Here is a 46,212-nt window from a genome sequence, read left to right on the forward strand (position 1 = left end):
ATTCTAGTAATTGCTTTTCTTCATTGGTTAAGGATATTTCAATCATGGCTGTATGATGATCTCTTTACAGATAATTTCAAGTCTTTGTTTGAAAAAGTCGCATCTTCAATGATCACGGGTATATTCGCTATATGTGTTGTGATCTTTCTACCTAGGTTTCCTGTGAGTAATTATTGTTGAATGTTAGGAGATCTCTGTGCGAAATGTCAGAATAAGTTCAATTTATCTCAAATTTGTGTAGAAGAGTCAGGCTCAAGGCATGAGTGTGCTGCAATAGCCTGCTATTGCAAGCACTCAAAACGCAGAAATGAGCAGAAATAGAGGTGCTGGTGAGGTTTGCTTATGCCGAGTTCAGGTTAAATACATCCGCAAGATAAGCAAAGGTCGCTTTATCGGTAACTAACCGAGCAAAGCCGACCTGAGTTGAGCCTTCAAAGACACCAAAACACAATGAATTTTTAATTGACTTTTCTACGGTGCTTCTTGGAATATTTTGGCTCCAATAAGCGTTTGTTGATAGAGCAGTCAGGAGACTGCTGCCAGTTACTTTGTAATACACTCAAAGACTCAAGGAACTCTTTCCCGTAAACTTGAGCTTGTATGCTTACGATACTTGGCCAATCTGAGTTAGCTATCAGTCGGACAATCATTTATCCCACATAAACTCTCTGAAGTGAGTACGACAAACAGATTCGTAGTTTTCGTTACCGCCAATAGCGACTTGCTCGCCTTCTTTCATAACTTTACCGTCACCATCGAGACGCACAACCATATTAGCTTTGCGACCACAGTGGCAAATGGTTTTTAATTCCACTAATTTGTCTGCCCACGCAAGTAAGTAGTTACTGCCAAGGAATAACTCACCTTGAAAGTCAGTACGCAAACCGTAGCATAAAACGGGAATATTCATGTTATCGACGACGTGAGTGAGCTGCTTCACCTGCACTTTTGACAAAAACTGGCTCTCATCAACTAACACACAATGAATATCTTGAGATTCCATCGCATCCACAACAAGATTCACTAAATTAGTTTCTGAAGAAAAAATGCTGGCTTCTGTTTCTAAGCCAATACGAGAAGCAACTTTCCCTACACCATAGCGATTGTCAATGGCTGCAGTAAGTACTAACGTGTTCATCCCTCTTTCACGGTAGTTATATGACGACTGAAGCAGTGAAGTAGACTTGCCTGCGTTCATTGCAGAGTAATAGAAATACAGCTGAGCCACGGTTCGATTCCCTTTGTTTTTATAGTTGGGCAATGATATCAACAAAGTGAATGTTAATACCATTGCCAAAATAGTAAAGACTTATCATCAACTACTTCGTTTTTTGAATTTTAAGGTAGATAAAGACAACAACAAATAACGCTGTACACGTTAAGAACCCTGATAATACCGATTGCGTAAAACCAAGCACCAAGTAACCACAAAGACTGATAAATGCGACGATTAATGCATACGGCAGTTGAGTGACGACATGATCGATATGATGACAGCTTGCACCTGTAGAAGACAAAATTGTGGTATCAGAAATCGGTGAGCAATGATCACCAAACACCGCACCCGCAAGTACAGCGGAAAGCATAGGCAACATCATAGTTGAATTACTGCCCATCGCCATATCCGCAGCAATAGGCAACATAATGCCAAAAGTTCCCCAACTGGTTCCAGTTGAAAAAGCGGTGATACCGGCTAACGCAAACATCACTGCAGGAAGTAGCTCAACAGGTATTGACCCCGTAGCAATGTGAGCCAAATATTTACCAGTTTCTAATTGACCAATCACCTCAGCAATAGTCCATGCAAACAATAAAATATATATAGCAGGCAACATTGACTTAGCACCATGAATCAATGCTTTTGAAAGGTCAGAAAATGACAGCTTTTGCTTTAATGCCAAGCCAAAAGTTGTTATCAAACCTAATAATGCACCAAGCACCAATGATAGGCTTACGTCGGTCTTTTCAAAGGCTTTAATCACGCTAAACTCAATAGACTCTTTTTCAAGTGTTTGAGCACCTGTAAAAACCATGAAGAACAGTGTTGCTGCGACCAGAGTAACGATTGGTAGGAACAAACCTAATACAGAACCACTTTCTGCTTCGGGTAAATCAGCAAGGCTTCCAGGTGGCTGCCCTTTTTTCTCGTCAAACAGTTCACCCTTTTGTGCGTTACGTTCATGTTTACGCATTGGGCCAATGTCAAAAGTAAAAATCGCAACACTCAACAACAATAATAGTGAGAAAATGGCATAAAAATTCATTGGGATCATTTCAACAAATGTCCCTAAATAGCTCGAATTTGTCATGCCATGCGTTGCCAAAATACTTCCAATTAAGGCAATAATATATGCGCCCCAACTGGATACTGGCGAGATGACGCAAATTGGTGCGGCGGTGGAATCAAGTAAATAGGCCAGTTTGGCTCGTGAAACGTGATATCTGTCCGTTAATGGTCGTGCAACAGAACCAACCACTAAAGAGTTGAAATAATCATCGATAAAAATGACGACACCTAAAGCCATCGTAAGCAGTTTTGCGTGACGTTTACTTTTAATTCTGGTTCTCGCCCATTGAGCGAAAGCTTTAGCACTACCACTTACCGTAATAATGGCGGTAATAGAACCCAATAAAATTAAAAATACTAAAATATATAAGTTCCAAGTGTTGATAGCACCATCAACCCAGAACAATTCAGATACGACTTTGACCAAAAATGAAGCTGAATTTAGGAATTCGAATTTAGTCAGCAATAAACTACCGATAACAATGCCAGCACCCAGTGATACAAGCACGCGCCTTGTAATAATGGCTAATACAATAGCCAAAAACGGCGGTATAACCGACAACGCCGAATCAGAATAAGAAAATACACTCATGATGTATAAAGTTTGAATAAAAAGTTAGCCGGATATTCAAACACAAAAGGCTCCAAGATTACTATCCTAGAGCCTTTTAGCGTGATAAAGATCACTAATTTTTATGCAATGCAACTTAATAGTTAATTAACTTAATTTTTCAGTTAACTCAGGTAAAGCCTTAAATAAATCAGCTTCTAAACCATAATCAGCGACTTGAAAGATTGGCGCTTCAGGGTCTTTGTTAATAGCAACAATAACTTTAGAGTCTTTCATTCCCGCAAGATGTTGAATTGCACCTGAGATACCAACAGCAATATATAGGTCAGGAGCAACAATTTTACCTGTTTGCCCGACTTGCATATCGTTTGGAACAAAACCAGCATCAACAGCTGCACGCGATGCACCAACAGCTGCGCCTAATTTGTCCGCTAATTGTTCAAGAATTGCAAAATTCTCGCCACTACCCATACCGCGACCACCAGATACAATCACGCCTGCGCTACCAAGTTCAGGGTGTTCAGATTCAGTTAGCTCTTGAGAAACAAATTCCGTCGTCGCTGCTTCAGAGTTTGAAAGTGCAACTACTTCTGCACTACCTTCATTACCCACAGCTTCAAAAGCACTGACACGAACGGTCATTACCTTTTTCGAATCATGACTTTGTACGGTTGCCATTGCATTACCAGCGTAAACAGGACGCACAAATGTGTCTGCAGATACAACTTCGATAACTTCAGAAATTTGTGCAACATCTAACAATGCCGCTACACATGGTAATACGTCTTTACCTGTTGTAGATGCTGGCGCCAAAATGTAGTCATAATCTGAAGCAATATCTAAAACTACCTTAGATACGTTTTGCGCTAGTTGAGCTGAGTATTCAGCCGAGTCAACAACAATAACTTTATTCACACCTGTTAATGTTTTTGCTGAATTCGCTGCTGCGCCACATTCATGACCAACAACTAATACATGTACGTCACCGCCAATCGCTTTTGCTGCTGCAACTGTTTTAGCCGTATCAAGCTTAAGGCTGGCATTATCGTGTTCTGCTAATACTAAAATCGCCATTTAGATCACCTTTGCTTCGTTTTGTAATTTTTCGACTAATTCATCTACAGATGAAACCATAATACCCGCTTCACGAGCAGCAGGAGGCGTCACTTTCAATACGGTTTGATGTTCTTTTAGCTCAATGCCTAAATCATCAATAGACATCACCTCTAGTGGCTTACGCTTAGCTTTCATAATGTCAGGCAGTTTTGCGTAGCGAGGTTCGTTCAAGCGTAAATCAGTTGTGATCACAGCAGGAAGCGGCATTGCTAATGTTTGAAGGCCACCATCAACTTCACGAGTAACCACAGCTTTGCCGTCTTCAATTTTTACTTCAGAAGCAAACGTTGCTTGTGGCATATCCGTTAATGCCGCAAACATTTGACCTGTTTGATTATTATCACCATCAATCGATTGCTTACCAAACAATACAATATCTGCATTTTCTTGAGCTTGAATCGATTTTAAAATCTTCGCTAATGAAAGTGGTACTAACTCTTTATCAGTATCAACTTGAATACCTCGGTCCGCACCCAGTGCCATAGCTGTTCTCATTTGCTCTTGAACCACTTTAGGGCCAATGCTTACAACAACAACTTCAGAAACAACGCCAGCTTCTTTCAATCGGACAGCTTCTTCAACTGCAATTTCACAAAACGGGTTGATTGCCATTTTCAGGTTTGCTGTATCCACTTTCGTGTTATCAGCATTTACCCTGACCTTTACATTGGCATCGACGACGCGCTTCACTGGTACCAATACTTTCATAGGGCTTCCTTTATTAAAGCTTAAGGGTATTTTGAGGATGACTTTTGACTATCAGCACACCAAAATACAATTAGTCATAGTGTTATTGCGCATCACTTTATAACTTGTTGACGTTTACGTCAACTAACGCCAGGTGAATACTCAGATCATCTGACCTGCTAAAAGTAATGGCACCTCCGAAGTTGAAAATGGAGCACTTACCTGCTTGTTAGAGATTGCGACTCATACATCGATGAGCAGAGGTGACTCATTTACCAATTAAAAAAGAAAAGTAAATTCAAGTAAGGTTAGTTGATAATAATAAATATTGAATGAATTATTTATTTCACATTTTTTAAATTTTAAATACTTTTTTACTATTTAAAATTATCAATAATTCTGAAACTATTTTTATTAATTAAATAAGCACATTAGTGTTTGCTAAAATATAAATTACAACATATTATATATTTTGATAAATTTATAACCTTAGTTTTAAACTTAAATTAAATATAAAAACGGAACTGAAAATATGAGCGACTTTTTAGAAATTTTAACCCATGGACGCCGTTTTAAAGCAGCCGTAAAAGATTTATCTATTGAAGAGCTTGAAGATTTAGCAACTAAACTAGATAAAATTATTGTAGAGCGAAAAGAGCTCGCTGAATTAGAGTCAAAAGCAAACGCAGAGCGCGATGCAAAAATTGAAGCTATTCGTAAGCAAATGGAAGAAATCGGCCTTTCAGTTGACGATTTAGGTGATGTAAAATCGGCGCCTAAAAAACGTGCCCCTCGTCCACCTAAATACGAAATAACTGTTGATGGTGAGACTATCCGTTGGACAGGCCAGGGTCGCATGCCAACCGTATTTAAAAGTGAAGTTGATAGCGGCAAATCTTTAGATGATTTTTTAATACAAGAATAAAATCACTCTTCATTTAAAAAGGTCCAATAATGATGGGCCTTTTTTAATGCCTGAATAATATACCCGTGCTATCTCAATATGCAGCAATTCAGCGAGAATTAAGGCGATTAAACTCGCATTTAGTGGGCTTTTCAGCGTCCATTCTACTTTGTTGCAACAACTCGAATTAGATCCATTGGCTCTTCATTTTTCGCCTCGAATAATGAACTCTGAAATTGCCCTGAAAGCTGAATATTGAAGTTTCACGGGTATAAATCAACTTTGTTCAAAAATGGTTACAAAAAAACCTTCTATTAACACTTCCGTATCGAGTATGCTAGTTCTTCCCCTAATCAACTCTCACACGGAACAATGATAAATAAAAGCAAAGTGATTACCACAATTGCAGGCGCTACGCTAGTTTCAGCCAATTTTGCCTATGCCAGTGTGCCTATTGTACAGCCAAACAACAAACTCACCGCCTATACCCACGCCACTATTTATGTTGCTCCGAACAAGCAGTTAAAAAATGCAACATTGTTGGTTCAAAATAATCGCGTAAAAGCTATTTTAAAAGATAATGATGTACCAACTGATGCTTTTGCAGTTGATCTTACTGGTTATACTATTTACCCAGGCTTTATCGATCCGATTTCTGAGTATTCAATCAACTTCAAATACCCGGAAAATAAAGCTAAGAAACCAATTTACGATATAAAAAGAATTGGTGGTAATGCTGAAAACTCAGCCATTCATTCAGAGATGGAATGGTACTCAGTTGTTGAGCCTGAAACTAAAAAAGCAAAAGCTTGGATTAAAAATGGCTTTACGAGTGTTCAGTCCGCAAAGCTGGACGGCATAATTCAGGGCCGAGGCGTTTCAATTTCATTATCTAATAACATTGCTAACGAAATTATTTATAACGCTCGAACTAATCAATTTATGTCGTTTAATAAAGGCAGCTCTAAACAAGATTACCCAGCGTCATTGATGGGTTCGATCGCTTTATTAAGACAAACACTTTCGGATGCTAATTGGTACAACGCCAATTATTCAAAATCTGGAACAGTAAGTTCACCAAATAATATTGAATTTAATGCTGCATTAGAAAAGTTGAATAACCTTGATAAGCAGAAAATTATATTTGAAACGAAGAACTTAAATAGTCAATTACGTGCTGCTAGATTACTTTCAGAATTTGAATTATCGTCAATTCAAGTTGCAACAGGTAAAGAATATAGCCGAATTGATGAAGTAAAAGCATTAAACTATTCATTGGTTGTTCCTTTAAACTTCCCTAAAGCACCAAGTGTTATTGATGCAGATGCGGCAACAGAAGTTAGTCTTGCTGATTTAAGACATTGGGAACGTGCTCCATCAAACCCTGCAGCCCTTGAAAAGTCAGATGTTCAGTTTGCTTTCACAATGAAAGGGATTCAAAACAAGGATTTTTGGCCACAGCTCAAAAAAGCGATTGATGCAGGATTATCAAAAGAAGCCGCCCTTGCCGCATTAACGACTAATGCAGCAGAAATTGCTCAAATCGACGACATTGCAGGACAACTGAAACCTGGGTACATGGCCGACTTTGTGATTACCAAAGGTGATATTTTTGAAGACGGCAAAATTTACAGTGTGTTCACTCAAGGCCAAGAGCATAAGTTCGCAGATCGTAATAAAGATCAGGTTGTTGGTGAGTATCAGCTGCAAATCAATCAACTCGACTTTAGCCTTGAAATTGAACAAGCGAAAAAACTCAAGGCTGATCTAACGATTGGTGAAAAACAAGTGCCATTGAAGAATGTAAAGTTCAAAAGTGGTCGCTTAACTTTCACAGCTGACTTAATGGACGCAGGTTATGCTGGCACCAATCGCTTTGTACTTTGGCTCGACGAAAATGAGCTGGGCGGACGCATGGAAACAGCATCAGGTGAAATCGTTAACGTAGCAGCAGCTCGAACTGATGATACGACTGAACCAAAAGCAAAAGGTAAAGAAGAGGCAGAAGCAACTGAATACGTCAGTAAGCTGACTCATCCAAATGTTGGGTATGGTTTAGCTGCATTGCCTAAATCAGAAAATCTACACATCAAAAATGCAACGATTTGGACTTCTGAAAAAGATAGCGTTCTTGAAAATACCGACATCATCATTGCAGACGGTAAGATTGATGAAATTGGTCAATCGCTCTCTACACCACGTGGCTATAAAGTGATTGATGGTTCAGGTAAGCATGTCACAGCGGGTATTATTGATGAGCACTCACACATTGCCATCAACGGCGGTGTAAATGAAGGCACATATTCTGTTACTTCCGAAGTTCGTATCGGTGATGTCGTCAACCCTGATGATGTTTCTATTTACCGTGCGCTTGCAGGTGGTGTTACCAGTGCTCAGCTATTACATGGCAGTGCAAACCCAATTGGCGGTCAAGCTCAATACATCAAGATGAAATGGGGTGAAACGGCTGAGAACCTGAAATTTGATCATGCACAAGCCAGCATTAAATTCGCTCTGGGTGAAAACGTTAAACAAACTCATTGGGGAGACAAGTACAGTCGTCGTTTCCCTAAAAGCCGTATGGGTGTCGATACGCTATTCAGACAAACATTTGATGCAGCTAAAGAATATCAAGCTGAAAAAGCACAATATGATGACTTACGCCGTAGTTCGAAGCGCAAAGTCGTTGCACCAAGAACAGATTATCGTTTAGAAGCGGTTTCAGAGATCTTAAATGATAAGCGTGATATCCATATTCACTCTTATATTGGTTCTGAAATCTTAATGTTCTTAGAAGTTGCTAAAGCTTACGACTTTAAAGTTAAAACCTTTACTCACGTACTTGAAGGCTACAAAGTTGCTGAAGAGCTTGCTGAACATGGCGCTGGAGCTTCAACGTTCTCAGATTGGTGGGCTTATAAATTTGAAGTTTATGATGCCATTCCACAAAACACCTGTTTAATGAACAACAAAGGTGTAGTGACTTCAATCAATTCCGATGACTACTCAATGCAACGTCGATTAAATCAAGAAGCGGCTAAATCAATCCTCTATTGCGATATGAGTGAAGCTGATGCTTGGAAGATGGTAACCATCAACCCAGCAATACAGTTAGGTGTTGAAAAGTACGTTGGTTCAATCAAAGAAGGCAAAATGGCTGATCTCGTATTATGGAGCGACAAACCATTATCTGTTTATGCAAAAGCTGAAAAAGTGTGGGTTGAAGGCACACGCTATTTCGATAAAGAGCAAGATTTGAAAGCTCAAAAAGACGTTGCAGCAGAAAGACAAGCCTTGATGCAAAAGATTCTGAACAGTGGTCAAAAAGCCAAACAAGGTGTTCCGTTTATTCCAAAGAAAGAACCTGAATGGCATTGTGAAACCGTTTACCACGCTTGGGGTGAACACAGCCAGCATAGCCATTAAGGAGACAATACAATGAAAAATACAATCAAATTTACTGCTGCTATTGCCCTACTTTCTGGTTTAAACATCAATAACGCAATGGCGAATGATATCGTTCCAGCAAAACCTGAAACACAAGCAATGGTATTTACCAATGCTACGATTCATACCGCCACAGATGGCGTTATAACTAATGGTCAGCTACGTGTTGATAATGGAAAAATTGTTAACGTTGCAGAACAAGTCGATACCACCAATGCCAAGGTAGTAGATCTAGCGGGTAAGCATATTTATCCGGGATTGGTTGCACTCGATACAAGCCTTGGTTTAGTTGAAATTTCACTTGTACGCGAAACTGTCGACAAGTTTGAAATCGGAGATGTGAATCCGCAACTTAATCCAAAAACGGCTTATAATGCTGACTCAGAGATTATTCCAACGGTTCGTTATAACGGGATCGCCTACGCTCAAGTTGTGCCTTCAGGTACTGGAATTGCAGGTCAATCTATTGTTGTAAACATGGATGCGTGGAATGTCAATGACGCCATTGTCGAGTCTGGACATCAAATGCACTTATATTGGCCGTCGATTAGATGGCGTTCATCAAATCCAAAGACTTTAAAAAAACAGCAACAACAAGTTCAAAACCGCACTAAAAAAGTATGGCAAGCATTTGAAGATGGCTACCGTTTTTATCTTGCTCGCAAAACAGATAAAAAAGTAACCGGTGATCAAAAATTAGCGTCAATGATGCCACTGTATCGTGGTGAAGGTCAGCTTTTTGTTCACGCTCAAAAACAAGAGCAAATTGAGCAAGCCATTTCTCTTGCCCGTAAATACAATTTCGAACTTGTGATTGTTGGTGGTTATGATGCATGGCGTGTTGCACCTAGCTTAAATGAAATCAAAGCTAAGGTTATCTACAATCGAACTTTAGGTTTACCACTTCGTCGTGATGAGCCTGTTGAGCAAGCCTACAAAGTGCCGGCATTACTAAAACAAGCAGGTGTTCCATTTGCACTGGGCTTTTCAGCAGATTGGGATGCAAGAAACCTGTCTTTCGCAGCAGGGCAAGCTGTAGCTTATGGCTTAACCAAAGAAGAAGCACTTAAAGCCATTACTTCAGACGCAGCGAAAATATTGAAGCTCGATAATATTGGGGCAATTGCAAAGGGGTACCAAGCAAGCTTCTTAATTTCAAGCGGTGATATCCTTGACCCAGTAACGGCGAAAATTGAATCACTTTATATTGATGGTCGGAAAGTCGACTTAAATAACCGACACAACCAGCTTTATCAGAAATATTTAAAGCGTTAGAATCATAAGGGCTGGAATTCCAGCCCTTTTTTATGGGAATAGAATAATGAAAAACGCACTTTTGATCTTCGCTGGAATACTGCTTGCTGGTTGTTCTGGCTCTTATTCGTTTCACAGCAATTTAGACAAAGAGAATTTTAAAGAATATTTCAAAGCCGGAGATGTAAAGGTTTTTCACACAGATTCTTTACCAACTCAAGCATACAAATCTTTAGGATTGGCCACAGGGGAAGCCTGTCAATTATCCAGCAGTGACAAAATTGCAACCGAGTCGGATGCTCGTACTGCTATTCGAAAACAAGCTGCTGATTTAGGCGCTAATGGTGTAATCATTCGAAGCTGTGCAACGCTTAATGAATCCAATGCATGTTTGTCTCATGTGCTTTGTAGTGGTGAAGCGATTAAAATTAATGAATAGTTTTACCCAACAAGTAGAAGCCGTTGGTTTTTGTCGAACGCCATTTAAACAAAAGTTCGGTATACCAAGACAACCTGGTTTAGTTGAAGCTAAGGGTTTTATTGAACTTAGCGGCCAATATAATCACTCAGATTTTATTGAAGGCATCGAACAATACTCGCACCTTTGGTTATTGTTTAGTTTTCATGAAAATTTAGCTCATGGGTTCAAAGCAAAAGTTCGTCCGCCTCGCCTTGGTGGTAACGAAAAAATAGGCGTATTTGCGACACGTTCTACGTTCCGCCCTAATGGCATCGGTCAATCAGTAGTTAAGCTGGAAAGAGTCATTAACGAGAACAATCAAGTGAAACTTGAAATCTCTGGCATGGACTTGGTTGATGGCACGCCTATTCTAGATATTAAACCCTACATCCCCTACTCTGACTCTATTAAAGAGGCTAACGGCGGGATGGCTCAGGAAGAACCCGAGTTAAAGGATGTTGAGTTCACCAGTAAAGCTGAGACACAATTACAAACCTTTGACGATCATGCAAAGCTCAAAAAACTCATACAGCAGGTGCTTGCGCAAGATCCTCGCCCTGCTTATAAGCAGTCAAAGCCCGATAATAAAAATTACTTTATCAGCCTGTATGATCTCAATATTCAATGGTGTTGTGTAACTTCAATAATTAAAGTTATTGAAGTTACAAGGTTGTTAAAATGATGCATTTCCCTTATCATTCATCCTCCTTAATGCTTTATCAGGATGATAATAATGAAAAAAATACTATTAACAGGGATTGTACTCGCGGCAAGCTTTAATTTAAAAGCACAAGAACTACAACCTAGCGAACAACAAAGCAAGGGAACTTCGACTGTAGGTATTGGTTTTCAATATGGTGGAGCTTTGGGATATAAACTCAGTTATTTAGACAATAGAAACATTTACTTTATTTCAGCAGGTCTAGTTGGTGGTGCTATTGGTTATCAGCGAGTTATTGATAAAGACAAAATGCACACTGTTGGTCTAGCTTTGGGATCTGAAGTATTAGTCAGTGAAAAAGGTTTTGGTCTCCTCACCTATAATTATCACTTCAATACTGTTGATGATGCAGGCTGGGTATTCGGAGTAGGTGCAGGCGTTAGACGTGAAGATTTAGGTGGTGCATTCGCCAATTTAGGTAAAACAGATACCCATTTTGTAGCAGACATCAACATCGGATATCGATTTTAATCGACTGTTACGAGCAAACCTGCTTGGTTTGCTCACTATATTTGCTTAATATTCTGCAAAACATCTCACACATTAAGCTTTAATGAGCAAACTCGATTACCAAACTCAGCACAAAAAACGTCTTTCTTATATGCCTTGGCTGTACTTCACTCTAAAAGAAAAACATAAAAAGTGGGCATTACTTTGGCAACAGCAAATCCAAAAAGAGCTTTGTTTGTTAGAAACGATAACCATAGGTGAAGATTGTTTTATTGCTCCAGAAGTTAACCTATTTGCGGAACCAAATCGCAATATCATCATCGGTGATCACTGCATGATTGCCGCTGACAGCTTTATTCATGGCCCTATCACGATAGGCAATGAAGTTGCGATCAATCACGGTTGCTCAATTGATGGAGGGAAACTTGGCATCGTCATCGGCGATCGAACTCGTATTGCCAATAACGTGACTATTTATGCTTTCAACCACGGAATGGCACCAGACGCTCCTATCTATCAGCAAGCTGTAACGTCACTAGGCGTAAAAATTGGTCAAGATGTTTGGGTTGGTGCTCAAGCTGGCATTGTTGACGGTGTAACCATAGGTGATCAAGCCGTTATTGGCATGGGTTCTATTGTCACTAAAGACATACCAGATTTTGCCATTGTTGCCGGAAACCCTGCTCGTGTTATCGGGGATAGAAGAGATAAACCAACTATTTCGTGAATAAGCAGTTGTTCAGCATTAACAAAATAGTGCAGCTGAGCTAGAATACTTGCCATTCAAATTTTTATCTGGACTAGGGTCATGCGAGTTAGCAAATACCTGCTATCAACACAAAAAGAAACCCCTGCAAATGCAGAAGTAATCAGCCACCAGCTCATGTTACGTGCTGGTCTTATCCGTGCCAATGCCTCAGGCTTGTACAGCTGGTTACCGACAGGCTTAAAAGTATTGCGAAAAGTTGAGGCCATCGTTCGTGACGAGATGGAAAAAGCGGGTGCGTGCGAAATTTTAATGCCGATGGTGCAACCGGGTGATTTGTGGCAAGAAAGTGGTCGCTGGGAAGAATATGGCCCTGAATTACTCCGTATTACGGACCGTCATAACCGTGACTTCGTATTAGGCCCGACTCACGAAGAAATTATCACGGATATCATCCGTAAAGAAGTCAGCTCTTATAAGCAACTTCCTTTGAATATTTATCAAATTCAAACCAAGTTCCGTGATGAAGTTCGTCCACGATTTGGTGTAATGCGTGCACGTGAATTCTTGATGAAAGACGCATACTCTTTCCATTTAGATCAAGAGACAATGGATAGCACTTATCACACAATGCATTCAGCATATGGCAATATCCTGTCTCGTATTGGTTTGGAGTTCCGTCCGGTTCTGGCTGACTCAGGTTCTATCGGTGGCAATATGTCACACGAGTTCCACGTATTAGCACAAAGCGGCGAAGACTTAATTGCATACTCTTCAACTGGTGAGTATGCTGCGAACATTGAGCGTGCAGAAGCACTTAAGCCAACTGAAGCACGTACTGCGGCAACTCAAGAAATGAGCTTAATTGACACGCCTAATGCAAAAACCATTGCTGAGCTTGTTGAACAATTTGATTTAGACATCAGTAAAACGGTTAAAACACTTATTGTTAAAGGTGCGACAGAAGAAGCACCATTGGTTGCATTGATTGTTCGTGGTGATCACGAGTTAAACGAGATCAAAGCTGACAAGATTGAAGCTGTAGCGTCGCCATTAACTTTTGCCCCTGACGAAGAAATTCGAGCTGCTATTGGTGCAGGTTCGGGTTCATTAGGTCCAGTAAAACTCGACATGCCAATTGTTGTTGACCACAGTGTTACTGCTATGAGTGATTTTGCTGCCGGTGCAAACGTTGATGACAAACATTACTTTGGCATCAACTGGGAACGTGATCTACCAGAAGCTCAAGCTGCAGACATCCGTAACGTAGTTGAAGGCGAAGCCACACCTGATGGCGGCACTTACGCCTTTGCTCGTGGTATCGAAGTGGGTCATATCTTCCAATTAGGCACTAAATATTCTGAAGCGATGAATGCCACTGTTCTAAATCAACAAGGTAAAGCTCAAGTATTGCTCATGGGTTGTTATGGTGTTGGTGTGAGCCGTATCGTTGCATCAGCTATTGAGCAAAACCACGATGATCGCGGCATCATTTGGCCAGATGCAATTGCACCATTTAAAATTGGTATCCTGCCAATGAACATGCATAAATCTCCGCGAGTTAAAGAACTTGCTGAGAAGCTCTATCACGATTGCCAAGAGCTTGGTCTCGAAGTCATGTTCGATGACCGTAAAGAGCGCCCAGGCGTTATGTTTGCGGATATGGAGTTAGTTGGTGTACCACACACTATCGTTATTGGTGATCGTAACATCGATAATGGCGTGCTTGAGTATAAGAACCGTAAAACTGGCGAGAAGCAAGATATCCCGATGGATGGGCTGTCAGACTTTATTAAGTCTTTGTAATACTATTCAATTTTCATAAAACTAAGCGAGTGAGTTAACTCGCTTAGTTTTTTATCTCGAACATCCCAGAAAGTAATATACCCATGATACCTGAAGCGAGAATGCACAACTTGTTAATCAAGGCGACGGTGTGCGGCAATAGTGAACTATTGTTAGCACTGGCAACGAAGAGTAACAAGCTGTGCAACTCGCACTGCGTGGACTTCTCAGCGCCAATTCTTCTTTGTTACATTAACTCGAAAGAATCCCGATATTCCTTCGCTAATGCGCCTCAAAGAATTGGCGCTGAAAAAGTCCTGAAACATGCATCTTCAAGTATCATGGGTATAAGTTAAACCATAGTAGAAACTGTTTTCCTTCAATTCCATACTTGGAAAGTACTCACATTCTATAAACTATCTTTAACCACGGATGAATAACAAGGCTGTTAGAATAAATTCAGAGCCCACTACAGTTAGGAATAGTATGTCAGTAGAAGTATCAGGTCGCCTCTATTGGAACCCCGATACCCTTGAGGTATTGATTCCCAGTGAAGTGACAGTTAAATCCCTAATACCAGCTCTTGAGGTGGGGCAGACAAAAGAGGTAAAATTCGAGTTTCATAACGATAAAAGTAAACGTTTTGAAGTCAGAACTTATCGAGTAACTCGCAAAGATGCCGAAACATTTGACTTTAATCGAGTTGGCGGAGTTCGAAGTTTTCTAAATCTGTTCAATTTCTTCAAGCTCCGAAGCGCTCAGTCAAAAGCAATCAGTAAGTTTTTTAATGGAGATACAACCGTTGCGGAAAAACTCCCAGGCTTCGAGAATAAAAACCAAACTTGCTTTATGAACGCAGCATTAAAGCAAATCATAATAGACAACCCGCAAAAAATAACTGATAAAGTAACTGAAAATACCAGAAACAAACCTGAAGCCCACAAAAATCTCGCCATTGCTTTTGCTCGTTTATCTGATGCATGCCATGATTTCAAGAGTGGGCAAATAACGAAGGGACGAGTCGATCGCCTTTTTGATGAATTTTATCATCAGCTTCAAGCCTTTGCTAAACAAGACCTTACTTTAACGAGTGAAAGAAACGATCAGGATTTCATTACATGTATGAAGAGAATGTTTGTTACAGAAGCAAATCGACAACATGATCCAAATGAGTTCGGGCAGTTTATTTACCACATAACGGGCTTACGTGATAAGGAAAATGAGCTGCGTCTGTGCAGAAAAATGGTGCGTCAATCAAACACAAGCGATATTGATTACAAAACCGACAGCAATCCACCAACTTACTATCCAATCGACCTGGCAGGTAATGGTAATTTAGTAGATAAATTTTCTCATGAGTCTAGTGAATCCTATTCAAGAAAAGATCCTGATTGGGGAGAGACAGATAGGTTTAGTCGTATTGGCTGCAATAACCCATCTACACTCACAACAATCAGGCTACAAGCAAAAGTGACCGGCTTGGATGATTTTGGAGATTCGTTTAAACGCACTTCAGAAGCAAGAGCGCTCATTCCAAAACAAGATGTGTTTGAACTTGAATTGTTCAATAATACAACTAAAAAAGTTGATAAATGCAAATTCAAAATTAAAGCCGTGGTAGTACATTCAGGCAGTGATTCCAAAAGTGGACATTATTATACTCTCGAAAGAGGAGCTAATGACTCTTGGATTAAACACAATGATAATCGAGTTACGCACCTTAAAACCGATTTACACGATCATTTTAGGCGAAACAAGACAGCTGTTCCTCATTTAATTACCTTAGAGCGTGTGTAAAATAAAGTTCTGCTTTCTTAGACGGGGAGTTTCTTATTGTTAGTGGCTTTCTGTTGGCCGTCGACAACCTAAACTTTTTTCGCTACATTTTGTAATGACGATAAATTACGCAAGGAATAAGAGTAATGAGCGAAAAGACCGCATTGGTATTAGGTGGAGGTGGTGCTAGGGCGGCCTATCAAGTGGGTGTATTTAAAGCAATTGTTCAAAACTATCCACGTAATCATAATATTCCGTTTGAAATTCTTTCCGGTTCATCAGCAGGTGCCATCAACGCCACTTCACTTGCCACACACGCTTCATGCTTTCATCTTGCAGTGAAAAAGCTGGAGTACGTTTGGGGTCACTTCACGACTGATAAAATTTACAAAAGCTCTATTACAGGAGTAACGAGTCACCTCATTAAAATGGCGTTAAAAGGGCTGCAAGCAAACAGTTATAATCCTAGCCCTGGAAGTTTATTCAATAATGATCCGTTGAGAGATTTACTCAATAGCGTGATGGATTTTAAGCGTATTGATAGAAATATTGACCTAGGAGCACTTACCGCTTTAGCCATTGATGTGTCATGTTATAACGATTCTAAATCTATCACGTTTTTTCAGGCAAAACCCGAAATTGAAAATTGGAGCCGAGCTCGGAGAAAAGGAATTCGAGGACATTTATATACTCATCACTTACTCGCAAGTTCAGCCATTCCTCTGGCCTTTCCAACGGTTCGATTACGAAGAAAATATTATGGCGATGGCTCGGTTCATCAGTTATCACCACTGTCTAGCCCCATTCACTTAGGGGCTAATAAGCTATTAGTGATTAATTTAGACAGCCATCTCAAGCATAAAGATAAACGATTAAAACATCACCCCACTACGGCGGCAATTGCTGGTCACCTTCTAGATACGATATTCTCAGATACACTCAATAGCGATTTAGAGCGCTTACAGAGAATCAATAACACCATTAATTTGATTCCTGAATCTCAACGAGCCGAATACCCGCTTCGGAATATTGACACTTTAGTTCTAAAGCCGAGTGAAGATTTAGGCGAAATTGCTGCTCAATACTACTCTCACATGCCTTTCGCTGTTCGTATGTTATTGAGAGGGTTTGGTGTGAATCAGTATTCAGAGTCTAGTGTGATTTCATACTTACTTTTTGAAAAAGCTTATACAAAAGCACTTATGGACTTAGGTTACAAAGATACTCTACCTAAGCTTAACGAAATTTATAAATTTCTTGGCAAAAATGAGCAAATTTAAACCAACTAAAAGCTAACTCGTTAAAAGTTCTATCTTTTGGCACGCTACCTGCTGATTGTTAACCAATAGTTATATTTTTGACCGGAGAAAAAGATGGACTTTGGTTTAGCTAGAGATTATCAAACAGAGAGCATTAACTTCAGTTCAAGTACGGCGATTGCAAGCAGTGAAGTTAAGCCAAATATTATTGCTGTTTTACAGTCTTTGCACGCAAGTCTTGACCCACGAACAGTATTTGCCTGTTACGGCAAACTACTCGGCGATATTTTGCCGGTCATCGGTGTGCAACTTAAGCTTCCTCGTCATCACCTTATATGGGGTGTTGGCCAAGGATACGGTTCTAAACAGCATATTCAGATTGGCTTACAGTCGACAGAAATTCATTATCGATTCACTGATAAGCTCACGTCGAGTCAAGCTACACTTCTACAAAAAATTGAAGAGCTGCTGGTTCAGCCTCTGGACAATGCGATTCGTTATTCTGATATGTCAAAGCAAGCCATGTTTGATTCACTGACAAACCTCGGGAATCGTCGTTATTTTCAACAGATGCTGGAAGCAAATATTGCTCGAGTTAAACGTGGTTCAGACCAATTAAGCCTGATCGTATTAGATTTAGATAACTTTAAACAACTTAATGATAAATTTGGTCACCAGTTGGGCGACACAATTTTGACAGAGTTCGGGCAATTACTCCGTAATTCAATCAGGAATGCTGATCAGGCGTTTCGCGTTGGTGGTGATGAATTTACTATTCTAGTGCATGGTGATGAAGGTTCAGCAAAAACACTTTGCCAACGAGTTATTTTGCAGTTACCTCATAACCCACTGCTTTCTCAATTCAATGTAATGACGAGTATCGGAATTGCTGAATTCACAGAAGATTTGAATGCTAAGAGTATCTATGAACTCGCTGACAAAGCTATGTACAGTGCGAAAGCGCAGGGTGAAAGTTGTTTTAAAGTAGCGTAATCTTCAAAGATTGCTCAGCCGTTGAAATTGCGCTCTTTTCAATCCATAAATCAACTACAGCAACTAACTGCTCGTTATAATAAATGAGTGGAACTCGATTTCTTTCCCATGTAGGCACTTCTAGCTCTTGCCACAATTTTTTTAACAGCCTAGGCTTATGACGAAAATCGGGATGACATAGCGTACTTCCTGATGCGCCAAACTCAATTGTTACCACTTCATCTTCTTTAGGTAAGCGCAACCCTCTTTCAATATTACTCTCAATGTTCAATGAGAGTCTTCTTCCGTCATTCAACTCAATTTCATTTTTCGTATTAGAAAGCTCGATTTGAATATTTTCCAGCGGCATTAAATGCTTGTACTTCTCAGCAAAAACTCGATTTTTAAAGCGTCTTATCAGCAAATTAGAGAAGTGTAATTCAACTTTCGCATCAGGCTTCGCCAGTGTAAGTTGCTCAATAGCTTGATCAAGCTGAACTAAAGAAGGTGCTACCAGTTTATTGAGTTCAATGAACCCTCTTAGGATCTGCCTTTGCCAAGGCAATGATAATGTCTTGAAACGTTCTAAATTCAATACATGTTCAGCGTAAGGAGAAGATGAAATATGTTGCTGCAATTTTTCTTGTGTCACTTCATCAAGCAACATTTCTTGCTGTTGGCTCAACAACGCACTTCGGCTAGCCGTTTCTGCAATGGCAGGCCAGCGGCCCTTTAATTGAGGAATGATAACTTGTCGTAAAAAGTTACGATCAAACTGAGTATCTTGATTACTTTCATCTTCAATGTGAAGTAATTGATGTCGCTGAGCAAACTCAATTACTTCATCTTTTGAGTAGCCAAGTAAGGGTCTTACTTGCCAACCGTTGCCATTGAAATATTGAGCTTGAGCCATTCCACCGACACCTTTCGGCCCTTGCCCGCGTTTCAACGCTAATAGTAAAGTTTCTAATTGGTCGTCTTGATGATGTGCGGTGAGTAACACATTACTGCTGGCGCTCATCTCTTCAATAAACGCTTGATAACGGACCTTTCGAGCTTCAGCTTCAAGGCTTAAACGCACACCTTGTTTAACGTCAACATGCTTAGTAATAAACGGTAAATGATACTTTTTGGCTTGTTGCTGACAGTGGTTTTGCCACTCATCAGCATTGGCACTCAAACCATGGTGAACATAAACCAACTTCACATTTAACGTTGGCTTTTGTTTAACATACTCACTTAGGACAAAAGCTAACACTTCAGAATCTACACCACCACTGTATCCTAAGACTACCCCTCTTGAGCCAGAGTTAGGCAAGCTATTAAGCAAGCTATCAAGCTCATCAATCAGCAGGGGGAGTTCCATTAAAACATAATCCTTACTTTGTCTGGACCAATCATAGTTTCCAACGAAAGCATTAGCTCATCGCTTGGATTAACCCGCCACTGTTCACCCAACTCAAGTTGTCCTTTTGCACCCGCTTGCTTGTAGTTAACCACAACAGGTACTTTACCCTCTGTCGTCCATTCTGAGAGTGTGTTTTGGAAAGACTCTAATAATTTAGGTGTAGCTTGTGTATTATCTAAATCAACTTCAACGTATTTCGCAAAGTGGCTTCGAGCTTCACTGATATCAATCACATTTCTGGCTGTCATTCTGTTACCGCCAGAAAAGTCATCGACACTCACCTCTCCTTCACATATGAGAATACGATCTTTTTCGATGAGGTGATTAAACTTCTCAAACGCTTCAGTAAAGAACATAATCTCTAAACGACCACTTTTATCGTCAAGCGTCACTAAGCCCATTTTTGAACCACGCTTAGTTATCATCACACGACTTGCGATGACCAACCCTGCAACTTTGGTTGTTTTACCTCTTCCAGTTGGGTGAGCATCTTTCAAGCGACCATTAGTGTACTGCTTTAACTCTTTTAAATACTGGTTGATAGGATGACCAGTAAGGTATAAACCCAAGGTATCTCGTTCACCTTCAAGCCAAATTTTTTCAGGGAAAGGCGTACACTCAACAAATTGCTGTTTTACATCATCAGGTTCAGTATTGAGCAACCCAAACATATCGTGTTGCCCTGTAGCTTCAGCCTTTGCATGTTGATCCGCTGCTTTTATTGCTTCAGATAATGTTTCCATCATCGACGCACGATGAGGGCCCAACTTATCCAGAGCACCAGCGAAAATGAGTTTCTCAATTACTCGGCGATTCAACTTTTTAAGATCCACACGAGCACAAAAGTCAAATAAGTCTTTGAATGCCCCACCTTTTTCTCGCGCATCGATAATCGACTCAACAGGCCCTTCACCCACACCTTTAATTGCACCGATGCCATAAACGATATTAGACTCTTCATCTACGGTGAATTGATACAGACCTTTATTGACGTCAGGCGGCAATAACGGCAAATTCATACGGTCGCATTCATCAACGAGGGTAACAATTTTATCGGTGTTATCCATATCCGCCGACATTACGGCTGCCATGAACTCTGATGGATAATGCGTTTTCAACCATAAGGTTTGATACGAAACAAGCGCATACGCAGCTGAGTGAGATTTGTTAAAACCGTAACCTGCGAATTTCTCTACCAAGTCAAAAATTTTCATGGACAGCTCACCGTCCACGCCATTGTTGATTGCACCTTCTTCAAAAATGCTTCTTTGTTTGGCCATTTCTTCTGGCTTTTTCTTACCCATCGCACGACGCAACATATCGGCGCCACCAAGGGTGTATCCTGCCAACACCTGCGCAATCTGCATCACCTGCTCTTGGTACAAAATAATACCGTAAGTCGGTTCAAGTAAGGTTTTTAACGATTCATGCTGCCATTGCTGATCTGGGTATGAGACTTCCTCACGACCGTGCTTACGTTCAATAAAGTTATCAACCATGCCTGATTGCAACGGCCCCGGGCGGAACAGTGCAACGAGTGCAATCATATCTTCAAAGCAATCAGGTTGCAGACGCTTAATCAGATCTTTCATACCACGAGATTCTAACTGAAACACAGCTGTCGTTTCATAACGTTGCAATAATGCGAATGACTTAGAATCATCCAACGGAATCGACTCAATATGAATATCAGGTAAACCCTTTTTCCTCTGAGTCGCATTTACCATCTGTAATGCCCAGTCGATAATGGTTAATGTTCGAAGTCCTAAGAAATCGAATTTGACCAATCCTGCTGTTTCCACATCGTTCTTATCAAACTGAGTGACAGGATTTTTACCTTCAGAGTCACAGTAAAGCGGTGCAAAGTCAGTGATCTTAGTTGGTGCAATTACAACACCACCCGCATGTTTACCCGCATTACGAGTTACCCCCTCAAGAATACGGCACATATCGATAAGGTCACGAACCTCTTCGTCGGCATCATACGCTTCTGGTAGGCTTGGCTCTGCTTCAAACGCTTTCGCCAAAGTCATTCCTGGCTCGGCCGGCACCATTTTAGAAATTCTGTCGACAAACCCATAAGGGTGACCAAGCACACGCCCGACATCACGAATTACCGCTTTTGCAGCCATGGTACCGAAGGTAATGATTTGCGATACCGCATCACGGCCATAGAGTTCAGCAACGTGATCAATCACTTCATCTCGTCTATCCATACAGAAATCGACATCGAAATCGGGCATGGATACACGTTCTGGATTTAAGAAACGTTCGAATAACAAGTCGAACTCAAGTGGATCAAGGTCGGTAATCTTTAGCGCATAAGCCACCAATGAACCTGCACCAGAACCACGACCGGGGCCAACGGGGATAGCATTATCTTTACCCCATTGGATAAATTCCATCACGATAAGGAAATAACCGGGGAACCCCATTTGGTTGATAACATTCAGCTCAATATCCAAACGCTCATCGTATTCTTTGCGCTTTTCGGCTCTTTCTGCTTCATCTGGGAATAGAAACTCTAAACGTTCTTGCAATCCTTTTTCTGATACATCAACCAAAAAGTCTTCAATTGACATATCGCCAGTTGGATAATCTGGTAAGAAGTACTCACCTAATCGAACCGTAACATTACATCGTTTCGCAATTTCGACCGAGTTCTGTAATGCTTCTGGAATGTCAGCAAATAGCTCGCACATTTCTTCTTCTGTGCGTAAATATTGTTGTTCACTATAATTTTTCGGACGGCGAGGATCGCCAAGCGTAAAACCATCATGAATGGCAACTCGAATTTCATGTGCATCGAAGTCTTCAGGTTTAAGGAATACCACTTGGTTTGTAGCAACAACAGGCAAGTCGACTTGTGCAGCTAACTCAATTGCGGCATGAAGGTAACGTTCTTCATCAGCACGTCCAGTTCTTAACAGCTCTAAAAAATATCTATCAGGAAAATGCTGCTTATAAAAATCAGCTAATGCATTCGCTTCCGCAAAGTTGCCTTTAAGCAAAGCTCGGCCAACATCACCATCTTTGCCACCTGAAAGTAAAATAATACCCTTGTTAAATTCTACTAACCACTCCTGATCTATGACTGTTTTGCCCTGAAATTCACCTCTTAAATAGGCTTGACTGATCAACTGAGTAAGATTCTGATAACCATCGTTATCTGAAGCAATCACTGTTAATGCGCATAATTCATCAACATCAGGAACGGTCATCCAAAAATCAGCGCCAATGATTGGTTTAATTCCAGCACCATGACAGCCACCATAGTATTTCACTAGACCACATAAATTATTTTGATCAGTGAGTGCTACCGCTGCCATACCTAGCTCATCAACTCTTGAAAGAATCGGCTTAACTTTCGCTAAACCATCTGACATGGAATAGTCACTGTGGACACGTAAATGGACAAAACGGGGATCGGACATATATTTTGTTGTGATTATTCGATTAGTAACTAGAAAGTCTAGTATATTCTTGCATGAAACAAATGTCACAAATCCTTTTTATCAATTGCCAAATAAATTAGAGGTTAACTTAAGATTAAACATTTTTATCATTATCATAATTTACAACTTTTAGTTATATATTTAAAAGAACATATTTAAGTTTAGGGTAAAGAAATGGCTTCGGTTTACTCTAGTTCTATCTACCCATCACCCTATTCTGTACTGCAAGCAGACTCACCCCCAGAATTATCTAATGTTGCTAATTCAATTTGCCACAGTACAAATTTAGAACGAGCATTTACTGAAGAAAGGTTTGCAAATTTAACTCGACATGCAAAAGGCGTAGATGAGTTAAAAGCTGAGCTTTTAACCTTGCACACACAAGATATTGAAATGTGTTTTCGAGCTATTTTACAGCAGGATTATAACGATCCAATTTTCAAACAAGAGAGTGCTGGGTCGCTACTAATTTATTTGTATGCGACGGGTGAGATAGATAAAAATCAATACACAGATTTCGCTTATTTAACTAACTTTTACGGACAATTTAATGATCATGCAGTGAAAGAAGATGAAGTCTTTGACTGTAGTATTGTAGAAGTCATAGATTTAAACTCTCTTGAATATCAAAGTGTCAAACAAGAATTACTCGAGCATGAATCACTTGCAGAAGAAAGTACGGGTGTGACAGGCTTAGACTATGCTCGATATTTTCGAGATCACCCCAACAAACCATGCTTTGTCATGAGAGCTAAGTTCACAGAAAAACAAAAAGATGAAGTTTCATCACATAATGGCAGAGTAGATAAATTATCAAGAAAACCTTTATATTGGTTTAACTACTCTTGTCAAGTAAAAATTGCACCGTGTTACTATGACAGTAAATCTTCAACTGTATTTTTCCCTACATTCCGAGCCCAAACCGAAATTTCTGAAAAGGACGAACATAAGGTAAACTTTGAACCTTTTTTAGGAACAACTTCTGCTGATGATTTAGCATCTTACCGGAAGAAACATAGCCACCCGCTTGCTATTTATCATCGAAAAATCCAAAACAACTTTTCTTTTCCACATGGTTCATTTGCATCAAAATTTTATGCTGCTATGCACGACTGTGGGCATATTATTATTCTGAATAAAATACCTGATAAATATAAAGACTTTTTCCTAGAATTTGATGAAATAATCATGGATTATCTTCAATTGCTTCTCAATGGAAAAACTTTCAACTTCGATCCCTACTGTCAAAAAGCATTGCAAATCCTCATTGATAAATCTGACGGAAAAATTCAAATACCAATAGAACCTACTCAAGAGCAGATTAAACAAGAATATGAGCTACTGCTAGGGTATGAAACAAAACATTTTCGACCGTTTCTCGATCAAGCTATGAGCAAAATTGAAAAAACCAGTAAGAAAGGGTTTATTGCAGTTGAAATTTATAATGCCCTACATGGTGCCAAGCCCTGGCTTTCTGCTTTAACTTTAAATTATGTGATGTATAGATTTTCGGAGCAAAGCGAAACAAACTTTAAGATTTTGAAAGAATCTTTACTAATTTTAAGCGAACGATTACCAGAAATAGATACAGAAGAAAAATTAAGTAATGCCTATTGGCACTTTGTAAAGTATTGGCATGTTACCCCGCAGCCTAGCAAAGAGCCTAAACCATTAACCAAAATAAAGTCTTAATCAAAAGATACCCTGGCCACTATTCGTCAGAGTAATCCTCTCACTGGCTTAAAACTTTTACGATGCTCAGGTAAAATTCCATGCTCTTCCAGTGCAGCCATATGAGCTTTTGTAGGGTACCCCTTATGCTTTGCAAATCCATATTGTGGATGTTTTGCATCAAGCTCTATCATTTCTTTGTCTCGTACCACTTTGGCAACAATCGATGCAGCGCTTATGGCATCAATCAGACCGTCACCTTTAACGATAGCATGAGCTATTATTGTGAAGTCAGGTGTACGGTTACCATCAATAAGTATTGAATCAGGTTGAATATTTAACCCAGCGACAGCACGTTGCATTGCTGTCATTGTCGCTTGTAAAATATTCAGCTCATCAATTTCTTCAGGGGAACATCGACCAACATTTACTGCAAGTGCTTTTTCCATTATTTGCTCATAAAGCGCATCACGTTTTTTTTCTGATAGCTTTTTAGAGTCATTAAGTCCTGAGATTGGATTTGTTGAATCAAGTATAACCGCAGCAGTAACGACATCGCCAACTAATGGACCACGACCAACTTCATCAACACCAGCGTGCAAACTTTGAGTTAACTCAGCAACTTGCTCTTCAGTAATATTTTTAAATACAGTCATAATTCTTTCCCAATTAACGCTTTGTCTCGATTAGCGCAGTAACAGCATCGGCTGCTCTTTCACTGGCATTGCAGGCCAATGAAAGATGAATATCGATAAATACTTGCCTTAAAGGTTCAAAATCACCATCAAGTTGCTTGGATACTGATTCAACAATTTTATCTACCGTACAATCAGCTTGAATCAGTTCATCAATCACTTTTTTATCTGCAAGTAGGTTAGGCAGAGAGTAATGATCAATTTGCATCATACGTTTAGCAATTTGATAAGTAATAGGACTGACTCGATAAGCGACAACCATAGGACGCTTGACTAATGCTGCTTCAAGCGTCGCTGTACCAGAAGCTAATAAGATACAGTCTGCAGCGGCCATAACTTCTCTTGAATGACCAAGTACAATATGTATTTCTAGATCAGGAGCATGTTGTTTCAGCGCTTCAACAAGTTGATGTTCACGCTTTTCATTCACAACAGGCGAAATGAACTTTAAATCTGGATATTTCTTTTTAAGCGCCACTGCTGACTTTACAAATGGCTCAGCAAGTTGTTTTAATTCACCACCACGAGAGCCCGGTAAAATAGCTAGGTACTCAGAACTAGGATCTAAGTTTAGAGTTCTTCTCGCTTCAAGCTTATCGCTTTCAAGAGGAATATCATCGGCTAATGTATGACCTACAAAAGTGCAGGGTACATCATGTTTGTCATAGAATGCTTTTTCAAATGGTAGAAGTGATAACACCATATCCGTTGCTGCTGCAATTTTAAAAATCCGCTTTGGCCGCCATGCCCACACTGAAGGACTGACATAGTGCACAGTCTTGATGCCTTTTTGTTTTAGGCGGAGTTCTAAACCAATATTAAAATCAGGTGCATCGATACCAATAAAACAATCTGGTTGAATATCCGTAATTTTTTCAATCAAGGTTTTACGTACTTTAAGTAATCGTGGCAAGCGTGAAAGCACTTCAACAATGCCCATCACTGCCAATTCTTCCATTGAGAATAAAGACTCAAATCCTAGAGCTTTCATTCTCGGGCCACCTATTCCCACAAAACGAGCGTTAGGGTATCTTCCTTTCAAAGATTTAACGAGGCCTTCACCTAGAATATCACCTGAAATTTCACCGACGACGATAGCAAAAATTGGATTCGATACTTGAGTCATAATTCCATTCTTTTATGAGCAAAAAATAAAACATTAATTCTACGAAATAACTTAACCTGCAAACATTGAGGTTTGCTTTTTTTCGCAAAAAATAACAGCAGAGCAACAAAAAAGGCCTCACACTGAGGCCTCTAATATTAGGTAATATCTTAACGTATGATGCCACGACCTGAATGAGTGATAAAGTCTACCATCTTACTCACTTCAGGGAATGTCTTAACTTCTTCTTTCAAGGATTCAATGGCTTCGTCTACGGTAAGGTTATTACGATAAAAAGCTTTATATGCTCTCATCACAGCCTGTTGAGCCTCTTTAGAAAAACCTCTTCGCTTTAACCCTTCGCGGTTCAAACCACGTGGTATAGCAGGTTGTCCAGCCGCCATGACATATGGAGGGACATCTTGAAGAATAAGAGAAGCACCTGCAGTGAAAGCATGATCACCAATACGAACAAACTGATGCACACCAGTCATGCCACCTAAGATAACCCAATCGCCCACGTGAACATGTCCAGCAATAGAAGCATTGTTTGCCAAAATTACGTTATTACCAACAACACAATCATGAGCAATGTGAACGTAATTCATAAATAGGTTATTTGAACCAATACGCGTTTCACTGTTGTCTTGAATGGTGCCACGATGAATCGTCACATTTTCACGTACGATATTGTTATCACCCATGATCAGCTTCGTTGGCTCACCTGCATATTTTTTATCCTGACATTCTTCGCCTACTGAAGAAAATTGGAAAAAACGGTTACCTTTACCGATTATCGATGGACCTTTGATAACAACATGCGAACTTAACCAACAGTCGTCGCCTAGTTCAACACCTTCTCCAACATAACTCCATGGGCCAATGGTTACGTTTTTACCAATTTTGGCATTAGGGTGAACAAACGCTAATTTATCTATCACAATTAAATCTCTCTGCGAGCACACATTATTTCAGCTGAACAAGCCAGCTCGCCGTCCACAATGGCTTCTCCTTGGAAAACGCCAATTCCACGACGCTCTTTGAGTAACTTCACTTTGAAATGAATTTGATCACCGGGTTCTACTACACGCTTGAATCGAACTTTATCAATACCTGCAAAGTAGAAAAGAACATTAGCTGCAGGCGGCTCTGCACTCATCGTTTTAAATGCCAACAAACCTGATGCTTGCGCCATAGCCTCCAAAAGGAGTACACCAGGCATCACAGGCTTAACCGGGAAGTGACCTTGGAAAAATGGTTCGTTAATACTTACGTTTTTAATGGCGTGTAAATCACCCGTAGCTGTATCGTATCCAATAACACGATCAACTAATAAAAATGGATATCTGTGTGGAAGAAATTTTAAAATTTCGTGGATATCCATTGTATTCATTTCATTTGACACGAATACATTCCTTCAATTGAAAATTAATCTTGAGATTCTACCGTTTTTTCCAGTGTTTTAACACGTTGGAATAACTCATCGAGTTGTCTAAAGCGGACGGTATTTCTTCGCCAAAGTTTATTTGGCATTGCAATTGTTGCTGACGACAACACTTCTGCTTTCTTAATATCGTGAGTAACGTTGGTTGCTCCCGAAATATGAGTACCATCAGCCACGGATAGATGACCTGCAATGGCACTATTGCCGCCTATAATGCAGTACTTTCCGATAGTACAGCTACCTGCAAATGTTGAGTTACCCGCTACCGCAGAATTTGCTCCAATAACAACATTATGTGCAACTTGAACTTGGTTATCTAAAATTACACCGTCTTCGATAACAGTATCTTCTAGTGCACCACGATCAATCGTAGTACCTGCGCCAATTTCTACACGGTCACAAATTTGAACTCCACCAGTTTGAGGTATTTTGATCCAATTGCCCGCTTCATTCGCATAACCGAAACCATCACTACCGATAACAGCACCTGAATGAATAATACAATCAGTACCGATTTGTACACGGTGGTAAACCGTTACATTCGCCCAAATGCGTGTATTAGAGCCCACAACAGACTCTTGACCAATTACGCTACCGGCACCAACTTGAACATTATCACCGAGAATCACGTCTTGACCAATAACCGCATTAGCACCTACGGTTACATTTTCACCAAGCTTTGCGGATGAGTCTATTTGAGCGCTTGGGTGAATAACATCAGCAGCTTTTGGTGTGGTATCAAGCAATTGAGCAACACGAGCAAAAGCGACATAAGGATCTTTAACTAAAACGGCATTCCCTTCGAATTCATCGGCAAGCTTATCAGAGAGTAATACTGCCGTTGCTTGAGTCATCTCAAGTTGACTACGATATTTGCTATTAGACAAAAAAGATAACTGACCTGTTTTGGCCGATTCTAATGTGGCAACACTGTAGATCAGCGCATCACCGTTACCTTTGACTTCACCATTTAAACGGTTAGCCAATTCATTGAGAGTTATGGATTGCATGTAACTTCCGATTATCCTAAAAAAAACAGCCTGACACTATTGTATCAGAACTGTTTCTTAAGTATGAGAGGCTATTGTAGCTTCAAGTAATAATTCAGAGATTACTTACTTTTGCTTAACGCTTCAATCACCTTGCTACTGATATCAGATGTAGGCTTGACAAAAACGACTGCGTTACGAGGAAGAACAAGATCAAACTGTTCTTTTTTAGCAAGTGCGTTAATCGCATTTTGAACTTTAACAAGAAGTTTATTTTGCTCTTCTGAACTGCGTTTACGGAAATCTTCTTGAAGTGCTTTACCTTTTAATTGAAGGTCAGCACGGATAGATTCCATTTGACGTTGTGTCTCAGTTTTTTGATCAGCACTCATAATGGCAGCGTCACGTTGACTTTTTTCTAATAGTTTACGTAACTCATCTTGCTTTTTCTTTAGTGCTGCTTCGCGATCAGAAAACTCAGACTTCAAAGTTTTTGCAACTGCTTCACGCTGTGGTAATTGCTCAAATACTGCTGCCATATCCACAACTGCAATTTTCTCTGCTTGAGCCATTAGTGGAGCGCTTATTAACGCCAGCGTCATTAAAGCCTTAGTTACCGTCTTTTTCAAAATCTACTCCTTGTTTACTTTAAATCTTAAAATTTGTCGATTGCCGAGTATATACTTAAATTTCGGCAATATGCATTAACTTTTTAAAACAGCCATTTAATACCTAAATGAAATGACTGACAAACCTTTTAGAACGTCTTACCAATATTGAATGAGAATACTTCAGTATCATCATCAGAGTACTCTTGAATCGGTCGAGCTAAACTGAAGATCATTGGCCCCATTGGTGATAACCATTGAACACTCAGTCCATAAGATGCTCTATAGCGACCAGGGTCACTATAATCAGCAATTTTAGCAAACTCAGATGCTGGTAAGTTACGATAAGAGTCGTAATCAAACTCAGTATCCCATACGCTACCGGCATCAACAAACACTGATGAACGTACCGAATTAGAATAAGCTTCATCTAAGAATGGAATAGGGAAAATCACTTCTAAACTAGCCGTAGCAATGGCGTTACCACCAATCGTTCTGCCACTTGTCACTTGAATTTGAGTTGGATCTGTTGGGATACCACAACCACTTCCAGACGGGTCTGGACAAGGTTCTGTTCCTCTCAACAAGTAAAATGATCTTGGTCCTACCGTATTTGATTTAAATCCTCGTAGCGTAGTGCTACCACCCGAATAATAGTTTTCCCAAAATGGTAAGATGTTGTCGTTATCATTTGTTTTACCATAACCATTACCATAGCCTGCACGAGCACGAGCTAAAAATACAAACTTATGATCACGAGTTAATGGGAGGTAGAAATTAGTATCAAAATCTAACTTAAAGTACTGAATATCTGAACCTGGTGCTGTTACCTTAGCATTTAATCGTTGCGAAGAGCCATTGGTTGGGAAGGTTCCGCGGTTCAAACTACTGCGATACCAACCTAGCGTTAAATCGAAATTATTAAAGCTTAATTGATCACTATCACCAAGACCGTAAATATTCTTAAATCGATTGGTCTGCTCTGTAGGACTTAGACTCGACAGAGTATTATGTCTAAAGCCAATACCACCATTAATTCGATTGTACTCATTAATAGGGAAACCAGAAGTTAATGCCAAACCATAGGCTTGGTTTTTATAAGCTTCTAAGTTTGCTTGTCCATAATCGAACTTATTCCAGAAGATACTGCCACCAAGGCTAACACCATCTTTAGTCCAATATGGATTGGTGTAAGAAATACTCGCATTTTTACTGTATTTATTAGTATTGATATTAATACCAGCTTGGTTACCCGTACCTAAAAAGTTACTTTGCTGAACACCAAATTGTAAGCTAACACCTGTACCGGAACCATAACCTACACCAGCGTTAAATGAACCAGATGGTTGCTCTTTTACTTTAAAGTCCACATCAACGAGGTCATCCGTACCCGGTACTTTAATGGTTTCAGTATCAACAGTTTCGAAATAACCTAAACGGTTTAAGTTTTCTTTTGACTGCTCAACAAGTTGTGAGTTTAACCATGCACCTTCGTACTGCCTTAGAGAACGACGCATAACTTCGTCTTTAGTGATGGTATTACCCGCAAAGTTAATGTTACGAACATAAACACGCTTACCTGGGTTAACGTTGATGTTCAAAGTAACTTCATGTGTCTTATCATCAATTTCTGGGTACGTTTTCACTTCTGGATAAGCATACCCAAAACGGCCTAAATATTTACTATACAAACCTTCCGTAAATGTTACTTCACCAGCGTTATAGGTATCACCTTCCTTGATAGGATTTAATGCTTTAAGAAGTTGTTCTCGTCCCATCAAATCACCAGTGATGTTCACTTTTTTGACTTTGTAAGGTTCACCTTCATCGATGTTAATCGTGATGTATAATCCTTTACGGTCAGGTGTCATTGCAACTTGAGTCGACGTTTCTTTAAAGCGAATGTAACCTTGGTTTTGGTAATGTGCTTTAATTTTTTCTAAATCAGCCTGAAGCTTTTGTTTTTGATAGCGACGTTCACCAAATAAATCCCACCACGCAACGTAATCTTTTAACTCCAACATACTGATGAGTTCTTCATCAGAAAATACTGTATTACCCACAATATTAATCTGACGGATATCGGCAGCGAAACCTTCTTTAAACTTCAAACGAAGCTCAACACGATTTCGAGGAAGATTTACAATTTCAGCAGTAACCTTGGCACCATACTTACCAACACCATAATAAAAGTCTTGGAGGCCTTTTTCGATACCAGTAAGCATCGTTCGGTCAAGAGACTCTCCGACTTTCACACCAGAACCATCAAGGCTTTCTTGGAGCTGTTCATCTTTAATGTCCTTATTTCCATCAAACGTAATTTCGCTGATGGTCGGACGCTCTTTTACTTGTACAATTAATATGCCTTTATCATGACTAACTTGAATATCTTCATAGTTATTCGAAGCATAAAGTGCTCTGATAGCCTGTTGGAGTTTTAATTCATCAACTCGATCACCAACCTTGACTGGTAGATTAAGTAAGGCGGCACCTAAAGCTACCCGTTGTAGGCCTTGAACCTGAATATCGGTAACATTAAATGGTTCAAAAGTAGCTGCCAAAGCTGTGCCGGAATATGAAGCTCCGACTAATAACATAGAGGCAAAAAGTTTATTTAATCTCATAGAGCACTTCTTGTTTTAATTTCCTTTCAATCCCAAAATCGCAGTTGGATGTTATTCAACGAATAACACAACCCATGTCTACCACTTCAAAGCTGTCAGCATTTCATCCAACTAGCGCTTTTAAGGTATTTACAGTCGAGAAAAATCATTAAAGAGTGCTACACTCATTAGCACCAGCAATAACGCTGCCCCGATCCTGAATCCAATATCCTGCACCTTTTCTGGCACAGGTTTTCCCGTAATAACTTCAACGAAGTAAAATAATAAATGCCCGCCATCTAAAATGGGTACTGGCATTAAATTGATGATTCCTAAACTCACACTGATAAGTGCTAGAAACCCTAAAAATCTTACAAATCCGTAATCTGCACTTCGTCCTGCACCTTGTGCAATTGAAATTGGACCACTTAAACTCTTAACTGATACATCACCAGTGAACAGCTTTGCCATAGTCTTTAAACTGACAGCCGTAAGCTCCCAAGTTCTGTCCAAAGCATTTACAAAAGAGCCTACTATGCCATATTCCATTTGAATTCGCATACTTTCAGGCCACTTAGGTTGTTTTGGTGCAATACCAACCAAACCTATCGGCTTCCCATCAGCATTAGTCACCGATTTTGGTACTACATTTAGCGTTATTCGCTGTCCAGCTCTCTCAACCACGAACTTTAAATTTTTCTCTGGTGATGATTGAATCAATTTAACGAATTCACCCCACCCTTCATAAGGTTGCCCATCGATAGAGATAATCTTGTCATTGACCATTACACCAGCCAACTGAGCTGAACTGCCTTCACTCACTTTAGCCACGATAGGCTCAACCTTAGGCCGATAAACATTTAAGCCTAAAGCCGTTATTGCAGACTCTTTATCAGGATCAAACTTCCAGTTTCGGGTATCTAAGCGGTAGGCTTTACCTTGGCTTTGAGAAAACTCATCATCAGCTGAAAGATCTACATTTTGTGATAAAGGCGCAACTTTTATCGTCAATTCTTTAGCGCCAATTTCCCCTACTAAAGCGAGATTAGCTTCTTCCCAATCTCTCACGGCTTTACCATCGATAGATAAAATCTGAGTAGGTTCATTCACGATAATCTTTGACGCAGGAGAATCTGATTTAGTTCCATCGATCACAGGTTTTAATGACGGAACACCAATAAAATACATAATAAAAAGAACGAAAATAGCAAACAAGAAGTTAGCAATCGGTCCTGCAGCTACCACAGCAATACGTTGCCAAACGGATTTTCGATTAAAGGCTTGATCGAGCAGATGCTCTGGAACTTCCTCCACCCGCTCATCAAGCATTTTGACGTAACCGCCCAACGGTATCATAGCAATCACATATTCAGTACCGTCTTTAGCCGTACGCTTCCAGATTGCTTTACCAAAACCTACTGAAAAGCGCTCAACTTTCACGCCACACTTTCTAGCGACCCAAAAATGTCCGTACTCATGAGCAGTAACTAAAATACCTAACGCGACAATAAAAGCGCCTAAATTCCACAAAAAATCCATCATTCAGGTAATTCTCAATGTCCTTTCAAAAGCTTATCAATTTCAGCTTGCGCCATGATTCGTGCTTCAATATCTAATTCGATAATGTCGCCGATGGTATCAAGTTGAGACTTAACTACACCTGACATACATGCTTGATTTACTTTAGCTATATCAGTAAATGCTATCTTATTTTCTAGAAATGCCGCAACCGCTATTTCATTAGCAGCATTTAACACTGTCGTTGCCTCTTGTCCTTGTTCACATGCTTCTATGGCTAACTTAAGACAAGGAAAACGTTCGTAATCTGGTTCACTAAAGCTTAATTGTCCGACTTTGAAAAAGTCTAAAGGTTCCACACCAGATGAAATTCTTTTCGGATAGGACAAACAATGAGCAATTGGTGTGCGCATATCAGGGTTTCCCATCTGCGCAACAACTGAACCATCTCGATATTGCACCATTGAATGAATCACACTTTGTGGATGGATGACGACTTGAAGTTGCTTAGGGCTGGTATTAAATAACCATTTCGCTTCAATATACTCCAAGCCTTTATTCATCATGGTTGCAGAATCAACGGAAATCTTTTGTCCCATGGACCAATTAGGGTGTTTGCAAGCTTGTTCTGGGGTGATGTCAGTGAAGGTTGAAATTTCTCGGGTTAAAAATGGTCCACCAGAACCAGTAAGTAAAACATGAGAAATACCATGAGAAGCTAAATTACAGTGACCAAGCTCAGACTGAACTTGCTCAGGAAGACACTGAAAAATGGCATTATGTTCACTATCAACGGGTAAAATAACACTACCTGACGCTCTTGCGGCTTCCATAAATAAACGTCCGGACATTACCAGACTTTCTTTATTTGCCAACAGTATTTTTTTCCCCGCTTTTACTGCTTCATAAGTTGGGATAAGGCCCGCAGCACCAACGATTGCCGCCATTACCGTATCAATACTGTTTGATGTTACGTGGGCGATCAGGTTATCTACCCCTGTTGTCACTTCAATATCACTTGAGCTGGTTAATCTTTTTTGGAGCTTCAAGGCCGAAGCCTCACAAACCATATGGGCAATTTTTGGTTTATGCTTAACACAAAGTGCGAGCATCTTTTCCACATTGGTGTTGGCAACGAGAGTGTGTGCATAGAACTTTTCAGCATTACGCCCAACGACATCAAGTGTATTTGTACCAATGGAGCCGGTAGCACCAAGAACAACAAGGTTTTCCATAAGGCTACATCCAGAGTGAGATATAAATCAGAGTAAAGATCGGGAAAGCAGCAGTAAGACTATCGACTCTATCTAAGATGCCACCATGCCCAGGCAAAATATTGCCTGAATCTTTAATTTCAGCAATTCTTTTAAACATGCTTTCAGACAAGTCGCCTAGTGCTGAAGCGAGAGCTACGATGAGCGTCACACCAACCACTAAACCAAGTTCTTGTTGTGGTGAAATGAACATCACAATGCCAACGACAATCATTGTAGTAATTAATCCACCAAGCAGTCCTTCAATGGTTTTGCCAGGGCTGACATTAGGCATTAACTTACGCTTACCTAGCGACTTACCAGCAAAATAAGCCCCGCTATCAGCCGCCCAAACCACCAACATGACAAGTAAGACTAATACGGCACCTAGATGAGGTGCATTGAACGTTGATAATGCCTTTAACGACACAATAGCAGTATAAAAAGGCAATAAGGTCAATTGGCCAATGATTGATTTAGAAAAAGAGTTGTTTATTATCGCCTTGCTCTTAGGAAAGCCGACAACAAGCACTAAAGAGACTAACCACCATAAACAACCTGTGGCTGTAACTACCCAATAAAGGGGATGTATTTGTCCGCCATACCAAATTTGATCAGCGGGCACTAAAATATTGAGTACAACTAAAACCAGAGTAAAGCTGAATGTGAAGCTGTATTGAGTAACTTTACAGTCTTTGGCGATTATCCTGCCCCACTCACTTGCAGCAATAGCAAAAACAGCGACTAATGCCCAAGAAAAAGCATTAGCTGTTGAATAAAATAAACCTGCCAATACCAGTGGGATTAGACACAAGGCAGTAATAATACGTTGTTTTAACAAAAAGAAATTCCTCTAAAATCAAGACGGTTGTCTTAAATCGTCAATTTGCTTACCCGTCAGCCCAAAGCGACGTTGTCTTGAACCAAAAATCAGTAATGCTTGATGAAAAGCTGATTCGTTAAAATCAGGCCAGAGTGTTTCCGTAAATATAAACTCAGCGTAAGCCGCCTGCCATAACACAAAGTTACTGATGCGGTAATCACCACCAGTTCTAATCATCAAATCGACTTCTGGCTGTTCAGCCATGCACAGCATTTTAGAGAGGTTTTCTTCGTTATATTCTTCTGCTGACATCTCTCCAGCATTCACCTTCTCAGATAACTTTTGCGCTGCTTGCATAATATCCCAACGACCACCGTAATTTGCAGCCACATTAAGAACAAGATCTTTATTATCTTTGGTTTTTTCTTGTGCTTTTTGGATTTGAGCTTGTAATCGATTTGAAAAGCGCGATGTATCACCAATAATATTTAAGCGAACTCCGTTCTTATGCAGTAGTTTTATCTCTCGCTGTAAGACAGTAAAAAACAACTCCATTAACAAACCAACTTCTTTTTCTGGACGACGCCAATTCTCACTGGAAAATGCGAATAAAGTAAGTGATTTAATACCTAGCTCTCTGGCTGTACTCACAGTTCGACGAACCGCTTTAACGCCAGCTTTATGCCCCATAACCCGTGGTTGGCCTTTGGCCTCAGCCCAGCGTCCGTTGCCGTCCATAATAATAGCAACATGTTGTGGTACTGACTGTTTTAATAAATCAGAAATCTGCTGTGGTAATGTCTCTGTCTCCAGGTCAAGCTCCTGCTCCATTGCAGTTTCCGACTCAAATTCCATTGTGGATGACATCAATTACACCCCTAAATAAAAACAAACGCCGTGTAGTATAACCCTACACGGCGTCTTAACTCTAGCGATATCTGGAAGTGCTTAGACTTCCATCAATTCTGCTTCTTTAGCAGCTAAAATTTCATCAATTTTCTTGATGTTAGCATCAGTAATCTTCTGAATGTCTGCTTCACCAGTACGAACATCATCTTCTGTGCAGCCTTTCTCTTTTTCAAGTGATTTGAACTCAGAGTTAGCATCACGACGAACGTTACGAACGGCAATACGACCATTTTCAGCTTCAGCACGCACAACTTTAACTAAATCTTTACGACGCTCTTCTGTTAAAGGAGGTAATGGAATACGAATCGTCGCACCAGCAGACATTGGGTTTAAGCCTAAGTCAGAAGACATAATCGCTTTCTCTACAGCTTGAGTCATGCTGCGGTCGAATATCGTTACAGCAAGCGTACGAGAATCTTCAATCGAAACGTTACCTACTTGATTAAGTGGTGTCATCGTTCCGTAGTAAGAAACTTGGATTGTATCTAATAGACTTGGGTGAGCACGACCAGTACGAACCTTAGCCATTTGACTTTGAGTAGACTCAACGCATTTTCCCATGCGCTCTTCAGCGCTGCTTTTAATTTCTTCAATCACAATTAATATCCTTAAGCCTGAAAGAGTAGTTGGTGGCGTTCTTAAACGCAGGAAAAATCTTCGGTAGCAAGGCTAAATGACAATTAGTAGTTATTCTACTGATTGTCATTTGTAACGAAGCTAACGGTAATTTTAGCCAGTTTATGAGCGTCAAGTATTTCACTTAAAATACTATAAATTTACTACTTTTTCTTCAATATAATTAAGCAGGTGGAACAAGGTTACATCCAACTGCTTTTTTAGGTTTCTATTTCAACAACAGTGCTATTTTTCAGCGCTGTTACGGATCAATGTACCTTCTTCTTCGCCCATAATAACACGACGAAGCGCACCGGGTTTATTCATATTAAATACTAAAATTGGCAAGTCATGGTCACGCGCAAGAGTGAATGCAGCTAAATCCATCACTTTTAATTCTTCATCTAACACTTTGTCGTAATTCAATTTGTCATATTTTACTGCATCAGGGTCTTTCATCGGGTCGGCAGAATATACACCATCAACTTTCGTACCTTTAAGTACAACTTCGGCTTCGATTTCAATGCCGCGTAAGCACGCTGCTGAATCGGTAGTGAAGAATGGATTGCCTGTACCCGCCGAGAAAATAACAACGCGTCCTGACTTTAATAAACTGATTGCCTCAGCCCAATTATAGTCATCACAAACACCTTTTAACGGAATTGCTGACATTAAGCGAGCATTGACATAAGCACGGTGCAATGCATCACGCATTGCTAAGCCATTCATAACAGTTGCAAGCATACCCATGTGATCGCCAACTACACGGTTCATACCTGCGTTAGCTAAACCTTCACCACGGAATATATTACCGCCACCGATAACCACACCAACTTGTAATCCTAACTCAACTAATTCCTTAATTTCTTGGGCCATTCTGTCGAGAACTTTTGGATCGATACCAAAGCCCTCGTCACCCACTAAGGCTTCACCACTTAACTTTAACAAAATACGTCGAAATGCAGGTTTTGGATTGGTGCTCATAATTATTATCCTGTTGTGTCTACCTTAAGATTTGACATCTCGATTTAGTCAAGATTATCAAATGTTAAAATAGAATAAAGCTATTTTCTCTTTTTGGGGGAGAGACACAATAAGACCGCAGCAATGCCGCGGTCTTAAAATCACCTAATCAGTACGATTAAGCGTTTTTAGAAGCTTCGATTTGAGCCGCTACTTCTGCAGCGAAATCTTCTTCTTTCTTCTCGATACCTTCACCTACTTCTAAGCGAACGAATCCAGAAACTGAAGCGCTTTTCTCTTTTAGGAAATCGCCAACAGTCTTCTTAGGTTCCATGATGAAAGCTTGACCAGTAAGAGAGATCTCACCAGTGAACTTCTTCATACGACCAACAACCATTTTTTCTGCGATTTCAGCAGGCTTACCTTCGTTCATTGCGATTTCAACTTGTAGATTTTTTTCTTTCTCTACAACATCAGCAGGAACGTCGCTAGGGTTAACGAACTCAGGCTTAGAAGCTGCAACGTGCATTGCAACGTGCTTAAGAGTTTCTTCTTCAGCATCACCAACTACAACAACACCAATGCGCTCGCCATGACGGTAAGAAGCAAATTTAGCACCTTCAATGAACTCAACACGACGAATGTTCATGTTTTCGCCGATTTTTGCTACTAGAGCAACACGAGTTTCTTCGAATTTAGCTTTAAGTGCTTCAATGTCTAACTTTTCAGCTAGAGCAGCGTCAGCTACTTCGTTAGCAAAAGCAAGGAAGCTTCCGTCTTTCGCTACGAAGTCAGTTTGGCAGTTAACTTCAACTAATGCAGCTACACCTTCACCTTGTTTGATGATGATAGTACCTTCAGCAGCGATGTTACCCGCTTTTTTAGCAGCTTTAGCAGCACCAGACTTACGCATGTTTTCGATCGCTAAATCGATATCACCGTTAGTTTCAGTTAGTGCTTTTTTACAATCCATCATGCCAGCGCCAGTACGGTCGCGCAATTCTTTAACTAGGGCAGCAGTAATTGCCATTGTTAAATCCTCTATAGAAAATTCGTCTGATATGAAACAGGGACCCAAGGGTCCCTGAAATCCACTTATTAAAGTAGATTACTTAGGGAATGCGAAATCCCTATTAAACAGCTTCTACGAAACCGTCTTGCTCAGCTTGCTCAGCTAGGTCTTGACCTTTACCTGATTTAGCAGCAGTTGATACTGCAGCAGTGTAAAGACGGATAGCACGCATAGCATCGTCGTTACCAGGAATAACGTAGTTAACGCCATCTGGAGCAGAGTTAGTATCAACAACAGCAACAACAGGAATACCTAGGTTGTTAGCTTCTTTGATAGCGATGTGTTCGTGATCAGCACCGATTACGAAAAGAACGTCAGGAAGACCACCCATGTTCTTGATACCACCTAGAGATTTTTCTAATTTCTCTAGCTCACGAGTACGCATTAAAGCTTCTTTTTTAGTAAGCTTGTCGAAAGTACCGTCAACTGACTGAGTTTCTAGTTCTTTAAGACGCTTGATTGACTGACGAACAGTTTTCCAGTTCGTTAGCATTCCGCCTAACCAGCGGTGATCAACGTAGAATTGGTCACATGCAATCGCAGCTTCTTTGATAGCTTCGCTTGCAGCACGCTTAGTACCAACAAAAAGTACTTTACCTTTTTTAGAAGCAATGTTGCTGATGAAAGCAAGTGCTTCGTTAAACATTGGCACTGTATGCTCAAGGTTGATGATATGTACACCGTTGCGTGGACCAAAGATGAATGGCTTCATTTTTGGGTTCCAGTAACGTGTTTGGTGACCGAAGTGAACACCAGCCTTTAGCATGTCGCGCATTGAAACTTGTTTCATTGTATTACCTTAATTTTAAGAGGGGTTAGACCTCCACGTATCCCATTACTTCGACCAAATATCCTACATATTGATATTCAGCACCCCGAAAAATGTGACGATACGTGTGTGATTTCGTATTTAATATACCTGTACTCAACGAAAGTGCATTGTTTCAGCAAGAACGCAGAGTTCTTTAGGCAAGGCGCTTGAGTGCATAAATAGTAAATCTATTTTATACTCAAGCAACAAAGCATAAAGGGCTCTGCGACTCCCACTTCTTGTGCCTGTAAGCATCGATACTTCTTTGTTGTAAGTGTTTAAATTAGTACACCAGTTCTTCACGCTTACGCCTCTAATTATCAATGCTTACAAGACACTGAAATATTGCATCTTCGTTGAGCACAGGTACGATTGCCATGTATAATGACAGTCATCTTTCATCCTAAACTGAATACCAAAATTCATTTTAGGTAAAACATAACGGCGCGCTTTATACCATATTTGCCCTGTCCAGTGCAAATTTTCGTGCCAAATTTAATTCTGAAAAAGTTGAGATTTACTGCATGAGCATCGTCATTAAGACAGCAGAAGAAATTGTAAAAATGCGTGCCGCTGGCAAACTGGCTGCACAAGTTCTAGAAATGGTTGAACCACACGTAAAAGCTGGTGTGACTACGAATGAATTAAATGATATTTGCGCTAAGTATACTGAAGAGCAAAATGCCATTTCCGCTCCACTTAATTATCACGGTTTTCCTAAATCGATCTGTACCTCAGTGAATCATGTGATTTGTCACGGAATTCCGAATGATACACCACTAAAAGATGGTGATATTGTTAACTTAGATATCACAGTTATTCTAGATGGTTATCACGGCGATACATCTAAAATGTTCTTTGTAGGTGATGTTTCCCCAAAAAACAAACGCCTATGTCGCATTACTCAAGAAAGCTTATACCTCGCCATAAAAAAAGTGCGTCCAGGAATGAAGCTGGGTGAAGTCGGAACAACCATCGAAAAATTCATCAAAGCAAGCAAATCTGGATTAGAAAAATATTCTATCGTTCAAGACTATTGTGGGCACGGTATCGGCAGTACTTTTCATGAAGCGCCACAGGTTGTTCATTACAAAAATAACGATAAGACAGTTCTTCGCCCAGGCATGTGCTTTACCATCGAGCCAATGATCAACGCAGGTCGTAATTCAACGGTATTAGATCCAGAAGATAAATGGACTGTACGTACAGCAGATGGTAAAAACTCTGCACAATACGAACATACATTACTTGTGACGGAAAAAGGTGTAGAAATTCTAACGTTACGTGAAGAAGAAAACTTCCCACGAATCATTAACCATAAATAATTCAACACTACGATAAGAATTGGAACAATGAATACCGCACTGGAAGTGAAAGCAGCATTAGTTACACAAAATGAACACTTACTTGATAGATTTAAGCGAAAGCATAATATTGTTGAGTTAGTCAAACAACGCTGTGCTGCAGTTGACACTTTGCTCGATAGCGCATGGAAACAGTGCGGCCTTTGTCAAGATTCAATAGCTTTGGTCGCTGTTGGAGGTTTTGGCCGCGGAATACTCCACCCCTACTCTGATGTTGACTTACTTTTTTTAGTTGAAGCAGAGCCAAATGAAGATACGAGAGAAAAACTCAGTCAATTTATTGCTTATCTTTGGGATGTTGGTTTAGAGATTGGTCACTCAGTTCGAACCATTTCTGAAAGTATTGAGTTGGGTAAAAATGACATCACTATTGCCACTGCGCAACTTGAGTCCAGAATCATTATTGGCAGCGACGAATTATATTCATCTCTTAAATCAAGACTTCGACAGGACAGTTTTTGGCCTTCAAATGACTTCTTTCTTGCTAAAAAAGCAGAACAAAAAGAAAGGCATGAGAAATCGAGTGCTTTTGATTTAGAACCTAACCTTAAAAGTTGCCCTGGCGGTCTGAGAGATCTTCAAACGATTACTTGGGTGGCTATTCGGCATTTCAAAGCTTCCCATATAGAAGAGTTAGTCAATCATGGCTTCCTTTTACAAGAAGAACTTGATGAACTGATTGAGTGTCGGAACTTTCTCTGGGATTTACGTTTCGCATTACACATCATATCCGGTCGAGATGAAAATCGTTTGCTGTTCGACTTGCAAAGAGAAGTAGCCTCTTTGATGGGATACGAAGATGCGACTCAGTTGGCGGTCGAACAAATGATGCGCCAATATTATCAAACCGTGCGTAGGGTTATGGAGCTCAATCAAATGCTGTTGCAGCTCTTTTACCGAGCGACGTTAGGGCGTAATAAATCGCTCGAAATTCGTCCTATAAATGAACGCTACCAGCGTAAAGGTAAATTCATAGAGTCTATTGGAAACACCGATTTTTCCAAGCCTGAGCAAATACTCGAGCTTTTTCTTACTACCCTTCGCTACCCGAGTATTAAAGGTATCTATTCACTTACCTTACGAAAGCTAAGAACTGCTAGGCGCAAACTTACTGAACCAATGATGCATAATGAAGAGTGCCGTAAGCTTTTCATGGAGATTCTCAGACATCCGAGAGGTATCAGTGCGCTTTCACTAATGCATAAGCACAAAATTCTGTCCTACTACTTACCAGCTTGGCATAACATCGAAGGGCAAATGCAATTTGATTTATTTCATGCTTATACTGTTGACGAACACACTCATCGATTACTTGTACGAATTGATCGATTCTTCCAAGCTGAACATAAAGATAATTACCCCCTCGCATCGATAGTAGCAAGGCAATTGCCTAAAAGAGGCTTATTGGTACTTGCAGCCATCTTTCATGACATCGCTAAGGGTCGCGGTGGTGATCACAGCGAACTCGGTGCTGTTGATGCCATCGACTTTTGTAAGCTGCACAACCTGAACAACCATGACGGTCGGCTCGTGGCTTGGCTCGTTCAAAACCATTTGATCATGTCTATGGTCGCTCAGCGACGGGATATATCAGACCCAGAAGTTGTTGCTGAGTTTGCGGGTACAGTAAGGGACAGTGATAGACTGAACTATTTATATTGCCTCACGGTTGCGGACATTGCTGCGACAAACGAAGGACTTTGGAACAGTTGGAAAGATTCTCTGCTCAAAGATCTCTATTTTTCATCGCAGCGCACACTCGCTCGTGGTAAAGAAAAACCCATTGATATTCGTGCTAGAGTTCGAGAACATCAAGCAAAGGCGAAAAAAGAACTCATTAAAGTGGGTTTTGTTGAAAGTGACATCGACAAATTATGGCAGAACTTTAATGCGGATTATTTTTTAAGACATGACCCAAATCAAGTCATCTGGCACACTGGCGCAATCATCAAACACAATTCAGAAGAACCTTTAGTTTTGCTATCAAAGCAGATGAGTCGTGGTGGGACAGAAGTTTTTGTTTACTGCAAAAACCGCCCTCGATTATTCGCAAATATCATGGCCGTCATGGATAATAAAAATGTTGACGTTAATGATGCGAATATTATGACCTCTAAAAATGATTTCGCCCTCGATACCTTTATTATTTTAGAGCAGAACGGAAAAACGCTGACGAGCTCTTCTCGAATTCAGTCACTGCAAAAAGCTATCGTTAAATCATTGAGTAAAGAGAGTAAAAAATTACCTAAGTTTAGAAAGATATCTCGAAAAATGAGACCGTTTAAAGTTAAAACTAGAGTTACATTTTTACCAAGTAACCGAAACGGCACAACGATGGTAGAACTCATTACATTAGACTCTCCAGGATTACTCGCAAAAGTGGGTGACATATTTTACCAATGCGGTGCAACATTAGTAGGAGCGAAAATTTCAACAATTGGTGAACGAGCTGAAGATTTCTTTCGATTAAGAACTAATTGTGGTCAATCACTGAACCAAGAACAAAAAGCAGCGCTAAAAAGTGCGCTAATAGAAAAATTAAATTCAAAATAAAACTTTAGGAGAAATAAATGGAGGCGCTACGCCAACGAATCGAAGCAGCATTTGACGCTCGAGATACAATATCACCAGCGAGTGTTGAACCACAAACCAAAGCCGACGTTGAGCAAGCGATTGCAATGCTTGATAGCGGTGAAGCAAGAGTGGCTGAAAAAATTGACGGCGAATGGGTCGTTAACCAGTGGTTAAAAAAAGCGGTACTTTTATCTTTCCGTATTTTCGAAAACAAGGTTATTGAAGGTGCTGAAAACAAGTACTTCGATAAAGTACCTTTAAAATTTGCCGAGTACGACCAAGCACGTTTTGAGGCTGAAGGAATGCGTGTTGTGCCTTCAGCTACAGTGCGTAAAGGTTCATTTATTGCCCGTAATACAGTATTGATGCCATCTTATGTAAACCTTGGTGCTTATGTTGATGAAGGCACCATGGTTGATACATGGGCTACGGTTGGTTCATGTGCACAAATTGGTAAAAACGTACATTTATCTGGCGGAGTTGGTATTGGTGGTGTTTTAGAGCCTCTACAAGCTGGCCCAACAATTATTGAAGATAACTGCTTTATTGGCGCACGTTCAGAAGTTGTTGAAGGTGTAATCGTTGAAGAAGGCTCAGTAATTTCTATGGGTGTTTACATCGGTCAAAGCACACGCATTTATGATCGTGAAACTGGCGAAATCTACTATGGTCGTGTACCAGCCGGCTCTGTTGTAGTTTCAGGAACCTTGCCTTCAAAATGTGGTAAGTACAACCTTTACGCTGCAATCATCGTGAAAAAAGTGGACGCGAAAACCCGCTCTAAAGTGGGTGTCAATGAGCTATTGCGACTAGCAGAATAGTCTATTCGTCACACTTGCCGAGCAAGTGTGACGCTTTTTTATACCTTTTTTATACCTTTTTTAGTAATCATTTAAATCGCCTCAAAAGTCAGATACACAGATTTCCCAGTAATAGAATTAAAATAAGTTCTAGCAAAAGAGGCAAAGCTTAATGAAATACTATTCAACTATTACTCACTAGACGAAGTATTCTCTTTCTAAAATATGTAAACTTTTATTTTAAAAATCAATCACACCTTGTTTTTTTAAGTTAATAAGCTCTCGATTTAACTGCCTGACGGATACTGCAAGCATTGAGGCAATCGTACTCCTTTTTTTCAAGCTGAATATATTCACCATCATTCTGATATTTAGTTGCTAAATAGCGTTCCAACTTTTGTTTCACCGTTAAATTGCCTGCTCTAAGAATTGTACTGCTATTGATTAATTTACGGGATAAGTTAGAGAATACGAATCACAAAAACCTTTGATCATTTAAGCAATAAAGGCGAGCCATATTTACTGGTATTGAAATCATTACTGAATCAGAGATAGCTGATACGCTAATCGATGAGTATTCACTTTCATTCAAAAACAATTCTAGCTCTCCGACTACAGTAAAACCTGATTCAATCCAAAGTACCACCTCTTCACCCAAATCAGAGTATGAACTTACTTTTAGTTTTTCATGCAGCAAAAAATACAAGCAATCGAGTTTTTCTGATTGATGAATCACAACCCTGACTCTTCTACACAAATTTGAGATAAATTGAACTTATTGTAAATCCGTTGTTCTGATCAAGAAACTCCTTATACAAAACAGCAAATCATGTCAATTTATCATCATAACCAATGGTCAACAGCCCACTTCGAAAAAGCAAATACTGGTGATGCTCGAAGAACACAACGCCTAATTGAAACGGCTGCAGATATGGCTCGTTGTAGTGGCAAATCAATCGCTTTATCATGCCAAGGAGACGAGGCCAAACAGGAAGGAGCTTACCGATTGATACATAATGACATGGTTGCACCAGAAGTAATACGCTGCTCAGGATTTAACTACACCGCAGAGCAAGCACAATCATATTCAGAGATACTAGCGATAGATGACACAACATCGTTAAGTTATAAACATCA

Annotated in this window: 38 protein-coding genes and 1 pseudogene; 16 read left to right on the top strand and 23 right to left on the bottom strand. The window is 40.0% G+C overall.

Translation table 11 applies throughout. The annotated features are described in order from the left end of the window. Nucleotides 1–358 precede the first annotated feature (358 nt). From JQC92_RS06785 to JQC92_RS06805, 5 genes and pseudogenes are all read right to left on the bottom strand, one after another. Nucleotides 359–511 (bottom strand): annotated as a pseudogene (locus JQC92_RS06785) (GNAT family N-acetyltransferase); the annotation flags it as partial. A gap of 135 nt (nucleotides 512–646) precedes the next feature. After that, the gene (locus tag JQC92_RS06790) at nucleotides 647–1,228 is read right to left on the bottom strand and encodes a thymidine kinase (RefSeq protein ID WP_204998943.1); all 582 of its coding nucleotides are present in this window, start codon (nucleotides 1,226–1,228) and stop codon (nucleotides 647–649) included. Between the two features lie 91 nt (nucleotides 1,229–1,319). Then, on the bottom strand, nucleotides 1,320–2,879 hold the full coding sequence (locus JQC92_RS06795) for a Na+/H+ antiporter NhaC family protein (protein WP_204998944.1): 1,560 nt from the start codon (nucleotides 2,877–2,879) through the stop codon (nucleotides 1,320–1,322). A gap of 126 nt (nucleotides 2,880–3,005) precedes the next feature. After that, the gene (locus tag JQC92_RS06800) at nucleotides 3,006–3,932 is read right to left on the bottom strand and encodes an electron transfer flavoprotein subunit alpha/FixB family protein (RefSeq protein ID WP_204998945.1); all 927 of its coding nucleotides are present in this window, start codon (nucleotides 3,930–3,932) and stop codon (nucleotides 3,006–3,008) included. After that, nucleotides 3,933–4,682, bottom strand: a complete 750-nt coding sequence (locus tag JQC92_RS06805; RefSeq protein WP_129947105.1) for an electron transfer flavoprotein subunit beta/FixA family protein — start codon at nucleotides 4,680–4,682, stop codon at nucleotides 3,933–3,935. It abuts the gene before it with no gap. A 511-nt stretch (nucleotides 4,683–5,193) separates the two neighbouring features. On the opposite strand from JQC92_RS06805, the gene JQC92_RS06810 reads away from it, so the two are divergent. From JQC92_RS06810 to dgcS, 11 genes are all read left to right on the top strand, one after another. Then, complete coding sequence (locus JQC92_RS06810) at nucleotides 5,194–5,586, top strand: H-NS histone family protein (protein WP_204998946.1); 393 nt, start codon at nucleotides 5,194–5,196, stop codon at nucleotides 5,584–5,586. 351 nt (nucleotides 5,587–5,937) lie between these two features. Then, on the top strand, nucleotides 5,938–8,991 hold the full coding sequence (locus JQC92_RS06815) for an amidohydrolase family protein (protein WP_204998947.1): 3,054 nt from the start codon (nucleotides 5,938–5,940) through the stop codon (nucleotides 8,989–8,991). 12 nt (nucleotides 8,992–9,003) lie between these two features. Further along, nucleotides 9,004–10,287 carry an amidohydrolase family protein gene (locus tag JQC92_RS06820; protein ID WP_204998948.1) on the top strand — a complete coding sequence of 428 codons (1,284 nt, stop codon included), beginning with the start codon at nucleotides 9,004–9,006 and terminating at the stop codon, nucleotides 10,285–10,287. A gap of 46 nt (nucleotides 10,288–10,333) precedes the next feature. After that, nucleotides 10,334–10,705, top strand: coding sequence for an Rcs stress response system protein RcsF (gene rcsF / locus JQC92_RS06825; protein ID WP_204998949.1), 372 nt, complete (start codon nucleotides 10,334–10,336; stop codon nucleotides 10,703–10,705). After that, the gene (tsaA, locus tag JQC92_RS06830) at nucleotides 10,698–11,408 is read left to right on the top strand and encodes a tRNA (N6-threonylcarbamoyladenosine(37)-N6)-methyltransferase TrmO (protein ID WP_204998950.1); all 711 of its coding nucleotides are present in this window, start codon (nucleotides 10,698–10,700) and stop codon (nucleotides 11,406–11,408) included. Before rcsF ends, tsaA begins: the two co-directional genes overlap by 8 nt. 51 nt (nucleotides 11,409–11,459) lie before the next feature. Further along, nucleotides 11,460–11,918, top strand: a complete 459-nt coding sequence (locus tag JQC92_RS06835) for a hypothetical protein (RefSeq protein ID WP_204998951.1) — start codon at nucleotides 11,460–11,462, stop codon at nucleotides 11,916–11,918. Nucleotides 11,919–12,000: 82 nt separating this feature from the next. Beyond that, complete coding sequence (locus tag JQC92_RS06840; RefSeq protein WP_204998952.1) at nucleotides 12,001–12,624, top strand: acyltransferase; 624 nt, start codon at nucleotides 12,001–12,003, stop codon at nucleotides 12,622–12,624. An 81-nt stretch (nucleotides 12,625–12,705) separates the two neighbouring features. Further along, nucleotides 12,706–14,409, top strand: a complete 1,704-nt coding sequence (locus JQC92_RS06845) for a proline--tRNA ligase (protein WP_204998953.1) — start codon at nucleotides 12,706–12,708, stop codon at nucleotides 14,407–14,409. 465 nt (nucleotides 14,410–14,874) lie between these two features. Beyond that, nucleotides 14,875–16,185, top strand: coding sequence for a ubiquitin carboxyl-terminal hydrolase (locus JQC92_RS06850; RefSeq protein WP_204998954.1), 1,311 nt, complete (start codon nucleotides 14,875–14,877; stop codon nucleotides 16,183–16,185). Between the two features lie 125 nt (nucleotides 16,186–16,310). Beyond that, nucleotides 16,311–17,444, top strand: a complete 1,134-nt coding sequence (locus JQC92_RS06855; protein ID WP_204998955.1) for a patatin-like phospholipase family protein — start codon at nucleotides 16,311–16,313, stop codon at nucleotides 17,442–17,444. Nucleotides 17,445–17,537: 93 nt separating this feature from the next. After that, entirely contained in the window at nucleotides 17,538–18,416 is an 879-nt protein-coding gene (dgcS, locus tag JQC92_RS06860; protein WP_204998956.1) for a diguanylate cyclase DgcS, read from the top strand. On the opposite strand, the gene tilS is transcribed toward dgcS, so the two are convergent. Beyond that, nucleotides 18,403–19,761 carry a tRNA lysidine(34) synthetase TilS gene (tilS, locus tag JQC92_RS06865; protein ID WP_204998957.1) on the bottom strand — a complete coding sequence of 453 codons (1,359 nt, stop codon included), beginning with the start codon at nucleotides 19,759–19,761 and terminating at the stop codon, nucleotides 18,403–18,405. The genes dgcS and tilS overlap by 14 nt on opposite strands. Beyond that, on the bottom strand, nucleotides 19,761–23,237 hold the full coding sequence (gene dnaE, locus JQC92_RS06870; protein WP_204998958.1) for a DNA polymerase III subunit alpha: 3,477 nt from the start codon (nucleotides 23,235–23,237) through the stop codon (nucleotides 19,761–19,763). The genes tilS and dnaE overlap by 1 nt, the downstream gene beginning before the upstream one ends. A gap of 195 nt (nucleotides 23,238–23,432) precedes the next feature. Here dnaE and JQC92_RS06875 point away from each other — a divergent pair, with 195 nt between their 5' ends. Then, entirely contained in the window at nucleotides 23,433–24,950 is a 1,518-nt protein-coding gene (locus JQC92_RS06875; protein ID WP_204998959.1) for a hypothetical protein, read from the top strand. 26 nt (nucleotides 24,951–24,976) lie between these two features. On the opposite strand, the gene rnhB is transcribed toward JQC92_RS06875, so the two are convergent. The 15 genes from rnhB to rpsB form a co-directional block, all read right to left on the bottom strand. Continuing rightward, nucleotides 24,977–25,585: a ribonuclease HII gene (gene rnhB, locus JQC92_RS06880; RefSeq protein WP_204998960.1), complete on the bottom strand. Its 609-nt coding sequence runs from the start codon at nucleotides 25,583–25,585 to the stop codon at nucleotides 24,977–24,979. 13 nt (nucleotides 25,586–25,598) lie between these two features. Continuing rightward, complete coding sequence (gene lpxB, locus JQC92_RS06885) at nucleotides 25,599–26,750, bottom strand: lipid-A-disaccharide synthase (protein ID WP_204998961.1); 1,152 nt, start codon at nucleotides 26,748–26,750, stop codon at nucleotides 25,599–25,601. A 149-nt stretch (nucleotides 26,751–26,899) separates the two neighbouring features. Beyond that, a complete protein-coding gene (gene lpxA, locus JQC92_RS06890; protein ID WP_204998962.1) occupies nucleotides 26,900–27,670 on the bottom strand; it encodes an acyl-ACP--UDP-N-acetylglucosamine O-acyltransferase in 771 nt (256 codons plus the stop codon). Between the two features lie 2 nt (nucleotides 27,671–27,672). Then, the gene (fabZ, locus tag JQC92_RS06895) at nucleotides 27,673–28,134 is read right to left on the bottom strand and encodes a 3-hydroxyacyl-ACP dehydratase FabZ (protein WP_204998963.1); all 462 of its coding nucleotides are present in this window, start codon (nucleotides 28,132–28,134) and stop codon (nucleotides 27,673–27,675) included. Between the two features lie 23 nt (nucleotides 28,135–28,157). Beyond that, nucleotides 28,158–29,183 (bottom strand): UDP-3-O-(3-hydroxymyristoyl)glucosamine N-acyltransferase, encoded by a 1,026-nt coding sequence (gene lpxD / locus JQC92_RS06900; protein ID WP_204998964.1) that lies wholly within the window; start codon nucleotides 29,181–29,183, stop codon nucleotides 28,158–28,160. Nucleotides 29,184–29,284: 101 nt separating this feature from the next. Further along, on the bottom strand, nucleotides 29,285–29,764 hold the full coding sequence (locus tag JQC92_RS06905; RefSeq protein ID WP_204998976.1) for an OmpH/Skp family outer membrane protein: 480 nt from the start codon (nucleotides 29,762–29,764) through the stop codon (nucleotides 29,285–29,287). Between the two features lie 155 nt (nucleotides 29,765–29,919). Further along, on the bottom strand, nucleotides 29,920–32,394 hold the full coding sequence (gene bamA, locus JQC92_RS06910; RefSeq protein ID WP_204998965.1) for an outer membrane protein assembly factor BamA: 2,475 nt from the start codon (nucleotides 32,392–32,394) through the stop codon (nucleotides 29,920–29,922). Between the two features lie 129 nt (nucleotides 32,395–32,523). Next, nucleotides 32,524–33,915, bottom strand: a complete 1,392-nt coding sequence (gene rseP / locus JQC92_RS06915; RefSeq protein WP_204998966.1) for a sigma E protease regulator RseP — start codon at nucleotides 33,913–33,915, stop codon at nucleotides 32,524–32,526. A gap of 11 nt (nucleotides 33,916–33,926) precedes the next feature. Further along, nucleotides 33,927–35,126: a 1-deoxy-D-xylulose-5-phosphate reductoisomerase gene (gene ispC / locus JQC92_RS06920; protein WP_204998967.1), complete on the bottom strand. Its 1,200-nt coding sequence runs from the start codon at nucleotides 35,124–35,126 to the stop codon at nucleotides 33,927–33,929. 4 nt (nucleotides 35,127–35,130) lie between these two features. Then, nucleotides 35,131–35,985, bottom strand: a complete 855-nt coding sequence (locus JQC92_RS06925) for a phosphatidate cytidylyltransferase (RefSeq protein WP_204998968.1) — start codon at nucleotides 35,983–35,985, stop codon at nucleotides 35,131–35,133. An 18-nt stretch (nucleotides 35,986–36,003) separates the two neighbouring features. Beyond that, entirely contained in the window at nucleotides 36,004–36,834 is an 831-nt protein-coding gene (locus JQC92_RS06930) for an isoprenyl transferase (RefSeq protein WP_204998969.1), read from the bottom strand. A gap of 81 nt (nucleotides 36,835–36,915) precedes the next feature. Beyond that, nucleotides 36,916–37,473 (bottom strand): ribosome recycling factor, encoded by a 558-nt coding sequence (gene frr, locus JQC92_RS06935; RefSeq protein ID WP_204998970.1) that lies wholly within the window; start codon nucleotides 37,471–37,473, stop codon nucleotides 36,916–36,918. 264 nt (nucleotides 37,474–37,737) lie between these two features. Further along, nucleotides 37,738–38,475 carry a UMP kinase gene (gene pyrH / locus JQC92_RS06940; protein ID WP_204998971.1) on the bottom strand — a complete coding sequence of 246 codons (738 nt, stop codon included), beginning with the start codon at nucleotides 38,473–38,475 and terminating at the stop codon, nucleotides 37,738–37,740. A gap of 157 nt (nucleotides 38,476–38,632) precedes the next feature. Next, a complete protein-coding gene (gene tsf, locus JQC92_RS06945; RefSeq protein WP_129947131.1) occupies nucleotides 38,633–39,484 on the bottom strand; it encodes a translation elongation factor Ts in 852 nt (283 codons plus the stop codon). 103 nt (nucleotides 39,485–39,587) lie between these two features. Then, nucleotides 39,588–40,316, bottom strand: coding sequence for a 30S ribosomal protein S2 (gene rpsB / locus JQC92_RS06950; protein ID WP_129947132.1), 729 nt, complete (start codon nucleotides 40,314–40,316; stop codon nucleotides 39,588–39,590). 545 nt (nucleotides 40,317–40,861) lie between these two features. Between rpsB and map the strand changes: the two genes are divergently transcribed. From map to dapD, 3 genes are read left to right on the top strand one after another with little or no spacing between them, the layout of a single operon-like run. Continuing rightward, nucleotides 40,862–41,662: a type I methionyl aminopeptidase gene (map, locus tag JQC92_RS06955; RefSeq protein ID WP_204998972.1), complete on the top strand. Its 801-nt coding sequence runs from the start codon at nucleotides 40,862–40,864 to the stop codon at nucleotides 41,660–41,662. Nucleotides 41,663–41,689: 27 nt separating this feature from the next. Then, nucleotides 41,690–44,254 carry a bifunctional uridylyltransferase/uridylyl-removing protein GlnD gene (glnD, locus tag JQC92_RS06960; RefSeq protein ID WP_204998973.1) on the top strand — a complete coding sequence of 855 codons (2,565 nt, stop codon included), beginning with the start codon at nucleotides 41,690–41,692 and terminating at the stop codon, nucleotides 44,252–44,254. A 17-nt stretch (nucleotides 44,255–44,271) separates the two neighbouring features. Further along, a complete protein-coding gene (gene dapD, locus JQC92_RS06965; RefSeq protein ID WP_204998974.1) occupies nucleotides 44,272–45,096 on the top strand; it encodes a 2,3,4,5-tetrahydropyridine-2,6-dicarboxylate N-succinyltransferase in 825 nt (274 codons plus the stop codon). A 454-nt stretch (nucleotides 45,097–45,550) separates the two neighbouring features. Here the strand turns inward: dapD and JQC92_RS06970 are convergent, their stop codons facing one another. Further along, nucleotides 45,551–45,811 carry a cyclic nucleotide-binding domain-containing protein gene (locus tag JQC92_RS06970; protein ID WP_204998975.1) on the bottom strand — a complete coding sequence of 87 codons (261 nt, stop codon included), beginning with the start codon at nucleotides 45,809–45,811 and terminating at the stop codon, nucleotides 45,551–45,553. A gap of 93 nt (nucleotides 45,812–45,904) precedes the next feature. On the opposite strand from JQC92_RS06970, the gene JQC92_RS06975 reads away from it, so the two are divergent. Further along, nucleotides 45,905–46,212 (top strand): IS4/Tn5 family transposase DNA-binding protein (locus JQC92_RS06975; RefSeq protein WP_276315783.1); only part of this gene is annotated, 308 nt, incomplete at its 3' end.

It is taken from the genome of Parashewanella hymeniacidonis (assembly GCF_016900895.1).
Classification (GTDB): domain Bacteria; phylum Pseudomonadota; class Gammaproteobacteria; order Enterobacterales; family Shewanellaceae; genus Parashewanella; species Parashewanella hymeniacidonis.

What these genes read in the sequence shown, in the direction of transcription:
- JQC92_RS06795 (WP_204998944.1), bottom strand. Translation starts at nt 2,879, where the DNA reads ATGAGTGTATTTTCTTATTCTGATTCGGCGTTGTCGGTTATACCGCCG.
- JQC92_RS06800 (WP_204998945.1), bottom strand. Translation starts at nt 3,932, where the DNA reads ATGGCGATTTTAGTATTAGCAGAACACGATAATGCCAGCCTTAAGCTT.
- JQC92_RS06805 (WP_129947105.1), bottom strand. Translation starts at nt 4,682, where the DNA reads ATGAAAGTATTGGTACCAGTGAAGCGCGTCGTCGATGCCAATGTAAAG.
- JQC92_RS06810 (WP_204998946.1), top strand. Translation starts at nt 5,194, where the DNA reads ATGAGCGACTTTTTAGAAATTTTAACCCATGGACGCCGTTTTAAAGCA.
- JQC92_RS06815 (WP_204998947.1), top strand. Translation starts at nt 5,938, where the DNA reads ATGATAAATAAAAGCAAAGTGATTACCACAATTGCAGGCGCTACGCTA.
- JQC92_RS06820 (WP_204998948.1), top strand. Translation starts at nt 9,004, where the DNA reads ATGAAAAATACAATCAAATTTACTGCTGCTATTGCCCTACTTTCTGGT.
- rcsF (WP_204998949.1), top strand. Translation starts at nt 10,334, where the DNA reads ATGAAAAACGCACTTTTGATCTTCGCTGGAATACTGCTTGCTGGTTGT.
- tsaA (WP_204998950.1), top strand. Translation starts at nt 10,698, where the DNA reads ATGAATAGTTTTACCCAACAAGTAGAAGCCGTTGGTTTTTGTCGAACG.
- JQC92_RS06835 (WP_204998951.1), top strand. Translation starts at nt 11,460, where the DNA reads ATGAAAAAAATACTATTAACAGGGATTGTACTCGCGGCAAGCTTTAAT.
- JQC92_RS06840 (WP_204998952.1), top strand. Translation starts at nt 12,001, where the DNA reads ATGAGCAAACTCGATTACCAAACTCAGCACAAAAAACGTCTTTCTTAT.
- JQC92_RS06845 (WP_204998953.1), top strand. Translation starts at nt 12,706, where the DNA reads ATGCGAGTTAGCAAATACCTGCTATCAACACAAAAAGAAACCCCTGCA.
- JQC92_RS06850 (WP_204998954.1), top strand. Translation starts at nt 14,875, where the DNA reads ATGTCAGTAGAAGTATCAGGTCGCCTCTATTGGAACCCCGATACCCTT.
- JQC92_RS06855 (WP_204998955.1), top strand. Translation starts at nt 16,311, where the DNA reads ATGAGCGAAAAGACCGCATTGGTATTAGGTGGAGGTGGTGCTAGGGCG.
- dgcS (WP_204998956.1), top strand. Translation starts at nt 17,538, where the DNA reads ATGGACTTTGGTTTAGCTAGAGATTATCAAACAGAGAGCATTAACTTC.
- tilS (WP_204998957.1), bottom strand. Translation starts at nt 19,761, where the DNA reads ATGGAACTCCCCCTGCTGATTGATGAGCTTGATAGCTTGCTTAATAGC.
- dnaE (WP_204998958.1), bottom strand. Translation starts at nt 23,237, where the DNA reads ATGTCCGATCCCCGTTTTGTCCATTTACGTGTCCACAGTGACTATTCC.
- JQC92_RS06875 (WP_204998959.1), top strand. Translation starts at nt 23,433, where the DNA reads ATGGCTTCGGTTTACTCTAGTTCTATCTACCCATCACCCTATTCTGTA.
- rnhB (WP_204998960.1), bottom strand. Translation starts at nt 25,585, where the DNA reads ATGACTGTATTTAAAAATATTACTGAAGAGCAAGTTGCTGAGTTAACT.
- lpxB (WP_204998961.1), bottom strand. Translation starts at nt 26,750, where the DNA reads ATGACTCAAGTATCGAATCCAATTTTTGCTATCGTCGTCGGTGAAATT.
- lpxD (WP_204998964.1), bottom strand. Translation starts at nt 29,183, where the DNA reads ATGCAATCCATAACTCTCAATGAATTGGCTAACCGTTTAAATGGTGAA.
- JQC92_RS06905 (WP_204998976.1), bottom strand. Translation starts at nt 29,764, where the DNA reads ATGACGCTGGCGTTAATAAGCGCTCCACTAATGGCTCAAGCAGAGAAA.
- bamA (WP_204998965.1), bottom strand. Translation starts at nt 32,394, where the DNA reads ATGAGATTAAATAAACTTTTTGCCTCTATGTTATTAGTCGGAGCTTCA.
- rseP (WP_204998966.1), bottom strand. Translation starts at nt 33,915, where the DNA reads ATGATGGATTTTTTGTGGAATTTAGGCGCTTTTATTGTCGCGTTAGGT.
- ispC (WP_204998967.1), bottom strand. Translation starts at nt 35,126, where the DNA reads ATGGAAAACCTTGTTGTTCTTGGTGCTACCGGCTCCATTGGTACAAAT.
- JQC92_RS06930 (WP_204998969.1), bottom strand. Translation starts at nt 36,834, where the DNA reads ATGTCATCCACAATGGAATTTGAGTCGGAAACTGCAATGGAGCAGGAG.
- pyrH (WP_204998971.1), bottom strand. Translation starts at nt 38,475, where the DNA reads ATGAGCACCAATCCAAAACCTGCATTTCGACGTATTTTGTTAAAGTTA.
- tsf (WP_129947131.1), bottom strand. Translation starts at nt 39,484, where the DNA reads ATGGCAATTACTGCTGCCCTAGTTAAAGAATTGCGCGACCGTACTGGC.
- rpsB (WP_129947132.1), bottom strand. Translation starts at nt 40,316, where the DNA reads ATGAAACAAGTTTCAATGCGCGACATGCTAAAGGCTGGTGTTCACTTC.
- map (WP_204998972.1), top strand. Translation starts at nt 40,862, where the DNA reads ATGAGCATCGTCATTAAGACAGCAGAAGAAATTGTAAAAATGCGTGCC.
- glnD (WP_204998973.1), top strand. Translation starts at nt 41,690, where the DNA reads ATGAATACCGCACTGGAAGTGAAAGCAGCATTAGTTACACAAAATGAA.
- dapD (WP_204998974.1), top strand. Translation starts at nt 44,272, where the DNA reads ATGGAGGCGCTACGCCAACGAATCGAAGCAGCATTTGACGCTCGAGAT.